General features: G+C 58.2%; 47 protein-coding genes and 7 pseudogenes (2 of these 54 running past the window's edge). 38 read left to right on the top strand and 16 right to left on the bottom strand.

Translation table 11 applies throughout. The annotated features are described in order from the left end of the window. The 5 genes from PSH69_RS09845 to PSH69_RS09825 form a co-directional block, all read left to right on the top strand. Window positions 1-220, top strand: the 3' portion of a protein-coding gene (locus PSH69_RS09845) for an amino acid ABC transporter ATP-binding protein (protein ID WP_253426038.1). Its footprint begins 503 nt before the window's first position; 220 of the gene's 723 nt are visible here — the last part of the coding sequence; the start codon falls outside the window, past its left edge; it ends in the stop codon at window positions 218-220. A 25-nt stretch (window positions 221-245) separates the two neighbouring features. After that, complete coding sequence (locus PSH69_RS09840) at window positions 246-1,274, top strand: proline racemase family protein (protein WP_305411819.1); 1,029 nt, start codon at window positions 246-248, stop codon at window positions 1,272-1,274. A 114-nt stretch (window positions 1,275-1,388) separates the two neighbouring features. Beyond that, complete coding sequence (locus PSH69_RS09835; RefSeq protein WP_305411817.1) at window positions 1,389-2,306, top strand: dihydrodipicolinate synthase family protein; 918 nt, start codon at window positions 1,389-1,391, stop codon at window positions 2,304-2,306. 71 nt (window positions 2,307-2,377) lie between these two features. After that, a complete protein-coding gene (gene abaF / locus PSH69_RS09830) occupies window positions 2,378-3,775 on the top strand; it encodes a fosfomycin efflux MFS transporter AbaF (RefSeq protein WP_192351448.1) in 1,398 nt (465 codons plus the stop codon). Between the two features lie 200 nt (window positions 3,776-3,975). Beyond that, a complete protein-coding gene (locus tag PSH69_RS09825; protein WP_305411815.1) occupies window positions 3,976-5,556 on the top strand; it encodes an aldehyde dehydrogenase (NADP(+)) in 1,581 nt (526 codons plus the stop codon). Window positions 5,557-5,811: 255 nt separating this feature from the next. Here PSH69_RS09825 and PSH69_RS09820 read toward each other — a convergent pair whose 3' ends face one another. Continuing rightward, the gene (locus tag PSH69_RS09820) at window positions 5,812-6,819 is read right to left on the bottom strand and encodes an Ldh family oxidoreductase (protein ID WP_305411813.1); all 1,008 of its coding nucleotides are present in this window, start codon (window positions 6,817-6,819) and stop codon (window positions 5,812-5,814) included. A 253-nt stretch (window positions 6,820-7,072) separates the two neighbouring features. Here PSH69_RS09820 and PSH69_RS09815 point away from each other — a divergent pair, with 253 nt between their 5' ends. From PSH69_RS09815 to PSH69_RS09780, 8 genes are all read left to right on the top strand, one after another. After that, window positions 7,073-7,525 (top strand): Ohr family peroxiredoxin, encoded by a 453-nt coding sequence (locus PSH69_RS09815; protein WP_305411811.1) that lies wholly within the window; start codon window positions 7,073-7,075, stop codon window positions 7,523-7,525. 184 nt (window positions 7,526-7,709) lie between these two features. Further along, window positions 7,710-8,171: a MarR family winged helix-turn-helix transcriptional regulator gene (locus tag PSH69_RS09810; RefSeq protein WP_018928325.1), complete on the top strand. Its 462-nt coding sequence runs from the start codon at window positions 7,710-7,712 to the stop codon at window positions 8,169-8,171. A 264-nt stretch (window positions 8,172-8,435) separates the two neighbouring features. Continuing rightward, a complete protein-coding gene (locus tag PSH69_RS09805; protein WP_305411809.1) occupies window positions 8,436-9,212 on the top strand; it encodes an ABC transporter substrate-binding protein in 777 nt (258 codons plus the stop codon). 91 nt (window positions 9,213-9,303) lie between these two features. Further along, window positions 9,304-9,993 (top strand): ABC transporter permease, encoded by a 690-nt coding sequence (locus tag PSH69_RS09800; RefSeq protein WP_305411808.1) that lies wholly within the window; start codon window positions 9,304-9,306, stop codon window positions 9,991-9,993. Window positions 9,994-10,007: 14 nt separating this feature from the next. Continuing rightward, window positions 10,008-10,706, top strand: a complete 699-nt coding sequence (locus PSH69_RS09795) for an ABC transporter permease (protein ID WP_138867100.1) — start codon at window positions 10,008-10,010, stop codon at window positions 10,704-10,706. Between the two features lie 9 nt (window positions 10,707-10,715). After that, window positions 10,716-11,828 (top strand): succinylglutamate desuccinylase/aspartoacylase family protein, encoded by a 1,113-nt coding sequence (locus PSH69_RS09790; protein ID WP_305411807.1) that lies wholly within the window; start codon window positions 10,716-10,718, stop codon window positions 11,826-11,828. Window positions 11,829-11,846: 18 nt separating this feature from the next. Continuing rightward, window positions 11,847-12,611: an ABC transporter ATP-binding protein gene (locus PSH69_RS09785; protein ID WP_018928329.1), complete on the top strand. Its 765-nt coding sequence runs from the start codon at window positions 11,847-11,849 to the stop codon at window positions 12,609-12,611. Between the two features lie 119 nt (window positions 12,612-12,730). Further along, entirely contained in the window at window positions 12,731-13,639 is a 909-nt protein-coding gene (locus PSH69_RS09780; RefSeq protein ID WP_305411806.1) for a MurR/RpiR family transcriptional regulator, read from the top strand. 21 nt (window positions 13,640-13,660) lie between these two features. Here the strand turns inward: PSH69_RS09780 and PSH69_RS09775 are convergent, their stop codons facing one another. Beyond that, a complete protein-coding gene (locus PSH69_RS09775) occupies window positions 13,661-14,602 on the bottom strand; it encodes a LysR substrate-binding domain-containing protein (protein WP_305411805.1) in 942 nt (313 codons plus the stop codon). Between the two features lie 497 nt (window positions 14,603-15,099). On the opposite strand from PSH69_RS09775, the gene PSH69_RS09770 reads away from it, so the two are divergent. Continuing rightward, window positions 15,100-16,476 (top strand): MFS family transporter, encoded by a 1,377-nt coding sequence (locus PSH69_RS09770; protein WP_305411804.1) that lies wholly within the window; start codon window positions 15,100-15,102, stop codon window positions 16,474-16,476. Window positions 16,477-16,551: 75 nt separating this feature from the next. Here PSH69_RS09770 and PSH69_RS09765 read toward each other — a convergent pair whose 3' ends face one another. Continuing rightward, window positions 16,552-17,367: an alpha/beta fold hydrolase gene (locus PSH69_RS09765; RefSeq protein WP_305411803.1), complete on the bottom strand. Its 816-nt coding sequence runs from the start codon at window positions 17,365-17,367 to the stop codon at window positions 16,552-16,554. 161 nt (window positions 17,368-17,528) lie between these two features. Further along, window positions 17,529-18,422 (bottom strand): LysR family transcriptional regulator, encoded by an 894-nt coding sequence (locus tag PSH69_RS09760; RefSeq protein WP_305411802.1) that lies wholly within the window; start codon window positions 18,420-18,422, stop codon window positions 17,529-17,531. 105 nt (window positions 18,423-18,527) lie between these two features. Between PSH69_RS09760 and PSH69_RS09755 the strand changes: the two genes are divergently transcribed. The 4 genes from PSH69_RS09755 to PSH69_RS09740 are packed head-to-tail and all read left to right on the top strand — an operon-like array spanning window position 18,528 to window position 21,704. Beyond that, window positions 18,528-19,193, top strand: coding sequence for an RraA family protein (locus PSH69_RS09755; protein WP_305411801.1), 666 nt, complete (start codon window positions 18,528-18,530; stop codon window positions 19,191-19,193). Then, the gene (locus PSH69_RS09750; RefSeq protein WP_305411800.1) at window positions 19,193-19,855 is read left to right on the top strand and encodes an RraA family protein; all 663 of its coding nucleotides are present in this window, start codon (window positions 19,193-19,195) and stop codon (window positions 19,853-19,855) included. The genes PSH69_RS09755 and PSH69_RS09750 overlap by 1 nt, the downstream gene beginning before the upstream one ends. Continuing rightward, window positions 19,855-20,493 (top strand): RraA family protein, encoded by a 639-nt coding sequence (locus PSH69_RS09745; RefSeq protein WP_230138943.1) that lies wholly within the window; start codon window positions 19,855-19,857, stop codon window positions 20,491-20,493. The genes PSH69_RS09750 and PSH69_RS09745 overlap by 1 nt, the downstream gene beginning before the upstream one ends. After that, window positions 20,490-21,704 (top strand): pyridoxal phosphate-dependent aminotransferase, encoded by a 1,215-nt coding sequence (locus PSH69_RS09740; RefSeq protein ID WP_305411799.1) that lies wholly within the window; start codon window positions 20,490-20,492, stop codon window positions 21,702-21,704. Before PSH69_RS09745 ends, PSH69_RS09740 begins: the two co-directional genes overlap by 4 nt. 100 nt (window positions 21,705-21,804) lie before the next feature. Here the strand turns inward: PSH69_RS09740 and PSH69_RS09735 are convergent, their stop codons facing one another. Then, a complete protein-coding gene (locus tag PSH69_RS09735) occupies window positions 21,805-23,109 on the bottom strand; it encodes a dicarboxylate/amino acid:cation symporter (RefSeq protein ID WP_305411798.1) in 1,305 nt (434 codons plus the stop codon). Between the two features lie 344 nt (window positions 23,110-23,453). Between PSH69_RS09735 and PSH69_RS09730 the strand changes: the two genes are divergently transcribed. The 11 genes from PSH69_RS09730 (at window position 23,454) to PSH69_RS09680 (ending at window position 32,923) form a co-directional block, all read left to right on the top strand. Next, on the top strand, window positions 23,454-23,993 hold the full coding sequence (locus PSH69_RS09730; RefSeq protein WP_007896342.1) for a thiamine pyrophosphate-binding protein: 540 nt from the start codon (window positions 23,454-23,456) through the stop codon (window positions 23,991-23,993). Then, window positions 23,981-24,577 carry a thiamine pyrophosphate-dependent enzyme gene (locus PSH69_RS09725; RefSeq protein ID WP_305411797.1) on the top strand — a complete coding sequence of 199 codons (597 nt, stop codon included), beginning with the start codon at window positions 23,981-23,983 and terminating at the stop codon, window positions 24,575-24,577. The genes PSH69_RS09730 and PSH69_RS09725 overlap by 13 nt, the downstream gene beginning before the upstream one ends. Window positions 24,578-24,643: 66 nt before the next feature. Next, entirely contained in the window at window positions 24,644-25,807 is a 1,164-nt protein-coding gene (locus tag PSH69_RS09720; protein ID WP_204124446.1) for an acyl-CoA dehydrogenase family protein, read from the top strand. A 20-nt stretch (window positions 25,808-25,827) separates the two neighbouring features. Next, on the top strand, window positions 25,828-27,030 hold the full coding sequence (locus PSH69_RS09715) for a CaiB/BaiF CoA-transferase family protein (protein ID WP_305411796.1): 1,203 nt from the start codon (window positions 25,828-25,830) through the stop codon (window positions 27,028-27,030). A 36-nt stretch (window positions 27,031-27,066) separates the two neighbouring features. Continuing rightward, on the top strand, window positions 27,067-27,816 hold the full coding sequence (locus PSH69_RS09710) for an electron transfer flavoprotein subunit beta/FixA family protein (protein WP_305411795.1): 750 nt from the start codon (window positions 27,067-27,069) through the stop codon (window positions 27,814-27,816). Window positions 27,817-27,818: 2 nt separating this feature from the next. Continuing rightward, window positions 27,819-28,748 (top strand): electron transfer flavoprotein subunit alpha/FixB family protein, encoded by a 930-nt coding sequence (locus tag PSH69_RS09705; RefSeq protein WP_138867080.1) that lies wholly within the window; start codon window positions 27,819-27,821, stop codon window positions 28,746-28,748. Window positions 28,749-28,773: 25 nt separating this feature from the next. Continuing rightward, window positions 28,774-29,616, top strand: coding sequence for a MaoC family dehydratase N-terminal domain-containing protein (locus PSH69_RS09700; protein WP_305411794.1), 843 nt, complete (start codon window positions 28,774-28,776; stop codon window positions 29,614-29,616). Then, on the top strand, window positions 29,613-30,437 hold the full coding sequence (locus tag PSH69_RS09695) for a CoA ester lyase (RefSeq protein WP_305411793.1): 825 nt from the start codon (window positions 29,613-29,615) through the stop codon (window positions 30,435-30,437). Before PSH69_RS09700 ends, PSH69_RS09695 begins: the two co-directional genes overlap by 4 nt. Before the next feature lie 23 nt (window positions 30,438-30,460). Next, complete coding sequence (locus PSH69_RS09690; protein WP_305411792.1) at window positions 30,461-31,852, top strand: aldehyde dehydrogenase family protein; 1,392 nt, start codon at window positions 30,461-30,463, stop codon at window positions 31,850-31,852. Between the two features lie 111 nt (window positions 31,853-31,963). After that, entirely contained in the window at window positions 31,964-32,170 is a 207-nt protein-coding gene (locus PSH69_RS09685; RefSeq protein ID WP_305411791.1) for a hypothetical protein, read from the top strand. Between the two features lie 126 nt (window positions 32,171-32,296). After that, complete coding sequence (locus PSH69_RS09680; RefSeq protein ID WP_026331974.1) at window positions 32,297-32,923, top strand: LysE family translocator; 627 nt, start codon at window positions 32,297-32,299, stop codon at window positions 32,921-32,923. Between the two features lie 314 nt (window positions 32,924-33,237). Here the strand turns inward: PSH69_RS09680 and PSH69_RS09675 are convergent. Both PSH69_RS09675 and PSH69_RS09670 read right to left on the bottom strand, forming a co-directional pair. After that, window positions 33,238-34,400, bottom strand: a protein-coding gene (locus PSH69_RS09675) for an IS3 family transposase (protein ID WP_305411556.1) whose coding sequence is annotated in 2 segments (ribosomal slippage) — window positions 33,238-34,148 and window positions 34,148-34,400 — 1,164 coding nt in all. Because the reading frame shifts where the segments join, the coding sequence is not laid out codon by codon here. A gap of 462 nt (window positions 34,401-34,862) precedes the next feature. Beyond that, window positions 34,863-35,828 (bottom strand): annotated as a pseudogene (locus PSH69_RS09670) (IS256 family transposase). A 711-nt stretch (window positions 35,829-36,539) separates the two neighbouring features. On the opposite strand from PSH69_RS09670, the gene PSH69_RS09665 reads away from it, so the two are divergent. Further along, complete coding sequence (locus PSH69_RS09665; protein ID WP_305411790.1) at window positions 36,540-37,736, top strand: hypothetical protein; 1,197 nt, start codon at window positions 36,540-36,542, stop codon at window positions 37,734-37,736. Between the two features lie 357 nt (window positions 37,737-38,093). On the opposite strand, the pseudogene PSH69_RS09660 reads toward PSH69_RS09665, so the two are convergent. Then, window positions 38,094-38,833, bottom strand: a pseudogene (locus PSH69_RS09660) (IS5 family transposase). 190 nt (window positions 38,834-39,023) lie between these two features. Between PSH69_RS09660 and xopAK the strand changes: the two are divergent. The 4 genes and pseudogenes from xopAK to PSH69_RS09640 form a co-directional block, all read left to right on the top strand. Further along, window positions 39,024-40,091: a XopAK family type III secretion system effector gene (gene xopAK, locus PSH69_RS09655; RefSeq protein ID WP_305411789.1), complete on the top strand. Its 1,068-nt coding sequence runs from the start codon at window positions 39,024-39,026 to the stop codon at window positions 40,089-40,091. 430 nt (window positions 40,092-40,521) lie between these two features. Beyond that, window positions 40,522-40,881 carry an IS66 family insertion sequence element accessory protein TnpB gene (gene tnpB, locus PSH69_RS09650; RefSeq protein ID WP_305411788.1) on the top strand — a complete coding sequence of 120 codons (360 nt, stop codon included), beginning with the start codon at window positions 40,522-40,524 and terminating at the stop codon, window positions 40,879-40,881. Window positions 40,882-40,899: 18 nt separating this feature from the next. After that, a pseudogene (locus tag PSH69_RS09645) lies at window positions 40,900-42,427 on the top strand (IS66 family transposase). A gap of 42 nt (window positions 42,428-42,469) precedes the next feature. Further along, window positions 42,470-42,841, top strand: a pseudogene (locus tag PSH69_RS09640) (transposase); the annotation flags it as partial. A gap of 74 nt (window positions 42,842-42,915) precedes the next feature. Here PSH69_RS09640 and istB read toward each other — a convergent pair. From istB to PSH69_RS09625, 3 genes and pseudogenes are all read right to left on the bottom strand, one after another. Beyond that, window positions 42,916-43,704, bottom strand: coding sequence for an IS21-like element helper ATPase IstB (istB, locus tag PSH69_RS09635; RefSeq protein ID WP_305411787.1), 789 nt, complete (start codon window positions 43,702-43,704; stop codon window positions 42,916-42,918). Further along, a pseudogene (gene istA / locus PSH69_RS09630) lies at window positions 43,701-44,724 on the bottom strand (IS21 family transposase). Before istA ends, istB begins: the two are co-directional and overlap by 4 nt. 332 nt (window positions 44,725-45,056) lie before the next feature. Further along, the gene (locus tag PSH69_RS09625; RefSeq protein WP_305411786.1) at window positions 45,057-46,388 is read right to left on the bottom strand and encodes an IS4 family transposase; all 1,332 of its coding nucleotides are present in this window, start codon (window positions 46,386-46,388) and stop codon (window positions 45,057-45,059) included. Window positions 46,389-46,686: 298 nt separating this feature from the next. Between PSH69_RS09625 and PSH69_RS30240 the strand changes: the two are divergent. Both PSH69_RS30240 and PSH69_RS09615 read left to right on the top strand, forming a co-directional pair. Continuing rightward, window positions 46,687-47,423 (top strand): annotated as a pseudogene (locus PSH69_RS30240) (IS5 family transposase); the annotation flags it as partial. 56 nt (window positions 47,424-47,479) lie between these two features. Next, window positions 47,480-47,634 (top strand): annotated as a pseudogene (locus tag PSH69_RS09615) (IS256 family transposase); the annotation flags it as partial. A gap of 169 nt (window positions 47,635-47,803) precedes the next feature. Here the strand turns inward: PSH69_RS09615 and fni are convergent. The 5 genes from fni to PSH69_RS09590 all read right to left on the bottom strand — a co-directional run bounded on the left by fni (window position 47,804) and on the right by PSH69_RS09590 (window position 55,795). Next, a complete protein-coding gene (gene fni, locus PSH69_RS09610) occupies window positions 47,804-48,859 on the bottom strand; it encodes a type 2 isopentenyl-diphosphate Delta-isomerase (RefSeq protein WP_305411785.1) in 1,056 nt (351 codons plus the stop codon). Window positions 48,860-49,321: 462 nt separating this feature from the next. Next, complete coding sequence (locus PSH69_RS09605) at window positions 49,322-50,272, bottom strand: terpene synthase family protein (RefSeq protein ID WP_305411784.1); 951 nt, start codon at window positions 50,270-50,272, stop codon at window positions 49,322-49,324. A gap of 668 nt (window positions 50,273-50,940) precedes the next feature. Next, window positions 50,941-52,416: a type III effector gene (locus PSH69_RS09600; protein ID WP_305411783.1), complete on the bottom strand. Its 1,476-nt coding sequence runs from the start codon at window positions 52,414-52,416 to the stop codon at window positions 50,941-50,943. 30 nt (window positions 52,417-52,446) lie between these two features. After that, complete coding sequence (locus PSH69_RS09595) at window positions 52,447-54,813, bottom strand: type III effector HrpK domain-containing protein (protein WP_305411782.1); 2,367 nt, start codon at window positions 54,811-54,813, stop codon at window positions 52,447-52,449. Between the two features lie 433 nt (window positions 54,814-55,246). Further along, complete coding sequence (locus tag PSH69_RS09590) at window positions 55,247-55,795, bottom strand: RNA polymerase sigma factor (protein ID WP_305411781.1); 549 nt, start codon at window positions 55,793-55,795, stop codon at window positions 55,247-55,249. Between the two features lie 244 nt (window positions 55,796-56,039). Here PSH69_RS09590 and sctW point away from each other — a divergent pair, with 244 nt between their 5' ends. Then, window positions 56,040-57,152 carry a type III secretion system gatekeeper subunit SctW gene (gene sctW / locus PSH69_RS09585; RefSeq protein ID WP_370695254.1) on the top strand — a complete coding sequence of 371 codons (1,113 nt, stop codon included), beginning with the start codon at window positions 56,040-56,042 and terminating at the stop codon, window positions 57,150-57,152. Next, window positions 57,152-57,671, top strand: partial view of a type III secretion system export apparatus subunit SctV gene (gene sctV, locus PSH69_RS09580; RefSeq protein WP_305411779.1) — the beginning only. 1,589 nt of this gene lie beyond the right edge of the window; the window shows 520 of its 2,109 coding nt (coding positions 1-520); it begins with the start codon at window positions 57,152-57,154; the stop codon falls past the right edge of the window. Before sctW ends, sctV begins: the two co-directional genes overlap by 1 nt.

The following is a 57,671-nucleotide window of genomic DNA, read 5'->3' as shown; positions in this document are numbered from 1 at the left end:
CCCGCAACTGGTGGGCGAGGTGCTGGACACCATGCGCATGCTCGCCGAAGACGGCATGACCATGGTGCTGGTGACCCACGAAATCCGCTTTGCCCGCGATGTGTCCGACCGCGTGGCGTTCTTTCGCAATGGCCTGGTGCATGAGATCGGCTCGCCGGATCAGGTGATCGGTAATCCGGTGCATGCGGAAACGGCGGCGTTTCTCAAATCAGTGAAATAACGACCGGCGATAAAAGGAGTCAGCCATGCGTTCATCGAAAGTCATTCATGTGGTCAGCTGCCACGCCGAAGGCGAAGTCGGCGACGTGATCGTCGGCGGTGTCGCCCCACCGCCCGGCGCCACCGTGTGGGAGCAGTCACGCTGGATCGCCAAGGATGAAACCCTGCGCAATTTCGTCCTCAACGAACCCCGTGGTGGCGTGTTCCGCCACGTCAACCTGCTGGTGCCGGCCAAGGACCCTCGGGCGCAAATGGCGTGGATCATCATGGAACCGGCGGACACGCCGCCGATGTCCGGCTCCAATTCGCTGTGCGTGGCCACGGTGTTGCTCGACAGCGGCATCTTGCCAATGACCGAACCGCAAACCCGGCTGGTGCTCGAAGCCCCCGGCGGGCTGATCGAGGCCGTGGCCGACTGCCGTGACGGCAAGGTCGAACGGGTGGAAATCAAGAACGTGCCCTCCTTCGCTGACCGCCTCGACGCCTGGATCGAAGTCGAAGGCCTCGGCTCGTTACAGGTCGACACCGCGTACGGTGGCGACAGTTTTGTCATCGCCGACGCCAAACGCCTGGGCTTTTCCATCCGCCCTGACGAGGCGGCCGAGCTGGTCGAGGTCGGGTTGAAAATCACCCGCGCGGCCAATGAACAACTGGGCTTCGTCCATCCGCTGAACCCCGAGTGGTCGCATATTTCCTTCTGCCAGATTGCCGCGCCCATCGTGGTTGAAAATGGCATCGCCACCGGGGCCAACGCCGTGGTGATTCAACCCGGCAAGATCGACCGCTCGCCCACCGGCACTGGCTGTTCGGCGCGCATGGCGGTGCTGCAGGCTAAAGGATTGATGCAGGTGGGCGAGCGCTTTATCGGCCGTTCGATCCTCGGTTCCGAATTCCATTGCCGCATCGATTCCCTGACCGAAGTGGCCGGCCGCCCGGCCATCTACCCATGCATTTCCGGCCGGGCCTGGATCACCGGCACCCACCAATTGCTGCTCGACCCCAGCGATCCCTGGCCACAGGGCTATCGCCTGTCAGACACCTGGCCAGGTGCCTGAAACTCCCCCAGACCAACGGCTATAAAAAACCCTGATTGATTGAAAAAACCACTGGCCGAGTATCGGCATTTAAAATATCGTATACGAAATACAATAAACGAACCGGAGGCAACAATGAGCGAGCGCATTAACTGGAGTGGCGTCTTCCCCGCGGTGACCACTCAATTCAACGATGACTTCTCCATCAACCTGGAAAAAACCCACCAGGTGATTTCCAACGTGATCCGTGACGGCGTATCGGGCCTGGTGGTGTGTGGTTCGGTGGGGGAAAACACCTCATTGACCGCCGAAGAAAAAATCGCCGTGACCGAAGTCGCGGTCGACGCCTCTTGCGGCCGCGTGCCGGTGATTTGCGGTGTGGCTGAATTCACCAGCGTGCAAGCGGCCAAGGTGGCCAACGCGGTGCGCAGGGTCGGTGTCGACGGCGTGATGCTGATGCCGGCGCTGGTCTATGGCTCCAAGCCGTTCGAGACCGCCGAGCATTACCGCTACGTGGCGAAGAACGCCGACGTACCGCTGATGGTTTACAACAACCCGCCGATCTACAAAAACGACGTCACCCCGGACATCCTGATTTCCCTGGCCGACTGCGACAACGTGGTGTGCTTCAAGGATTCCTCTGGCGATACCCGCCGTTTCATCGACGTGCGCAATGAAGTCGGCGACCGTTTCGTGCTGTTCGCAGGTCTCGATGACGTGGTGCTGGAAAGCATCGCGGTGGGTGCCGAAGGCTGGGTCTCGGGCATGTCGAACGTATTCCCGAAAGAAGGCGAGACCATCTTCCGCCTGGCCAAGGCCGGTCGCTTCGCCGAAGCCATGCCGATCTACGAATGGCTGATGCCGATCCTGCACCTCGATGCCCGTGCCGACCTGGTGCAGTGCATCAAACTCTGCGAAGCCATCGCCGGTCGCGGCAGCGCGCTGACCCGTCCCCCACGCCTGGCACTGCCGCAAGCTGATCGGGAGTTCGTCGAGCAGATCATGGCCAAGGCCATGGCCAATCGTCCGGAGCTGCCGGACGTCGGCCTCTGAGTGATTGCCGGGCCGGCCCTTGCGGCCCCGGCCCGGCTACCTGTTTTCGCGCCTCTACAGGAAACGCCAGCATGTCCAATCCTCACAGCACGTCCAGCGCAACCACACCCTCGGGACTCAAACGCGTGGTGGCCGCCGCCATGGCCGGCACTGTCGCCGAGTGGTATGAATTCTTTCTGTATGGCACCGCTTCGGCATTGGTCTTCGGCCAATTGTTCTTCCGCCAGACCGACAGCCCGATCGACGGCATCATCGCCGCCTTCGCCCTGTACGCCGTCGGCTTCCTCGCCCGTCCGTTGGGCGGTCTGGTGTTCGGTCATTACGGCGACAAATTCGGCCGTAAGCGCCTGCTGCAACTGAGCCTGGTGGTGGTTGGCATCACCACGTTCCTGATGGGTTGCCTGCCCGGCTTCGACAGCATCGGTTATGCCGCGCCGGTGTTATTGGTGCTGCTGCGGCTGATCCAGGGCTTTGCCTTTGGTGGCGAATGGGGTGGCGCGATTCTGCTGGTGTCCGAGCACTGCCCGGACAATCGTCGGGGGTTCTGGGCCAGTTGGCCGCAAGCCGGGGTGCCGGCCGGCAACCTGGTGGCGACCGTCGCCTTGCTGCTGTTGTCGTCGAACCTGTCAGAGCAACAATTCCTCGCCTGGGGCTGGCGCGTGGCGTTCTGGTTCTCGGCGGTGGTGGTGCTGATCGGCTACTGGATTCGCACCAGCGTCGATGACGCACCGATTTTCAAGGAGGCCCAGGCCCGGCAAGCGCAGACCAAGCAGCAACAACTGGGCGTGGTGGAAGTGTTGCGTCATCACTGGCGCTCGGTGCTGGTGGGGATCGGCGCGCGGTTTGCCGAGAACATCCTCTATTACACCGTGGTCACCTTTTCGATCACCTACCTGAAACTGGTGGTGCACAAGGACACCTCAGAGATTCTGTTGCTGATGTTCGGCGCGCACTTGCTGCACTTTTTCCTGATCCCGTTGATGGGCTATCTGTCGGATATCGTGGGCCGCAAACCGGTGTACCTGATCGGCGCGGTGCTCACTGCGTTCTGGGGCTTCATCGGCTTCCCGATGATGGACACCGGCAACAATTGGCTGATCATCGGCGCCATCACCCTGGGCCTGGCCATCGAGTCGATGACCTATGCGCCCTACTCGGCGCTGATGGCCGAAATGTTCCCGACCCACGTGCGCTACACCGCCCTTTCGCTGTGCTACCAGGTGGCGCCGATCTTCGCCGGATCCCTCGCGCCGCTGATCGCCATCACCCTGCTCAACAAGTACCACAGCTCGACACCGATCGCCTGGTACCTGGTGGGCGCCGCGTTGATCTCCATCGTGGCTGTCGGCCTGACCCGGGAAACCCGCGGCAAGTCGTTGCATCAGGTGGATGCCGAATCCGCTGCGCGTATTGCTGCGCTGGATAACGCCGTGCCGGCCGCTGCGCGCCGGGGTGATTCGCTGGCCTGAACCGGATCTTTAGTCCGGCAAACATTTGTGGCGAGGGGGCTTGTCGGAACGCCGCATCGCCCCGTTCGACCGCGCAGCGGTCGCAAATCCCTTTCAGGGCCGCTTCGCGACCCAACGGGGGCAAGCCCCCTCGCCACGGGTTTTGTGTTCGACGCGCCTTTTCCTCAATCAAAACTGCCCTTTTTCGACAGGAGTTTTCCATGCCCGAGATCATCGGCCACAACTACATCGGTGGTGCCCGCAGCGCCGCTGGCAACATCGCGATGCAGAGCCATGACGCCAGCACCGGCGCAGTACTGCCCTATTCGTTCATGCAAGCCACCGCCGAGGAAGTGCACGCCGCAGCCCAAGCCGCCGCTGCCGCTTACCCTGCCTTTCGTAACTTGTCGGCGACACGCCGTGCAGAATTTCTCGAGGCCATCGCCGCGCAACTGGATGCCCTGGATGACGAATTCGTCGCCCTGGTCACCCGCGAAACCGCCCTGCCGACCGCACGCATCCAGGGCGAACGCAGCCGTACCAGCGGCCAGATGCGCCTGTTCGCTCAGGTGCTGCGCCGGGGCGATTTCTATGGGGCGCGCATCGACCGCGCGTTGCCCGAACGTCAACCATTGCCACGGGTCGACCTGCGCCAATACCGGATCGGCGTCGGGCCGGTGGCCGTGTTCGGCGCCAGCAATTTCCCGCTAGCCTTTTCCACCGCTGGCGGTGATACCGCGGCGGCTCTGGCCGCCGGTTGCCCGGTAGTGTTCAAGGCCCACAGCGGACACATGGCGACCGCTGAACGCGTGGCCGATGCAATCATCCGCGCCGCCGAGCAAACCGACATGCCCAAAGGCGTGTTCAACATGATCTACGGCGCGGGCGTCGGTGAAGCACTGGTCAAGCACCCGGCGATCCAGGCCGTCGGTTTCACCGGCTCGCTCAAAGGCGGTCGCGCCCTCTGTGACATGGCCGCCGCACGGCCACAACCGATTCCCGTATTCGCCGAAATGAGCAGCATCAACCCGGTGCTGGTATTGCCTGAAGCCCTGCGCGCACGGGGCGAAAAAATTGCCGGTGAACTGGTGGCGTCGGTGGTTCAGGGATGCGGTCAGTTCTGTACCAATCCGGGGTTGGTGATCGGTATCCGCTCACCGCAGTTCAGCGCGTTCACCGCTCGGCTTAGCGCCTTGATGGCCGAACAACCGGCGCAAACCATGCTCAACGCCGGCACCCTCGCCAGCTACGAAAAAGGTGTGCAGGCGTTAGTCGACCATCCAGGGATAAGCCATCTGGCAGGCCAGGACCAGCACGGCAATCAAGCCCGGCCGCAACTGTTCAAGGCCGACGTCAGCCTGTTGCTCAAGGGTGATCCGCTGTTGCAGGAAGAAGTGTTCGGCCCGACCACCCTCGTCGTCGAATTGGCCGACAAGGCGCAGCTGCAACAGGCACTGCACAGCCTGCACGGGCAACTCACCACCACCCTGATCGGCGAAACGCAGGACCTGCACGAACACGCCGATCTGCTGGTGCTGCTGGAACAAAAGGCCGGCCGGGTGCTGTTCAATGGCTACCCCACCGGCGTTGAAGTGTGCGATGCGATGGTGCATGGCGGTCCTTACCCGGCGACCTCCGACGCCCGTGGCACGTCGGTCGGCAGCCTGGCCATCGAACGTTTCCTGCGCCCGGTGTGCTACCAGAACTGCCCGGATGCCTTGCTGCCCGACGCCCTGAAAAACGCCAACCCGCTGGGCATTGCCCGCCTGGTCGATGGCGCCAGCCACCGCGAACCGGTCTGACAACACGACCTCCTGTAGGAGCGCAATGCTGTTCACTCAAGCCGTAATGCGATCTGTAGCAGCTGTCGAGCCTGCGAGGCTGCGTTCGGCTGCGCAGCAGTCGTGAGTCCGGTAGCCATGGTGTACCTGATACACCGCAATGGCTGATTTTACGACTGCTTCGCAGCCGAACGCAGCCTTCGGCAGCTGCTACAAGGAATGCGTCGCGGCTGAAATTGCTTAAGTGAACAGCATTGCCTGAGGGCATGCGGGTTATCAGGCCAGCAGCGCTTTCAGATCGTTGTACAGCGCCTCGGGAATCTGCACGCCCTCCACCAAACTGTGCGCCCGCGCCGCATAACGCCGTTGCGACGGCAAGCGCGCCCCCTGCCCTTCAATCCCCTGAAACAACACCTCGGCCCGGGCCAAGTGCTCTTCAGTGGCCGCTCCCAGAAAACGTCGCGGATCCAGCGCGATGATCAACTCGCCATGGTACGGCGATGACTTGCTGCCCGCGTCGTAAGCCAGCGACTCGGCACTGGTCAGGTCACCGATCAAAGGCCCGGCAATCAACTCCACCATCGCCGCCAGCGCCGAGCCCTTGTGCCCACCGAACGTCAGCATCGCGCCGCCGTCGAGCACCACGTTGGCATCGGTGCTCGGCCGCCCCTCGGCGTCCACGCCCCAGCCCTCGGGAATCGCCTTGCCGGCACGCCGATGCAACTCGATATCGCCACGGGCAATTGCACTGGTGGCGAAGTCGAACACAAACGGATCCTGCCCCACGCGTGGCCAGCCAAAGGCAATGGGATTGGTGCCGAACACCGGCACCCGTCCCCCGGCTGGCGCTACCCAGGCATGACTCGGATTACACGCCAGCGCCACCAGCCCGGCAGCGGTCAACTGCTCGATCTCCACCCACAGCGCCGAGAAATGCACGCAGCGATTGATCGCCAACGCCGCAATCCCGTTGGCCTGGGTTTTCTCCGCCAGTAGCGGCAAACCTGCCTGGAACGCCAACTGCGAAAAACCACCCCCGGCATCCACCCGCACAATCGACGGTGCCTGGTCGATCACCCGTGGCTCGGCGTCGGCCGACACCTTGCCGGCCCGCAGGGAATTCACGCAGCCCAGAATCCGGTACAAACCGTGGGAGGCACAGCCGTCGCGCTCACCGGCGATCACCGTCGCCGCCACCGCTTGCGCATGGGCCAGGTTAAAACCGTTGTGCAACAGGATCGATTCGGCCAATTCACGGGCTTCGATCAGGGTCAGTCGAATCATGGTCATCTCCTTGGATAGACCGGTCAGACTGGTCCAGTCCAAGGCTCACGGCTTGATCGCTTTAGGTCGGGTTGATGACGAATTCGGCACATCGCTGAAACAGTCGGACGGCGTATTGCCCGGCCACTCGTCGGGCGGCGCAACCCGACTGATTGACAGCGATGGGTGCCTGCGCAATTATTATTATATCGCATGCGATACAAACGTATGCGACATACAAATTACATCATTCGAAACACTGAGGATCCACCCCATGAGCAAGATCGAAAAAGTCCTGATGACCGGCAAAACTCACACCACCGCTAGCGCCGCTGGCAACACGTCGCGTGGTCATAACGGCAGCCTCGACATCACGCTGTCGTCGCCTGGAAGCGCGAAACCGGCGCACGTGTTCGCCGCTGCTCAGCCACACCCGACCGCCGAGCAATTGTTCGCCGGTGCATGGTCGGCCTGCTACACCGCCGCTGTCGGGCTGGTGGCCAATGACATGAACGTGGTGCTGCCGTCTGATTTGTCGGTCGACATCGAAGTCGATCTGGGCCAGACCGGCGCGGCCTACTTCCTTCAGGCTCGATTGACGCTCCGCGTGCCAGGTCTGGCGCACGACGTTGCGACGACACTGGCGCACACCGCGGATCAAATTTGCCCGTACTCGAAGGCGACGCGCGGCAATATCGACGTGGCCCTGAACGTTCTCACGGCTTAGCATTTCCCCCTCAAATACATCGCATGCGCTTTAAGCGCATGCGAATCACAAACCCATACGTGCGGCCGGTCAGACGTTGCTGTCAGACCGGCCACCGTCAACAAATCAGAGCTGTTCCGACACAATCGTATACGAGGTATATTTTGCCTTTGCGAGCCTTCTACTTTGGCCAACGAGGAAGCACATGAAACGCACTGACAAGACCGTCCCCGCTGATCTGAAGCTCTCCGACTTCCTGTGTTTTGCGGTCTATTCCACGAACCTGGCCTTCGGCAAGGCCTACAAGCCGATACTCGAGCACTTGGGGCTCACCTATACGCAATACATCACCATCGTTGCGCTATGGGAGGAAGACCACCAAACCGTGGGCAGCCTGGGCGAGAAGCTGTTTCTCGAATCGAACACGCTCACACCGATCCTGAAGAAACTGGAAGCGATGGGCTACCTGCAAAGGCAACGTGATCCCGAGGACGAGCGGCAGGTGCGGATCAGCCTGACGAAAAGTGGTCGACAGCTACGCGAAGACCGCCCCGAAACGGGCCTTTCCCACGCAACGGGTCTGGAACCGGACGAGTTCACACAGTTGCAGAACGCGATCGTGAAACTGCGCAACAACCTCATCAAATCGACGAAAGCCGAGGGATGAGCAAAACAAATACCTTGATACCGGAATGAAAAAACGGGCGCCCTGATCGGCGCCCGTTTTTTATTCAAAGGCTCGCTGGCAGGGCTGCGGTTACTGCCCATGAGTACTCCGCTTGTCGCCCCGTTTTGATATGTTTATTTTCACACAGTTGATTTGTGAAATATTTTATGTCATTTATAGCCTCGCAAATCATCAGGACAGTCCACCTTGCCAGACCGGACGGCAGCCCCGTATCACCAACGCCCCATCCAAGGAGTCAACAATATGAACAAGACAGAACTTCTAGGTGCTCTGGCACTGTGCGTCGCAAGCTTGCTGGCGCACGCCGACGAGGACAGCCTGCGTATCGGCATCGAAGCCGCCTACCCGCCCTTCTCCTTCAAGACGCCGGAGGGCAATGTCAGTGGTTTCGATTACGACATCGGCAACGCGCTGTGCGCAGAGATGAAGGTTAAATGCGAGTGGGTCATCCAGGAATTCGACGGCATGATCCCGTCGCTCAAAGTGCGCAAGATCGACGCTGTGCTGTCGTCGATGTCGATCACTGAAGACCGGATGAAGTCGGTCGACTTCAGCAAAAAGTACTACCACACGCCGGGCAAGTTCGCGATGAAGACCGGCAGTGTGATCAACGACCCGCTGGTCGATCTCAAAGGCAAGAAAGTCGGCGTGCAACGCGCCTCGACCTACGACCGTTTCGCCACTGAGCAACTGGCGCAAGCCGGCGTCGAAGTGGTCCGCTACGGCTCACAAAATGAAGCCTTCCTCGATCTGGCATCAGGTCGCCTGGACGCCACCCTCGCCGACATCGTCAACACCGATGAGAGCTTCATCAAAACCCCCATAGGTAAAGGTTTCGCTCTGGTTGGGCCGGACATCAACGACCCGAAATACTTCGGCAGAGGCGCCGGGATCGCGGTGCGTAAAGGCGGCAGTGCGAACGTTGCACGCCTGGGCGCAGCGATTGACGCCATCCGCGCCAATGGCAAGTACCAGCAAGTGATGGCCAAGTACTTCGCCTTCGATATCTACGGCGAATAAGCCGTTACCCGAAACCCTGGCGCCGGCGTTTGCGGGTGCCACTTCTGGCTTGTCTCGCGCGCCTCCCGGCGCTCGCTTGAGGAACTTCATCATGCTTCACGGCTACGGATCGAGCATTCTCGATGGCGCCTGGCTGACCATTCATCTGGCCCTGACTTCCATGACCATGGCGATTGCCCTGGGTCTGATCGGCGCCGCCTTTCGTCTGTCACCATTCAAATGGCTGGCGGTGCTGGGCGAAGGCTATACCACCCTGATTCGCGGTATTCCCGACCTGGTGTTGATCCTGCTGATTTTCTACGGCGGCCAGGATCTGGTGAACCGCATTGCCCTCGCGCTCGGTTACACCCGCTACATCGACATCAACCCCTTTATCGCCGGCGTCTGCACCATGGGCTTCATTTTCGGTGCCTATCTCTCGGAAACCTTTCGCGGCGCCTTTATGGCGATCCCCAAAGGCCAGGGCGAGGCCGGTGTGGCTTATGGCATGAGGGGCGCTCAGGTGTTCTGGCGGATTCTGGTGCCGCAGATGATTCGTTTCGCCATTCCGGGGTTCACCAACAACTGGTTGGTGCTGACCAAATCCACCGCGCTGATCTCGGTGATCGGGTTGCAGGACATGATGTTCAAAGCCAAAAACGCAGCGGACGCCACCCATGAGCCGTTCACGTTTTTCCTCGCGGTGGCCGCGCTCTACTTGCTGCTGACCAGCGTGTCGTTGCTGGTGCTGCGCTATCTGGAAAACCACTACTCGGTCGGCGTCAAAGCCGCCGAACTGTGACAGGGAGCACAGCCATGATTCTCGACTACAACCTGATCTGGGAAAACCTGCCGCTGTACCTCAATGGCGCCTTGTTGACCCTCAAAGTCCTGCTGATTTCCCTGGCCGTTGGCCTGGTGCTGGCGATTCCTTTAGCGCTGATGCGCGTCTCCCGATCGCCGTTGATCAGCTTCCCCGCCTGGCTCTACACCTATGTGATTCGCGGCACCCCGATGCTGGTGCAACTGTTCCTGATCTATTACGGCTTGGCGCAGTTCGAAGCGGTACGCCAAAGCGTGCTCTGGCCTTACCTGTCCAGCGCAACCTTTTGTGCCTGCCTGGCCTTCGCGATCAATACCAGCGCCTATAGCGCGGAACTGCTGGCCGGCAGTTTGAAGGCCACGGCCCACGGCGAGATCGAAGCCGCCAAGGCCATGGGCATGTCGCGCTTTACCTTGTACCGCCGCGTGCTCCTGCCGTCGGCCTTGCGCCGGGCACTGCCGCAATACAGCAATGAAGTGCTGATGATGCTGCAAACCACCAGCCTGGCGTCGATCGTCACCCTGGTCGACATCACCGGAGCCGCTCGTACGGTCAGTTCGCGGTTCTATCTGCCATTTGAGGCGTTCATCACCGCCGGCCTTATCTACCTGGCCCTGACCTTCATCCTGGTTCGTCTGTTCAAGCTGGCCGAGCGCCACTGGCTGGCGTATCTGGCACCGCGCAAGCACTAAGGAGCTGTTATGGAGCACATTGAATACCTGTTGCCGTGGGGGGCCTCGGGCACAGAACGACGGCTGTCGCTGTTTCGTTTTGGCAGCGGGCCGCGCAAGGCCTACATCCAGGCCTCCCTGCATGCCGACGAGTTGCCGGGGATGCGCGTGGCGGTTGAACTTAAGCAGCGTCTGCGCGTGCTGGAAGAACAAGGTCGCCTGAATGGGGTCGTCGAGTTGGTGCCGATGGCCAACCCGATTGGCATCGCCCAGATGTTCCAGGCCACCCATCAAGGCCGTTTTGAGTTCTCCAGCGGGAAGAACTTCAATCGTGACTTCCCGGAGTTGGCAGAGGCCGTGGCGCAGCAACTGGAAGGTCAACTGGGAAAAGACGCCGACACCAACATCGCATTGATCCGCCACGCCATGAGCGCGGCCCTCTCGGATATGCCGCCACCGACGTCGGAACTCGATGGCCTGCGGCGCCTGTTGATGCAGCACGCCTGTGATGCCGATGTGGTGCTGGACCTGCACTGCGATTTCGAGTCGATCATGCTGCTGTATGCCATGCCGCAAAACTGGCCACGCCTGCGCTCATTGGCCGCCCGTCTCGGCGCCGATGTTGCCCTGCTGGCCGAGGCGGCGGGAGGCAGCGCCTTCGATGAAGCCTGCGCAATCCCTTGGCTGCACCTGGCCGAGCGCTTTCCTGAAGCCGACATTCCGCTGGCGTGTGTGGCCACCACGATCGAATTGCGCGGCATGGCCGATACCGAACGCGAGCAATGCATCGAGAGCGCGCAAGCTATTCTCGGCTACCTCGCCGAGCAAGGCCTGATCAGCGGCGACTGGCCTGACGCGCCACCGAACCGTTGTGAAGCGACACCCTTCGCCGGTGCGCAGTACGCCTATGCGCCGCACCCCGGCGTCGTGAGTTATCTGCAACCGCTGGGGGCCCGGGTCAGGGTCGGCGACCCGCTGTTCGAAGTGATTGATCCGCTGACCGATCGCCACAGCATCGTGCGCGCCAGCACCGACGGCATCCTCTATGCCCGTGAACGCCTGCGCTTTGCCCAGCCCGGTTTGTGGCTGGCCAAAGTGGCCGGCAGTACCCCTATTCGCCAAGGCCGCTTGCTCAGCGACTGATTCCAGAGAGTTGAAACCATGTACAAACTTGAAATTCAGGATCTTCACAAAAGCTACGGCACCCACGAAGTGCTCAAGGGCGTGTCCCTGGAGGCGAAGGCCGGTGACGTGATCAGCATCATCGGCTCCAGCGGCTCCGGCAAAAGCACCTTCCTGCGGTGCATCAACCTGCTGGAACAGCCCAACGCCGGCAACATCGTGCTCAATGGCGAACCGCTCAAGCTGGTGACCAACAAACTCGGCGGGCTCAAGGCTGCCGAGCCCAAACAGCTACAACGCATGCGTTCGCGGCTATCGATGGTGTTTCAGCACTTCAACCTCTGGTCGCACATGAGCGCCCTTGAAAACGTCATGGAGGCCCCGGTACATGTGCTGGGCATGAACAAGAAACAAGCACGGGAAAAGGCTGAGCATTACCTGAACAAAGTCGGCGTGGCGCACCGCATGGACGCCTGGCCGGCGCATATGTCGGGTGGTGAGCAGCAGCGGGTAGCGATTGCCCGGGCGCTGGCCATGGAGCCGGAAGTGATGCTGTTCGATGAACCGACCTCAGCCCTCGACCCCGAGCTGGTCGGCGAGGTGCTGAAAGTCATGCAGGACCTCGCACTCGAAGGCCGCACCATGGTGGTCGTGACCCACGAAATGGGCTTTGCCCGCGAGGTCTCGAACCAGCTGGTGTTCCTGCACAAGGGCCTGGTCGAAGAGCGCGGCAACCCGCGAGAAGTGCTGGTCAATCCGCAGTCCGAGCGGCTTCGGCAGTTTCTGGCCGGCAGCTTGAAATAACCACCGGCTCGCTCACCGCTCCCTGGCTTGGCGATGCACAACGAGGTTTGGCATGCGATACACTCCAGCCAACCTCGAACCAAGCCTTCTCCAACCCTTCAGGAACTGTAGAGCCGGACATGCCGACCCCTTCGAAAGACACCACGGTCTATGCCGCGCCGGTGATGCGTAAACTGGCGGAAATCGTTTCCGATCTACAGCCTTCACTGCGCAAGGTGGCGGATTTTATCCTGCGTCACCCGCTAAGGGCCGCGACGCTGACCATCGAAGAAATGGCCCATGAAACCTCCACCTCACCGGCCGCGGTCAATCGTCTGGCCAAGGCACTGAACCTGGGTGGCTACACCGGCATGAAGGCCGAGCTGGTCGCGACGTTGCAGCAGATGGTGTCGCCGGTCGACAAACTGCGCAACGAACTGGCGCATCGTCCTGGCGGTGCATTTGGCCTGCATGAGCAAATCCAGAGCGCCACCAGCAACCTCGCCACGGCAGCCACCAACAACCACGCCGACACCTTTGAAGCGTTCGTCACCCGCCTGATCGAAGCGCGCAAAATTTACATCCTGGGCTTTGGCAACAGCGTCTACTTCGCCGGCCTCGCCGCCTCGACCCTGATGCCTTTCTGTGCAGACGCCACCGCCATCAGCATGGAGGGCGGCAACGAAAACGCCGCTTACCGCCTGGCCGCCATCACCGATCAGGATGTGTTGCTGGCGATCTCCCTGCCGCGCTATTCCCTCGACACCCTGCAACTCGCCCGCTTCGCCAATGAACGCGGCGCCTCGGTGCTGGCAATCACCGACTCACCCGCATCGCCGCTCACCAGCATTGCCGAACACGTGCTGTTTGCCCCCGCCGACCATCCGGTAATGACCAGCTCCAACATCGCCGTGCTCGCCTTGATCGAAGGTTTGGTGGCGGGTGTGATGACGCGCAATAAAGAAGCGGTCAAGCTGGCGACCGAGCTGACCGAGAGCGTGATGTCTTACTTGCACATCCCCGCCAGCAGCAAATCGTCGAAGAAGTGATATCGGTGTCGCAGGGATTGCTCAGAGCAAGTGCCCAGCCCAGATCTTGCGATTGACCAGGTCGGCTGCGATTTCGATAAAGGCATCTCCGACGAATTTGGCAGCCGGGCTGACACGCCTGTCCGCGGGAAAGACCAGGACCAATTTACGCATGGGAGCGGGGTCGACCAACGGTGCCGCACTGAGCACGCCCGCTTCGATTTGCGCGTAAATCGAGGCCAACGGCAAAGCGGTCAAACCGAAGCCATTGCGGACCAGGTCGATCATCGCGCCGAAGGAATCGGCTTCAACGCTGGTCTTGAGCTTGATCCCGACTTCACGCGCACAATTATCCAAAATCACCCGAAGGCCATGTCGGGCGCTGGGCAATACCAACTGTTGCTCGGCCAGCGACGCGAACGACACCGGCGTATCAAGACGCAGGTTGGCGCTGGCAGGGCCGACCAGCAGCAGGTTTTCCATCATCACCGGCACGATACGCAGCGTGTGCAGGGGTTGCGGATCGTAGGAAATCGCCAGTTCCAACTCGCCACGCTGAACCCAATCCAGCAGGTAGCCGCTGAAGGCCGAGGAAAACCTGATGCCGAGATTCGGATGCGCCTCTTTGATCTTGCGAACCAGAGGGACGGTGACGATTTCCGCGACCGTCGGCGTTGTCCCGATGACCACCGTTCCACGGAAAGAGGTTTTTCCGCCCACCACCGAGCTTCGGATGGACTCCATCTCTTCCATGATTCGGGTGGCATGGGCCAGCACTTCGCGGCCGGCCTCGGTAATTTCCATGCCTCGCCCATGTCGGTCGAACAGGTAGGTGCCGAGTTCCTTTTCCAGTAACCGGATTTGCCGGCTCAGGGCCGGCTGCGCGATGTGAAGACGATCCGAGGCCTTGCTGAGACTGCCCAGCTCGGCCACATGAATCAGGGTCTTGAGTTGAACGACATCCATTACCAGGCCAGTCAGCATCGGGCTCGGCGCGATATGCGTCGAAAGTGCTGTGAGTGTAATCGCATTTGCGCACCTTGGAATGCCCCGCCAACCGTGTATCGCGAGGCCTCAAGACTGGCGAGTCGGCTGTATCCCCCAGCGCGCCGGGGCTGCACGCCAAGCTATAGAATTCAGGTATATCAGTTAGGCCTGCCTGACGGCTTATTAGCCTCCTGACTCTGCGGTAGCGTGCAATCAACGTCGGCGCCAAAGAGCGCCCGGCTCACTACAAGAATAAGATTCGAGGGCTCGCGCCATGATGTTCAATGCTTCGTCTTACCTGACCTGCCCGGTTTCCCCGGGCCACGTACAACTCGCCATGCTCGTGCATCCTCCCTCCCCTTTCTCTTCAGTAAACCCGGCCACGAACGGGTTCACGCCTCTTCGTTAAACCCGACAACCCATCGAGCCAGTCACGTCGGACACGCATCAGCGTGCTCCTCGTATCGCCTCGCCTTGAAGAAAGGGTGAACCGCATGTCCGCATCAATCACAGACGCCAAAGACCACGCTGCCGAAGCCGCTCCGATGAGAGCGCCGAACCGCGTCAAAGCCATCATGGGTGCCTGCTCGGGCAATCTGGTGGAGTGGTACGACTTTTTCATTTACGCCTATACCGCCATCTATTTTGCCGCTTCGTTTTTCCCCAAGGGGGACACCACCAGCCAGCTATTGGCGACCGCGGGCGTCTTCGCCGTCGGCTTTTTCATGCGCCCGCTCGGCGGCTGGATATTCGGCTGGATTGCCGACACTCGTGGCCGCAAGGTGTCGATGATTATCTCGGTGTTCATGATGTGCGCCGGCTCGCTGCTGATCGCCGTCATGCCCACCTACGCAACCATAGGGGTCGCGGCACCGATTCTGCTCGTGGTGGCCAGGCTGATTCAGGGCCTGTCCGTCGGCGCGGAGTACGGCACCGGCGCCACCTACATCAGCGAAATCGCGACACCGGGTCGTCGCTGTTTCTATGGATCGTTTCAGTACTTCACCATCATTGCCGGGCAGCTGTTGGCCTTGATGACCGTGGTCATTCTCCAGCAAACCCTGACCGGCGAAGAGTTGCGCGAATGGGGCTGGAGGATTCCATTCTTCATCGGTGCCGTGAGCTCGATCGTGGTGGTGTATCTGCGGCGTGCCATGCATGAAACCGCCACTAAAAAAGATATGAACCGCAAAGATGCCGGCTCTCTGCGCGGCATGTTCAAACACAAACGGGCGGTCGCCCTGGTAGTGGCGTTCACCATCGGTGGTTCGCTGTACTTCTACACCTTCACCACCTACATGCAGAAATTCCTGGTGATCTCCGCAGGCTTCAGCCCGGAAACGGTGAGCTTAATCATGACGGCCGCCCTGGTTGGCTTCATGTTCTGCCAGCCGCTCTTTGGTTTGCTCGCCGACCGTATCGGTATCAAGGCGCACATGCTGATGTTTTCCGGGTTGGCCATGTTGCTGGTGATCCCCCTGCTCTATTCATTGCAGTCGGTCAGCAGCCCGTTTACGGCATTTCTGCTGGTGTTTGGCGGGCTGGCGATTGCATCGCTCTACACCCCGATCGCCGGGATCGTCAAAGCCGAACTGTTTCCGCCTGCCGTGCGCGCGTTGGGCGTGGGCTTTCCGTATGCCGTCGGCAATGCGGCATTCGGCGGCACTGCCGAGTACGTCGCCTTGTCGCTGCGATCCCAGGGGATCGAGGAGTATTTTTTCTTCTATGTCGCCGTGGTAGTCACCATCACCTTCATCGCCGCGATGCTGATGCCCAACCTGTCTCGCTACGGGTACATCAGCGGCTCGGGTGAGATCGAAGAGCGCACCGGACTCAAGGGTTACTCAAAACCGAGCGCTGCCAGGGTCTGACAAAGAAATTTGAGCAACGAAGATCCTGTGGGATCGCCGCATCGCACGCTCCCACAGGTTCTGCGCCCTCTTTTGTTATCGCGCAGTGCTCGCCTGAAAATCGGCGATCTGTTGCCACATCGCGATCGGGTTGGAATACATCGGGAAATGCCCGCACTCCGGAATGGGCGCCAGCCGCACACCTTCAGCCTGGATATGTGGCAAGTAGGACAATGACGCGTTCTGTTCGCCGTACATGAACATACGTGGGCATTTCAAGCCGAGGAATTTGCCCATCAGGTCGGCGTTATCGGAGAGGTCGACCATTGACTGGAAAATCCCTCGCACCGCACCGGCACGCACCTTGTGCCGCAAGCTCGCGGAATACAGCGCGCTGGCATAGGCCGGAGCGTGCCGGGCACGTTCGATGAAGGCGGCGAAAAACGCCTCGGGATCGTCGCTCGGATAATCGACTATCTGCCGGCTGAGGAAGCAGTCTTCCGGGGCGATATTGCCCTCGATATCGACAAAGCTGAGCAGCCGATCCGGGAACTGATGGGCCAGCATCAGCGCGGTCAGCCCGCCCATTGAGTGGCCGACCAGATGGAAGCGCTCGATACCGAAATGCGCCAGCACTTGCAGCGCCGTCTGCAGCAGAAAGGGAATGGAAATCCTGGAAAGGTCACTGCACTGGCTTTCACCGCAACCCGGTGCGTCGTAAGCGATGAAAGGGTGACCGACAAACGCGGGCTGTTGCACGATATCGGCGTAGTCCTCCTTGGTCGAACCAAACCCATGCAGGAACACAATCGGCGCCAGGTGGCCGTCGCGATGGATGGCGGCCACGTTCAGCTGGACACCCTCCACCGTCAGAGGGAGTTGCACGTGAGTGAACGTTTCTGGTGAGGGCACGATGTTGGACTCCTAGAGCGAAAAGGTTGCGCCGAGCCTGGGTTGCCGGCGGCCAGGCTCGCAATTTCAAGGGAATCGAGTGTTCTGTAAATTCCTGATTGAGGAAGGCTTTCATAGGCCAATCCTATCAATCGGTGTTCACACACAGTCCCTGGGCCAACTCACGCCTTGGCCCGGAACCGGGCAACGACGTCCTCCACCACCGGATTGGGCCGATCGGCATTCCAGGCCACTGCGGTGGTCACGACATTGAGCTTCTGGCTCAGCGCTCGAAACACAACGTTGTCCGGCGCCAGTTTTTTCAGTGACGCCGGCACCAGTGCGATGCCTTGGCCATAGCTGACAAAGGCAATTTGCGAAGCGACGGAACGCACTTCATGCAGCACCCTAGGGGAAAACCCGCTGGCCCGGCAGGTTGCGATCAGATTGTCGAAGTACACCGGGCTGACCTTGCGGGAAAACATTACCAACGGCTCGTTGGACAGACGGGACAGACTGATTCGCGTGCGCGAAGCCAACGGGTGATCACTGGGCAGCGCCACCACCAGGCGATCCTCCAGCAGCGGCAGTGAATGGATCGAAGCGCCAAGATCACCATCCAGCCGGGCGAAGGCCAAATCGATGTCACCGGCCTCCAGCGCCGGGACGGCTTCAACGCTGTCAATCTCGCGCACGGACACGGTGAGGTGCGGGTAATCGTTCTTCAACTGCTCGATCAGCCCCGGCAACACATCGAACATGGCCGTGGAAATCGCACCAATGGTCAACATCCCCGACTGCCCCGCCACCGCCTCCTCCACGGCGAGTTCCAGACGCTCCAGTTGGTCGGCGAACTTGCGCACCGCCGGCAGGATCGCGGCGCCAACAGGGGTCAGTTTCGCCCCGCGTCGCGAACGGTCGAACAGCTTGACCTTGAGCGCCTGCTCCAACACCTGGATCTGCTCGCTCAGCGGTGGCTGGGACATGCCCAGGCGCTTGGCCGCGCGGCCGAAATTCTGTTCTTCGGCAACAGCGAGGAACAACCAGAGGTGACGAATCAGACGAAAATTGATCATGGCTAATCCATAGGTTTAACGTATCTAACGTATCTGTGATTAGTAATATACCTATCAAATTGTCTCACTGACACTGGGCGCCTCCGTCACCACAGGGGCTTTCCCATGATCAATAAAAGTTTGCTGGATCGCTTGGCGGCGCTGGATACCAACACGGTTTCCGATGCGCTCGACTTCCTCGGCCTGCCGGGTGCCACCGTTGGGCTGCGCCCGTTGTGGAACTGCCCAAGGATTGTCGGCCGCGCCAGCACGGTGCTGCTGGCCGCGAAATCCGACAGTGCGCCCACAGTGCACCTGATTACCCCGGTGGTTGAACAGATCGACAGCGACGATCGCGTGCTGGTGATCGCCGGTGGTATCGAAGGCATTTCCTGCTGGGGCGACATCCTCGCCAATGCAGCGGCCGGCAAGAAAGTGCGCGGCACGGTGATCGACGGTTTCAGTCGCGACATCGACGGTAGCGAAGTCATCGGTTACCCGGTTTACGGCCGTGGCGTGACCATGATCAGCGCGCGCAATCGGGTGGTGCAGATCGACGCTGGCGTGACGATCAACGTCGCCGGCGTCGATGTCAGCGAGAACGACTATGTCATCGCCGACACCTGCGGCACGGTGTTCGTGCCCTCAACCCATATCGAGAAAGTGATCGACCTCGGCGAGCGCATCGCCCGCCGCCAGGACGGCATGGTCGAGGCGGTCCGCAGCGGCCGCTCGGTAGCCGAAGTGATGCATGACACCCAATTCGAAGCGATCCACGTGGAGCACGCCTGATGAATATCGAAGACAAAGAACTGGTCGCCCTGTTTGAAGGCCTGGACACCCCGGGCGTCTCCGATGCCCTGGACAAACTCGGCCTGCCCGGCCAATGCCTCGGTGTGGCGCCACTGGACAACTACAACAAGGTCGTCGTCGGACCGGCGTTCACCGTGCAGTACGTCTCGGCCAGTGTTCCGCCGGGCACGGTGGGCGATTTCATCGAAGACGTCGCGCCCGGCGACGTGGTGGTCATCGACAACGGCGGCCGCACCGACTGCACCGTCTGGGGCGACATCATGACCCAGTACGCCGGCACCCGACAGATCGCCGCTACCGTCATCGACGGTGTTTGCCGTGACGTGAACAAGGCACTGGGCGACGGCTATCCGATCTTCAGCAAGGGCCGTTTCATGCGCACCGGCAAGGACCGCGTACAGGTGCAGTCGGTCAACCAGCCAGTGTCGATCGGCACGGCGCGGGTCTGCCCCCGAGACATCGTGGTCGCCGACGCCAACGGCGTGGTGATCGTGCCCCGCGCCCGTGCGGCGGAAGTGGCGGCGTGTGCCCGTCAGATCGAATCGGTCGAAGCCGACATTCGCGCCCTGATCGCTCAGGGCAAAACCCTTAAAGAAGCCCGGGCCGCCCTGGGTTACCACAGCCTGCAGAGGAAAGCCTGATGAGCACACTCCCCTTCCCCGCGGATTTTCACGCACGGGCAAAAGTGTTGGGCAGTTCGACGCTGTATGAGGCGTCCCATCTGCCCTGCGCGGTCGACAGCGACATCCGCCCGATCTGGGACGGCGCCTTCATCGCCGCGCCCGCCTACCCGCTGGAATGTTCGCCGGGCGACAACCTGGCCCTGCACCTGGCGATGGAGCGAGTGCCCCGTGGCAGCGTACTGATCGTGGGCACGGGTGGTTTCATCGCCGGTTACTGGGGCGAAGTGCTCACCGTGGCGGCCGAAGCGGCTGGCGTGGTCGGTCTGGTGATCGATGGCGGCGTGCGCGATATCGCGGCCCTGAAGAAACGCCAGTTCCCGGTATTTGCCCGTGGCATCTCGGTCAAAGGCACGGTCAAGGCCAGCGCCCCTTCGGTGGGGCAACCGTTCAATTTCAACGGCGCCTTGGTGGCTCAGGGTGATCTGGTGGTGGCCGACGATGACGGTGTGATCATCATCCCCAAGGCGGATGCGGCACGTACCCTGGCCGAAGGCGAGGCGCGCGCGAACAAAGAAACGCAGATGATGCAGGCGCTGACCGAAGGCCGCTCGACCCTGGAACTGATGAACCTGACCGAGTGGAGAACCCGCGCATGAGCGTTGATATCCAACGACTGAACCAGCGCCTGGCCAGCGCGCAACCTTCCGCGACCTACCGGATCATGGACCGGGTGGCGGAACGCCGGGCACAAGGCGCGAAGATCATTTCGCTGTGCGCTGGCGAGCCCGACTTCGATACCCCCAGGCATGTGCGCGAAGCGGCCATTAATGCCATTGAACACGGCCATACCCGCTACACCCAGGTCGCCGGGGTCCGTTCACTGCGAGAAGCGGTGGCCGCCAAGTTCCGCCGCGAGAATGGCCTGGACGTCATCTGGCAAGACACCCTCGTCTGCAACGGGGGCAAGCAGGTGATCTACAACGCCCTGGCCGCGACCCTCAACGAGGGCGACCAGGTTATCGTGCCGGCGCCGTACTGGGTCAGCTACCCGGAGATGGTGCAACTGTGCGGCGGTGAAGCGCGGATCGTCACCTGCGACGCCGACACCGGTTTCAAGCTGACGCCCTCGGCGCTGGCCGCCGCGATCACCCCGCAGACCCGCTGGTTGATCCTCAATTCACCGTCCAATCCCACCGGCGCGGTGTACAGCGAAGCTGAGCTTCGCGCACTGGCGGCGGTGTTGCTGGATCATCCCCACGTACTGATCCTGGCCGATGACATCTATGAGCACCTGATCTTCGACGATCAAACGTTCCATACCCTGGCCCAGGTTGAACCACGGCTGGCAGCACGAACCCTGACCATGAACGGTGTCTCCAAGGCCTACGCCATGACCGGCTGGCGCATCGGTTTTGCCACCGGGCCGCGCTGGTTGCTGGAGGCCATGGAAAAACTCCAGGGCCAGCAAACCTCTGGTGCGAGTTCTGTCTCGCAACAAGCCGCACTCGCCGCGCTGGAAGGGCCGAAAGATTTCATTCGCGAAAGCCGTGCAGTGTTCCAGAGTCGTCGCGATTTGATGGTGGCGCTGCTGAACGATACGCCAGGTCTTGAATGCATCAGCCCAGCAGGAGCGTTTTACGCGTTCGCCTCCTGTGCCGGCTTGATCGGCCGTACCTCACCGGGTGGCCGAGTGCTGCACAGCGATGAAGATGTCGCACATGCCTTGCTCGACGAAGCGGATGTGGCGGTGGTGCATGGCAGCGCCTTTGGCCTCGGCCCTTACATTCGCATTGCCTATGCCCTGGATGACGCTTCATTGCGCCAGGCTTGCGAGGCGATACGCGCGTTCTGTACTGCTCTGCGTTAAGTCGAATATGGAACAAGCAAAACCCGAATAAACGACAAAGGGCGAGCACCCACCTCTGTGAATGCTCCCCCTTTGATCTTGAAGATGCACCGGTAACAAGTCAGACCGTCAGCGGTTTTTCTCCTGTATCACCCTGAACATCCAGTGCAATTGCATGACGCTCAGCCTCGTCCTCACTCACCAACTCGCCCTCCCATTTGGCCACCACCGCTGTTGCGATGGAATTGCCCACCGCGTTGGTTGCCGAGCGGCCCATGTCGAGGAAGGTGTCGATCCCCAGAATCAGCAGCAAACCGGCTTCGGGAATATCGAACTGGGTCAGGGTCGCTGCAATAACCACTAGCGAAGCACGCGGCACGCCGGCCATGCCTTTGGAGGTCAACATCAGCGTCAACAGCATGGTGATCTGCGTACCGATAGACATCTCGATGCCATATGCCTGAGCGATGAACAGCACGGCAAAGGTGCAGTACATCATCGAGCCGTCCAGATTGAAGGAATAGCCCATGGGCATGACGAAACTGGAGATTCTGCGTTTGACCCCAAAACGATCCAGCGCGTGAAGAATCTTCGGGTAAGCCGACTCGGAACTGGCCGTGGCAAAAGACAGAAGGAAAGCTTCTCTGATCAACACCACCAGTTTGAACACACGCCGTCCGAGGAACATCCAGCCGGCAAACACCAACATGGCCCAGAGCACGATCAGCCCGAGATAGAAGTCGCGCATGAACACGGCGAACTTGACCAGAATGGACAGGCCGTTGATTGCAACGGTCGCTGCCATGGCCGCCATCACCGCCAGTGGTGCAAGCTTCATCACATAACCGGTGACCTTCAACATTGCGTGGGACAGGTCCTCGATGACATTCACCAGGCCGGCGGCTTTCTTGCCCAAGGAGGCCAACGCAACGCCGAAAAATATCGAGAACACCACGATTTGCAGAATTTCGTTGGTGGCCATGGCCTCCGCGAAGGATTTGGGCACCAGATGGGTCATGAAATCCTTGAGGGTGAATACCGACGTTTGCAAGTTGGTCGTACTGGTCATGTCTGGCAACGGCAACCCAAGGTTGTGCCCGGGCTGCAACATGTTCGCCATGACCAACCCCACCGACAGCGAGATCAATGAGGCTGTCACGAACCAGCCCAGTGCCTTGCCGAATACCCGGCCGATAGCGCTTGCATCCCCCATATGAGCGATGCCCACCACCAGGGTCGAGAACACCAGAGGAGCGATGAGCATTTTGATCAGGCGTAGAAAAATGTCAGAGATGATCGAGATATAACCGGCGATCCTGGTCGCCATCGCTTTGTCCGGGAAGTTCAGGAAAATCATGTAACCGATAAGAACCCCCAGTAGCATGGCGATCAGAATGCCTGCCACAGCCGGTAGCCTGTTTTTCATTAGGTGTAACCCCTTCTTATTGTTGTTGCGTCGGTTACGCGCTGTAACCACGTAGCCGGAAAACTACCCTAGCCCCACCTCCTCAATAAGAGCGGATCACGCTCTAGCTGATATGCCCGAATGCTATGGCCCGGCACCCAGGCTCGGCACCTTTGCGCAAGGCTGCTGCTCGGTTTTGCTCTTCCCATAATGTGTGGTTATCGCCGTTCCCTGCTGCGCTACGCGTTCACCGCCAAGCTATACAAAACAGGCATATCTCAAAGACAAAAACGGTAGTCGTCGGCAGCAATCAGCACTCCCAGAATGTGTGAAAACACAAAAGCAGCACTGCTTGGGAGACTGGCATGTCAACAGAAGCTGAACAAACCGTGGGACAGGATTGGCAGGAGGACGTGTTCCGCGTGCTCAAGGCCCACGACGTCAAACATGTGGTCTTCGTACCGGATGCAGGCCACTCGGCGGCCATCCGCATGTCGTATGCCGACCCGGACATCAAGGCCGTCGTCCTCACCACCGAAGAAGAAGGCATCGGCTACCTCGCCGGCGCCTGGCTGGGCGGTGAGCGCGGCGCACTCTTGATGCAATCCAGCGGTGTCGGCAACTGCATCAACACCCTGGCACTGCAGGTCTGTGCCGGTTTCCCGCTGTTGATGGTGGTGACCATGCGCGGTGACTGGGCCGAGTTCAACGCGTGGCAGAACCCGATGGGCCAGGCCACCGAAGCCTCCCTGAACCTGATGAAAGTCATGACCTGGCGCGCCGACGTTCCCGAAGACGTCGCCCCGCTGCTGCACGGTGCCGCGACCATGGCCTTCAACGGTGATTCCGCCACTGCCCTGCTGCTCGGCCAGCGCCTGATTGGAGAAAAGAAATGGGTCAAATAAGCGCCAACCACACCCTATGCCGCCGCGAAGTGGTCAAGGCCTTGCTGGCCGACCGACAGGACGTGCTGGTCGTGACCGGCCTGGGCTCGGCGTCCTATGACGTCATGGCCGCCGGTGACCACGACCTGAATTACTACCTCTGGGCCGCCATGGGCAGCGCCATCACGGTCGGCCTGGGCCTGGCGAATGCCCAACCGGACAAATCCGTGGTGGTGGTCACCGGCGACGGCGAGTTGCTCATGGGCTTCGGCGCACTGGCCACCGTGGCGCTGCAAAAACCCGCCAACCTGACCATCGCCGTGCTGGACAACGGTCACTTTGGCGAAACCGGCATGCAAGTGAGCCACGCGGGGTTCGGTATTTCCCTGGACCAGGTGGCGAAGACCTGCGGCTTCAGCTGGACCGACGAAATCCGCGACATGCAAGGCGTGCACGACCTGCGCGAGCGCTTCGCCACCCGCGACGGCGTCAAGCTCGCAACGATCAAGATCAAAGCGGAAAACCCGCCACGGGTGCTGCCACCGCGTGATGGTCACTACATCAAGAATCGCTTTCGTGCTGCGCTGGGTTTCAACCCGATCTGATTGCGCCCTACCCGGACCGGGTCACGCAGGGCTGATGCCGTGCGTGACCCGTTGAGGAGAATAATAATGACTGATCGCAACGCTGAAGAACTCAATGCCATCCGCGAGGGCGTACGCGCTCTTTGCGCAGAATTCGATGCCGCTTACTGGCGCAAAATCGACGAAGAAAAAGGCTTTCCGGAAACCTTCGTCAAGGCCCTGACCGATGCCGGCTGGTTGGCGGCGATGATCCCGGTTGAATACGGCGGCTCCGGCCTGGGGCTGGCCGAGGCCTCGGTGATCCTCGAAGAAGTGAACCGCTGCGGCGGCAACTCCGGGACCGTGCACGGGCAGATGTACAACATGTTCACCCTGCTGCGACACGGCAGCGAGGCGCAGAAAAGTTACTACCTGCCGAAACTGGCCAACGGTGAATTGCGCCTGCAATCGATGGGCGTGACCGAGCCCACCACCGGCACCGACACCACCAAGATCAAGACCACCGCCGTACGCAAAGGCGACAAGTACGTGATCAACGGGCAGAAGGTGTGGATCTCGCGGATCCAGCATTCCGACCTGATGATCCTGCTGGCGCGCACCACGCCCTTGGCCGACGTGAAGAAAAAGTCCGAAGGCATGTCGATCTTCCTCGTCGACCTGCGCGAGGCCATCGGCAACGGCATGACCGTGCAGCCCATCGCGAACATGGTCAACCACGAGACCAACGAGTTGTTCTTCGACAACCTGGAAATCCCCGCTGACAGCCTGATTGGCGAAGAAGGCAAAGGCTTCCGGTACATCCTCGACGGCCTGAACGCCGAACGCACCCTGATCGCCGCCGAGTGCATCGGTGACGGTCGCTGGTTTATCGAAAAGGCCAGCGCCTATGCCCGCGACCGTGTGGTGTTCGGGCGCCCGATCGGGCAGAACCAGGGTGTGCAGTTCCCGATCGCCGAAGCTCATATCGAAATCGAAGCGGCCGACCTGATGCGCTGGCGTGCCTGCGAGGAATACGACAGCGGCCTCAACGCCGGGGCCAGCGCCAACATGGCCAAGTACCTGGCGGCCAAGGCGTCCTGGGAGGCCGCGAATGCTTGCCTGCAAACCCACGGTGGTTTCGGTTTCGCCTGCGAATACGACGTCGAGCGCAAGTTCCGCGAAACCCGTCTGTATCAGGTAGCGCCCATCTCCACCAACCTGATCCTGTCGTACGTTGCCGAACACCTGCTCGAACTGCCGCGCTCTTTCTAATAACAAGAGAGATAAACATCATGAGCCAGCCCAAAGGCCTCCGCCCGCTCGATGGCATTACCGTCGTCAGCCTTGAGCATGCTATTGCAGCGCCCTTCTGCACCCGCCAACTGGCCGACCTCGGCGCCCGGGTGATCAAGGTCGAACGTCCAGGCACAGGTGATTTCGCCCGAGGTTACGACCAACGTGTCAACGGCCTGGCCTCGCACTTCGTCTGGACCAACCGCTCGAAAGAAAGCCTGACGCTCGACTTGAAGCAGGACTCGGCCACCGAGGTGCTGGACCGTTTGCTGGCCACTGCCGACGTGCTCGTACAGAACCTGGCACCCGGTGCCGCTGCGCGGATGGGATTGTCATTTGAGGTGTTGCACCAGCGCTTTCCGCGCCTGATTGTCTGTGACATTTCAGGCTATGGCGTCGGTGGTCCTTATGAGAAGAAGAAAGCCTACGACCTGCTGATCCAGAGTGAAGGCGGCTTTCTGTCGGTCACCGGCGGCCCGGGCGAGGACGACATGGCCAAGGCCGGTTGCTCCATCGCCGACATCGCGGCCGGCATGTACGCCTACACCGGAATCCTGTCTGCCCTGCTGCTGCGCGAACGGACCGGCGAAGGCAGCCACCTCGATGTGTCGATGCTCGAAAGCCTGGTCGAGTGGATGAACTACCCGATGTACTACGCCTACGACGGGGCGCCTCCGCCCCCTCGCGCCGGGGCAGCGCACGCCACCATTTACCCCTATGGCCCCTTCCCCATCGGTGACGGCACCACCGTGATGCTCGGTTTGCAGAACGAGCGTGAATGGCAGCTGTTTTGCGAGAAGGTGCTGCTTGCCCCCGAACTGGCGAAAGACCCGCGTTTCTCGGCCAACTTCAAACGCGTCGAGAACCGCAATGCGCTACGGGAACTGATCATCGAATCGTTCTCCACGCTCAATTTCGATGCAGTGATCGATCGCCTCGACCATGCGCAGATCGCCAACGCTCGGGTGAATGACATGCAAGGTGTCTGGGACCACCCGCAACTTCAGGCCCGTGACCGTTGGCGAGCGGTCGAAACCTCTGCCGGCCCCGTTCCAAGCCTGATCCCGCCCGGCAGCAACAGCGCATTCGAGCCACGCATGGATGCCGTACCAGGCCTTGGTCAACACACCGAACAGTTGCTCAGGGAACTGGGGCTGGGCGCGGAGCGTATTGAAGAGATGCGCGACGCCGGGGCCATCTGACTGTAACGATCAAAGATTCCGAGAGAACACTGCCCAATGAAGATCCTCGTAGCTGTGAAACGCGTGGTCGATTACAACGTGAAAGTCCGTGTGAAAGCGGACCATTCCGGCGTCGACCTCGCCAACGTCAAGATGTCGATGAACCCGTTCTGCGAAATCGCCGTGGAAGAAGCCGTACGTTTGAAAGAGAGCGGTATTGCGACTGAAATCGTCGTTGTCTCCATCGGCCCGTCCACCGCTCAAGAGCAACTGCGCACCGCGCTGGCGCTGGGTGCCGACCGCGCCATCCTCGTCGAATCCGCTGAGGATCTGACTTCCCTGGCCGTGGCCAAGCTGCTCAAGGCTGTGGTCGACAAGGAACAGCCTCAGCTGGTGATCCTCGGCAAACAAGCCATCGACAGCGACAACAACCAGACTGGCCAGATGCTCGCGGCATTGAGCGGCTACGGTCAGGGCACGTTCGCGTCGAAAGTCGAAGTGTCCGGCGATACAGTTGCCGTGACCCGCGAAATCGACGGCGGCGCGCAGACCGTTTCCCTGAAACTGCCGGCCATCGTCACCACCGACCTGCGTTTGAACGAGCCGCGCTACGCGTCTCTGCCAAACATCATGAAAGCCAAGAAGAAGCCTCTCGAAGTGCTGACTCCGGACGCTTTGGGCGTTTCCACCGCCTCCACCAACAAGACCCTGAAAGTCGAAGCGCCAGCTGCACGCAGCGCGGGTATCAAGGTCAAGTCGGTGGCTGAACTGGTCGAGAAACTGAAAAACGAAGCGAAGGTAATCTAATCATGACTATCTTGGTAATCGCCGAACACGACAACAAAGTGCTGGCCCCGGCCACGCTGAACACCGTTGCTGCTGCCGCCAAGATCGGTGGCGACATCCACGTTCTGGTTGCAGGCCAGGGCGCTGGCGCCGTGGTTGAAGCCGCTGCGAAAATCGCTGGCGTGAGCAAAGTCCTGAACGCTGACAATGCTGCTTACGCGCATCAGCTGCCGGAAAACGTTGCTCCACTGGTAGCCGAGTTGGGCAAGGGCTACAGCCACATCCTGGCTGCCGCCACTTCCAACGGCAAAAACATCCTGCCGCGCGTCGCCGCTCAGCTGGACGTTGACCAGATCTCCGAGATCATCTCGGTAGAAAGCGCCGACACCTTCAAGCGCCCGATCTACGCCGGTAACGCCATCGCTACTGTGCAATCGAATGCTGCAGTGAAAGTGATCACCGTGCGGGCTACCGGTTTCGACCCGGTGGCGGCCGAAGGTGGTTCGGCCGCCGTTGAAGCTGTTGCCGCTGTTCACAACGCCGGCACTTCCAGCTTCGTCAACGAAGAACTGGCCAAGTCCGACCGTCCGGAACTGACCGCTGCCAAGATCGTCGTTTCCGGCGGCCGTGGCATGCAGAACGGTGACAACTTCAAACACCTGTACGCCTTGGCCGACAAGCTGGGCGCTGCCGTCGGTGCTTCCCGCGCCGCGGTCGACGCAGGTTTCGTACCCAACGACATGCAGGTCGGTCAGACCGGCAAGATCGTTGCGCCACAGTTGTACATCGCCGTCGGTATCTCCGGCGCGATCCAGCACCTGGCCGGCATGAAAGACTCCAAAGTGATCGTGGCGATCAACAAGGATGAAGAAGCGCCGATCTTCCAGGTGGCCGATTACGGCCTGGTGGCGGATTTGTTCGAAGCGATTCCAGAAATGGCCGCCCTGGCCTGATCACCGACCGACAGGAGCGACATGTATGAGCAATATCGATCTTTCAGCGTGGATCGGACGTCGTCAGGAAAGCCTGGACCGGATCAGCTTCAACCTGGTCAAACGCATTGCCGCCACCTTGAGCGAAGTGGCGCCACTGCCTGGCGAAGCGCTGCCGCCGCTGTGGCACTGGGCGTTCTTCCAGGAGCCGGTTGCCGCCAGCGAACTGGGCCCGGACGGCCACCCAGCGCTCGGTGGCTTCCTGCCACCGGCCCACAACCGCAATCGCATGTGGGCTGGTAGCCGAATCGAGTTCTACCAGCCTCTGAAGGTAGAGGCAGATGTGAGCTGTGTATCGACCATTCTCAACGTCGAAGAGAAGCACGGGCGCACCGGCTCGTTGCTGTTCGTCACGGTACGCCATGAGTATTTCCAGGACGGCCAACGCGCCCTGCAAGATGAGCAGGACATCGTCTACCGGGAACCGACGCCACCCAAACTGAGCGGCACCGACACGCTCCCTGAAGGCCAATGGCGGGACCCGGTCGAACCCTCGCCGACCCTGCTGTTCCGCTATTCCGCGGTCACCTTCAATGGCCACCGGATTCACTATGACTGGCCCTACGTCACAGAGACCGAAGGCTATCCGGGGCTGGTAGTGCATGGTCCATTGATCGCCACCCTCAACTTGCGTGCCTTCACCAGAGCGCACCCGACCGTGCGCTTGAAGCGCTTCGCGTTCCGGGGTGTCAGACCGCTGATTTCACCGCAACCCTTTGAAGTCGGCGGGCGTCTGATCGACAGCGGCAAGGCGCAGGTTTGGGCAGGCAACCAGCACGGCACCGCACAAATCGGTGAAGTCGAGTTCAGCCAGGGAGATACACCATGAATCCATCGATCGTTCGCTCCGCCCTGTTTGTACCGGCCACGCGTCCAGAGCGCATCCCCAAGGCTATCGCCACCGGCGCGGACCGGGTCATCGTCGACCTGGAAGATGCCGTACAGGAAAACCTCAAGGAACAGGCCAGGGATAATCTGCAGCGCTTCTTAAGTGACCACCCGGACGCCCGGATTCTGGTTCGCGTAAATGCCCCGGATCACTGGGCACACGCTGCAGATCTGGATCTTTGCCGACGCCATGCCGGTGTGACCGCCATTCTGCTGCCCAAGGCTGAAACCTGTGCGCAAGTGCACACCGCAGGCAGCACCGGCAAACCGGTCTGGCCGATCATCGAGAGCGCCCAAGGCTTGGCTGCTCTTGGCTCGATTGCCAACGCCCAAGGCGTTGAGCGGTTGTCGTTCGGCAGTCTCGATCTGGGCCTGGACCTGAACCTGACCACCGGCAGCCGTGCCGCCGATGAAGTGCTCAGCCACGCCCGTTATGCCGTGTTGCTCTGGACCCGGGTTGCCGGGCTGGCCCCTGCGCTGGACGGTGTTTTCCCCTCGTTCGAGGACACCACCGGCCTGCACAACGCCGTTGAATTTGCCCGCGACATGGGCTTCGGCGGCGCACTGTGCATCCATCCGAGCCAAGTCGCGATCATCCATCAGGCATTACAACCCACCGCTGAAGAATTGCACTGGGCGCGACGCATCATCGATGCCGCCAGCTCCGGGGAAGGTGTGTTCGTGCTGGATGGGCAAATGGTCGATGCGCCAGTCATTGGACGTGCCCAAGCCATTCTGGCGCGCGCGAACCAGCCATTTTGATTCTCACCCCGCAGGACGGTGTCATGACCCCAATTTCCAGTCTCACCCACGCCATTTCGATCAACCCCGCCACTGGCGAGCAGATCGGCCACTACCCTTTCGAATCCGCATCGACCCTGGACGCCGCATTGTCGCGCGCCGCTGCCGGGTTCCGCGTCTGGCGCAGCAAACCCGTCGATCAACGCTCGCAATTGTTGACCACCCTGGCTCAAGTATTGCGCGACAACGCCGCCACGATGGCGAACATGATCACCCTGGAAATGGGCAAGCCCATCACTCAGGCACGCGGTGAAATCGAAAAATGCGCACAGCTTTGCCAGTGGTACGCCGAACACGGCCCTGCCATGCTGAGCGCCGAACCGACAACGGTCGAGGGCGGCAAGGCACGCATTGAATACCGCCCGCTCGGCCCGATTCTCGCCGTGATGCCGTGGAACTTCCCGATCTGGCAGGTCCTGCGCGGCGCCGTTCCAGCGCTGATCGCTGGCAACACCTACGTCCTCAAACATGCCCCCAACGTGATGGGCTGCGCCTGGCTGTTGCGGGACGCCTTCAAGCACGCTGACTTTCCCGAAGGTGTTTTCGAGGTCATCAACGTCACGCCGGACGGCGTCTCCACGGCAATCGCCGATCCACGCATCGCCGCGGTGACGCTCACCGGCAGCGTACGGGCCGGCATTGCCATCGGCGCACAGGCCGGTGCAGCCTTGAAAAAGTGTGTGCTGGAACTGGGCGGCTCCGATCCATTCATTGTGCTCAACGATGCCGACCTCGACGAGGCAGTCAAAGCCGCCGTCATTGGCCGCTATCAGAACACCGGACAAGTCTGCGCAGCCGCCAAACGCCTGATCGTCGAGCAAGGCATTGCCCAGGCATTCACCCACAAATTCGTCGAAGCCACCCGCCAATTGATCGCCGGCGACCCACTGGCCCCAGACACCTACATCGGCCCCATGGCCCGCTTCGACCTGCGCGATGAACTGGATCGTCAGGTTCGCGACACCCTGGAAGAAGGCGCGACATTGCTGATGGGCGGCAAGAAAGCTGAAGGCCCCGGCAACTTTTACGAGCCCACCGTATTCGGTGACGTCACCGACCAGATGACCTCATTCAAACAGGAACTGTTCGGCCCGGTAGCCTCGATCATCACCGCACGCAACGCCGCCCATGCGCTGGAGTTGGCCAATGACAGCGAATTCGGACTCGCCTCAACTATCTACACAGGTAATGCTCAGCTGGCAGAGCAGATGGCTGGTGAACTGGAAACTGGTGGTGTGTTCATCAATGGATATTGCGCGACGGACCCGCGTGTCACGTTTGGTGGTGTGAAGAAAAGCGGTTTTGGCCGGGAGCTGTCGCATTTTGGGGTGCGAGAGTTTTGCAATGCGCAGACGGTTTGGTTGGATCGACGCTGATTGCATCAATAAGAAGCAGGGGTAAAACTGAGACAAATAAAAAGGGTCGCGAGGTAAAATCTCGCGACCCTTTTTAATTAATTCGTGTCTTCCCTGCAGAAGAGTTACTCAATGCTGAAGAAACAACCGGAAAGCAAAGCAGCGACTGCTGCTGAAATTGAGCGCGCCATCCAGGCCCTGAACAAAATGGCAGAACGCCTTTGGGGGGATGGCCGGGAAGCTGAGGCGAAGGCCCTCCTTGATGCCTTGGACGCACTAAACCGGGCGCTTGATCGGATCAGGATTGGAGAAAGTCGAAGGATTTCGACTCTGCATTAAGACGCACGAGTCAATCGGCGGTTGAGGTTATTCTCAAACGCAGTGGCTTTGACTTTGCAGTCTGGCACAGGCACATTCTGGTGCTACGTGAGGATGGATGCCTCGGTGAGGCTTAAGGAGAATGCCGTGTTTCCGATCAATATCTGGCTTGCCTATACTGCCGCGTGCTTACTATTGGTGCTCGCCCCAGGCCCGGACAATCTGCTGGCCGTAGGCCGAGGACTCAGCCAGGGCAAGATAGCCGCTATCGTGTCGGGGATGGCATCGGGGGCGGGAATTCTCTTTCATGTGGCAACCGCTTCGCTAGGACTGACGTTGCTTATGCAGACGTCCGCAGTTGCCTTCTGGGTCGTCAAACTTATCGGCGCCGGTTATTTGCTTTGGCTTGGCATAAAAGTCCTGCGCTCCCGTAGCCTGATCAGCTTCCAGCCAGCGACTCGGCAATCACTGCCGAGCATTTTCCTCACGGGATTACTCTCGGCAGCACTCAATCCGAAGCCTGGGTTTTTCGTCCTTGCGTTCATCCCGCAGTTCGTCGACCCACAACGCGGCTCAGTGAGCGTGCAGATGCTGGTGTACGGCATATGGTTCGCCGCCCTTACGGCAGTGGGATTCGCACTGATGGGCGTATTTGCCACTGTACTGTCCCGATTTTTGCGTCAGAGCCCACGGCTGGTAAATGGCCTGAACGTAGGGGCAGGACTCACCTTCGTCGCTTCGGGAGTATCGATAGCGGCGCTCAGCCAAAAATAGGATCAATGTCTTGGCGCTGCGAGGCTGGAATTCCAGCCTCGCTGGGTTTCTGTGATTATGACGCTGACGACTTTAAGGCTGATCTTTCGTAAGCGTCCGGTAGACACGCCTTGACGACCTCATTTCAATCGAATGGTGTTCGTCATCTCCAGGCAATCGCCGTTGCTGCGACCGTGAATCCACACAACCCTTAGCCCTTCAAACCTCGTTCACGTCAAAAGCCTCGGATAAGCTTTGGCAGAAACGGGGATGCGTCCAGCCAATACACTTTAGCTGTCAGGTTCAAACGAATATTCAAATGACACTTGTAGTGGTCAACTAATCCCGGACACGACGTTAAGTTTTTCTTCGGCCCGAGCTGGCGCCAGCCCACCGTTGAATTGATGGGGTCGAACCCAGTTGTACCGATGCATCAAGAAGTGGCTGATATCGCGCTGGGCTTCTTGAGCCGTTCTGTAGCCCGTGGTCGGTATCCATTCCGTTTTCAAGCTGCGGAACACGCGCTCCATTGGCGCGTTGTCCCAGCAATTTCCTCGGCGACTCATGCTCTGGCGCATGCGATAACGCCACAATCGCTGACGAAATAGCCGGCTTGCGTATTGCGACCCCTGATCTGAGTGAAACAGCAGACCCGAAGGCCTGCCACGCTGCTCGTAGGCCATATCCAGGGCCTTGATCACCAGTTCAGCGTCCGGCTTTTCCGACAACGCCCAGCCCACCACCCGGCGCGTGCAAAGATCCAGCACGACCGCCAAGTAATGCCATTTCCCCTGGGCCCAAATGTAGGTGATGTCGCCGCACCAGACTTGATTCGGGGCTGGCACATCAAACTCACGGTTCAAGGTATTCGGGATATCGAGTCTTTCTACTGTCGCTCGTTTGTAGGCATGTGAGCCGGGTTGTTTACTGACTAAATCAAGCTCGCGCATCAAGCTGCGTACTTTGAATCGACCGAGCTGCTCACCGTCTTCACGCATCAGCGACAGGATGCTGCGGCTGCCCGCCGCACTGCGACTTTGCGTGAACAACTCGCTCACCCGGCTGCGCAACCTAAGCCGTTCAACATCGGGCGTGCGGCGCCTAAGACGCTGGGCGTAGTAGCACGAACGAGTCACTGCAAACACTTTGCACAGCCAATCAATCGGTTCATGGACGCTCAGCTGATTGATCAGCGTGTACGCCCGTGATCTTCCGACATCAAGAGCGCGGTAGCCTTTTTTAAGATGGATTTCTCTCGCTCAAGTCGGGCGATACGAGCTTCCAGTTCCTGAATTTTTTGCTGTTCCGGGGTCAGTGCTTTGCTTTGCGGGGTGACACCTTGACGCTCTTGCTGAACCTGCTCGACCCAGCGGCGTAGCGCAGACTCGCCGACGCCGAGTGAACGGCTGGCTTCGATGTAGCTGTAGTTTTGCTTGAGCACGAGGTCGGCAGCCTCGCGTTTGAATTCAGCAGAAAAGGAACGGCGTTGTTTGGTCATTTGACACCTCGATCTGGCGAGTATTCTCGCCTAAATGGGTGTCCGGTTTCATTAGACCACTACATAAGGAATCTATAACCGATGACGCGTATTTCCTCTGCCAGCCCGCCCGCCACCCGCTGTTGTGCCAGACACGACACCCTCTGCAGTCGCCCCCATTTCGACTTCAACGACAGCGACACCTGCCCCCCCCCCCCGAGAAGCGCAGGGATCGTACGGATGCGACAGGGATACCGATCAAACCGGGCAAGTCCTCACAAAAAACTTCATTGTCCTCGGCGGCCCTTCAGGTGGCCCTTGATAGATCGGGCACATCGCCCAAGACTGGACTCCGGAACCCACCCCGTGGAGCTGATACAGGATATTATCCGTCGGGTCGCCAGTGGCTCAGCGGGTGATACGAGAGTGTCAGATTTTTTGTGTGCGGGCCGGTAATGGCCTGCCGTCAGGCAGGCCTTGATTTCACCAGACTGGTCTGATGAATCGATCTCCGTACAGGATCGCAAACTGATTCATGGCGTTCTTCCAGTCATGAGCCGCGCTGCCCCAATTGGCGGTGATATTTTGCAGTGCCAGCCAGATCAACTTCGTCGCTGCATCGTCAGTTGGAAAGTGACCTCTTGTCTTGATGATCTTGCGCAACTGATTGATGCTTTCGATGGCATTGGTGGTGTAGATCACTTTTCGTATGGCTGGCGGGAAGACGAAAAATGGGATGACTCGGTCCCAAGCGCGTCTCCAAGCGGCAACCACCGTTGAATATTGCTTGCCCCAAGGTCCCTCCTCGAAGGCATCTAGAGCTTGCTCGGCAGCGTCAGCGTTGAGCGCTTGATAGACCGGCTTAAGCGCTTTAGCCAGCTCACGACGCTTGTCCCAAGCCGCGTAATCAAGGCTGTTGCGGATTAAGTGGACGATACAAGTCTGCAACGTCGTCTCAGGGAATACCACACTCAAGGCTTCTGGCATGCCTTTAAGACCATCAGTTACCGCGATCAAAATGTCTTCGACACCGCGTGTCTTGAGGTCGTTGAAGACCTTCATCCAGAACTTGCCCCCCTCAGTGGTCTCAATCCGCAGACGTCTGTTCCGTACTGCTCCGAGAGGAATGCACGAATCTCACGAAATGTCATGCCACGGGCGTACATGGCAATGATCTTGTCATCGAAGCCGGTAAAGCGGCGCTCGTGCTTGGGGATCAGAATCGGAGCAAAGCTGCCATCGCGGTCTCTGGGGATGTCCAGGCGAAGCGGGCCGTCATCGGTCAGCACGGTCTTGCCACTCTTACCGTTACGCTGGATGATCGACTCCTCAGGGCGATCCGCGCCCTGAGGATAGCCAAGGTGGTGGCCGAGTTCAGCACCCAAGGCTCGCCTCAATCAACGCCTTTTTGAACGCCATCGAAGCGTCCTGAATGGCTTCGGCACTCATCGGGCCGTTGACGAACTGGTCGATCAACTCTTTGGGAATGGATGGAAGGTCGCACTGGGCCTCACGGGCCGGTTTTTTTGGTCGGCATACATGCACCTCTGCAACATGTTATGCCCGAACACAAAATTTATGACAGTCCCGATCATTTTGATCAACAAGAATAAGGAGTTCTTCCATAGCTAACTCCGTTATATTTTCACCGCTGGACATTACCACGAACCAGACAAGATGAAACCAGTAAAACCCCTGCTCGCCCAACACCATATAAAGCAGTCCAAAAACAAAATAAAAAATCGCCCGCTACAAGAAACTGATTATTACGAACAACCACTAAACCGTTTCTAATAAAATTACATTTGTGTTTTTTTATATTGTCGGGCTATCACGTTTTTCCAGCTGAGTTTCATCTTCACCATTTCATAAAACTTTAATACAACGGTGAAATACTCATGTAGTCGGCCAGGCATGCTCAAAATTTGCCACTACCAATGTCCTGAATTTTTTGCTACTGGAAAAAACATGGTTAATTTGATTGTTCGGCCACTCAACACTCCAGCCAACATAACACCGCAAAATCAAGGACCCGATGAGTCGTCCTCAGGCGCTACGCCAACCGACTCAGTGCAACATCCCAAATCAATCCAATCAACACATTCCCTGCGGCGTACTCGTAGCCTGCCTTGGCATGACTCAGCTACGCGTACGAGGAGCTTGATCGCCCAGGCAAACAATCCTTCACTGCACGTACTTACAAAAACAGCCTCGGCGCCAGCATTACGAACGGCATCATCCAGTCGGATCACCGGCAGCCCCCTCACTGAGATAGAAGCTCAACCCGTACCCCACTCCATCAAGGAAGCCTCAACATTTGCGTTTTTTACCGCACAAATGGCACGTCATGCGCTACCTGTAGCCGGTACAAGGACGCTGGCGCAGGGCCTAGTAGCTCCCGCCCTCGCCCGCTTGATAAAAACACATCCTCAAGCTGCATTAGCGACGCAGGGGGCGATTGCTATTCACTCAATGGCCCGCGTTGCAATGTCCTATCAACATACGCAATCGAGGAGCGCAGTCGCTGATGCCGCGTTTTCAGGTTGGGGTGAAGGGCCTGGCATAACCGTCCGACGCCAAGTCTGGCAAACGATTCAGCGAGTTGGAGTACTGATCTCCGACGTACTCGCTATTACCCTCACCGCAGCTTCAATCAGCCGTCCGGAGTTGACACCCATTGCGCAGCGCATCGCCGCGATCAATGCACGTGCGCACCTGCTTTCCCAGGGACGTGAGTTCCTGCGGCCGACCATCAATACCGTGCATGTCGGCAGCAATGCTCCTGGGGTCATTCGCCCTGCCGACGGTCGCCACCTGCGTAGCGAGGATGTGACTTTGAAAATGCAAACCCAGTTCGGCTCCGCGGTGGCCATCAGCGAGTTCGTAGCTCAGATGTTAATGCAACTTACGTTGGGTGGACGTCCCGCGTGGGAGGCTGGCAGCCGCTTGGCAGTGGCAGCCGGGGCCATTTCCGGGCTAGCCAATACCGTGACTTCATCCGTAGAAGATCACCTGGTCGACAGCGCCGCCGCACGCCGCATGCACATTACCGACCCTGCGCATGTGCGCTATCTTCATAACGATTCGCGCAGCCCATTCAGCTACAGGGAACTAGGACGGCAAATGGAGCGAGTCGATGTGCGTGTTTTCAACCAGGTGCTACCGGCGCTGATTGCTGCAGGCATCACCTATGGCCTGGAAAAACTACTTTCGACGCCGTCCACATTTGCGCATCAGGCGAGTACTGCCGGGATTAGTATGGTTGTTCATGCCGTTGTCTTGAGCTGCTTACTTTCGGTGACAACACAAACCTATCAAGTCAACGATGCGGTTCGAAATCACCGAGCAGATGCCTGACGTTGAATGGCCCCCGTCGTCTGGGCGCAGTCGAGCAGCCATGGTCAAAGCGGTTCAGCTGTCTAGGGTCTCTCTGGGCCGCGCTCGAGGTCGTTTAACTCATTCGATTCACTCTCTTCGGCCCTTGAGGAGCGAGTCCCCGATGCCAGAACACGTATTTTTTGCTGCAACTGGTTAGCAGCAAGTGAACAACGACCACGGCCGCGTTGTCCGCCCTGGAAGCGAGCACAGTAAGCCCCTGAGGAACGAGTTGAGCAGCACCTCGAAACCGGTGAAATCCATTTTCCAATTGACGACCCCGACTACCCGGCTCAGTGCTGTGTGGAAGTTTTTGGCGATCGGGATCGGTAACATTCTCTAGGCACTGTACGAAAAGTAATGTCGTAAACACCGCATGGCACAAGCCAGTGAGACCATCGCCGCATAACTTTTCGCGAGCTTGTCGAAGCGCGTAACGATGCGGCGGTCTCCGGTTGCATCCGGTAGCGGTCGCAGTAACGACGTAGAGCCTCGGCGTCATAGCCCTTGTCGGCCAACAACCAACGGCAGCGTTTGCGGGGACGCCCGCGCAGGCTTAGGACGTAAGCCTCATCCAGCAGCGGTTGAGCATAGGCGATATCGCTGGCCTGACCGCCTGAAAGCAGGAAGTGCAAAGGCACGCCATTGGCATCGCACAGCATGTGAATCTTGGTTGTCAGGCCACCCCGGCTGCGTCCGAGCGCGTGGTCTTGCGGTTCTTCAGCCCCCCCTTTTTTCCCAGCACCAGAAGAGGCCTGGGTTGCGCGTACCGCCGTGGAGTCAATCATCCAGGTATCCAGATCAATCAACCCTGGCTCGTTCAACCTGATGTGAAGCCGTTTGAGCATCAGGTTGAATGCCCCGCGATTATGCCAATCTCGAAACCGCTGATAGACCGTGGACCATGGGCCAAAGTACTCGGGCATATCGCGCCAGGCGGCTCCCGAGCAGAGCACCCAGAGTATGCCGTTGAGCATCAGGCGATCATCTGCGCGAGGCCGGCCGTTTCGACGACTTTCCATAAAGAGATCAGCGACCAAATCCCAGGCCGCATCGGAGAGTTCATACCGCTTTGCCATCCATGGATTCCTTTCCTTCAATGGCTGCGAACTCTACCGAATCTCAGCGCCCAAGAGCCCTCCGTGAGATTTCAAGGGATTTCGTACAGTACCTAGTAAGCGGATTGCTACGGAGCACATGCACATAGAATGCCTCAACGAAGGAACCGTGGCACGCCCCCTGACTACTCACTGGGTTTTAGGAGAAATCGTGTACAGCATATCCCAAGCTGGGTATATCCCCCATTACAATTCCACCGGCGCTCCAGGGTCGAATGATTCGCTGCCCGCAGCCGTCCGCCCGGAAACTACGCGGTTGTTGGCCAGCGCTCCCGGTGCGCACCTCGGCCAGGGAGAGCAGGGTGTACAGGTGGCGCTTCCCGGGAGAAACGCAAATCGTGACGATCTGATTCGGCACATGAATCAGCAGAAGCTGTTAGCCCCACACAACCAGCGTGTTGATCAACGTCAGCGCCTGGCGATTGCCGCTTACCAATCCCTAATCCACTTGGAGCGAAGCAGAAACCACATTGCACGCAGGCTTCAGTCGCTCAACAGTTCGCTTGCCGACGCGCTGGGGAGCAGGCAAGACGCCAGAGGCCACTACATTTCACAACTGAACGCTGTGCAGTCGCAGATCAGCGAGCAGGACTTGCGTTTGAACATGGCTGTGCGCGATTTACGTCACCGCCCCATCACCCGCAATGACAAAGAACCTTATCTTGAGCTGGAGCGTCAGCATCGAGATATTTTTGCCAGCGACACTGTGAAGCGGGTCGCCGAAAACGCGGCTCCAATAAAAGGTATTATGGATGTCGATATGGATGAATATGCGGTAATCAATGTGGCAGACATGGCGCGTGGGATTCGGGGTCTAGGAACCAAAGGGCTCGGCCCTTGTGTCGCCATTACCGCGCAAGGCAAGGATGCTTATGGTGGGCCTGTTCTGGGCATGACGCATTTTTCGGGCATCGAAACGGCCAGTGACGCATTTGCCGAGCTCGATATGTTGTTGCGAAAAAAAGGGGCGCAGGGGCGACTGAATTTCACACTGGTCGGCGGGATGATTATGCCTCACAACCCCGACGACGAAGAGTCGGAATCCGGCAGCCTGGAAAACGAGACGGCGCTTCTAGGGGTGAGGGCTAAGTACAACATCACAGGCGCTCGGCTGCATGTTTGCGAAGGTGAACAGAATCCAATCACTGGTGAGGATCTAATGAGCAATGCGGTGTCAGTGCCTGGGCAGACATATTTTCGGTACGCAGATCTTTACTGAGCTTTGATGTTGTTCACCATCCCGCACCACGATTTGCCTCCCCGCATTTCGTGGCGCGATTGGATGAAAGAGCGCTTGCGGTCTACCCGATCAGGTTACAGAGAATCGCCTCGCTTTCCGCCATGTCGTCCCGCTTACGAACCACCTGGCTACCGACAAATGCGGTACAGAAGATACTTGAGCCGATTCTTGTGATATCTGGGCTCAAACTGCTCCTGGAGTGAGCGTTTAAAAAATGCGACACGGATGAAAAAGTCAGCTCTGACGACTATCCCCGACCGAGTGTCGACCTGGTTTAACCAGACGCTTACGGATTATCTTCAGGGACGCTTGATCAGTTCCATCGTAAGCGCTCCATGAACCTCACATTCAAAGCTGCCACCTGATCCCCAATGCTGTGCTCCCGATTCCTTTCTGGAGCCAGCACCTCATGATGCGTCCCGACGCAAAAGTCGAAAAAGTCTATCTCTATCCCAAGCCCGTCGACTTCCGAAAATCCATCGATGGCCTCGCTGCTCTGGTCGAACTGGACATCAAGGTCGCGGTGTTTGACCCGGTGTTTTTCGTGTTCCTCAACAAGCCTCGAAACCGAGTGAAGATTTTGTATTGGGAGCGCAACGGCTTTTGCCTTTGGCTAAAGCGCCTGGAATCCGAGCGCTTCAAAACATCGCCGGATTGTTCGGAGGAAGCCATCGTGCTGACGGTTCAAGAACTCAACTGGCTATTGGACGGTTTTGATTTGTGGCGCAACCGTCCGCATCAAGTTTTGACGCCTCGATTCGTCGCCTGATTCGGTATAATCCAGGGCATGATTTCCATGCCCAAAGACCTTCCTGACGCCCCTGTTTTGCTCAAGCAACTGCTTGAGCAAATGCTGAGTGAGCGCGAGTCGGATAAGGGCAAGATCGTTCATCTTGAAGAAGAAAATGCGCTGTTGCGTCAGCGCCTTTTCGGGCGCAAGTCAGAGCAGACAGCCGCCCCCGCGACCCCGCAAATGGCCTTGTTCAACGAGGCTGAAAGCGTGGCCGAGTCGGTCGACGAAACGGTTGAAGAAGAGGTCGTAGCGTCGACCAAGCGACGGGGCAAATGCAAGCCTCTGTCTGCCGATCTTCCGCGCATCGAAGTCATCCACGAACTGCCCGAGCACGAGCTGACCTGCGCCTGCGGTTGCCAAACACAGCATTGGCGAGGAAATCAGCGAGCAGCTCGAGATCGTGCCGATGCAAATCCGCGTGATCAAACATGTACGCAAGGTCTACGCCTGCCGTGGCTGTGAAACCGCACCGGTTACCGCGGACAAACCGGCTCAACTAATTGAAAAAAGCATGGCCAGTCCCAGTGTGTTGGCGATGTTGCTGACCACCAAATACGTCGACGGCTTACCGCTGCACCGCTTCGAAAAGGTGCTGGGCCGCCACGGTATCGATATCCCACGCCAGACGTTGGCTCGATGGGTTATCCAGTGCGGCGAACACTTGCAACCGCTGCTCAACTTGATGCGTGACCGGCTGCTGGAAAGTCGCGTAATCCACTGCGACGAAACGCGTGTCCACGTGCTGAAAGAGCCTGATCGAGAGCCGACTAGCCAATCCTGGATGTGGGTACAAACCGGCGGGCCGCCGAATCAGCCGGTGATCCTGTTTGACTACTCGACCAGCCGGGCGCAGGAGGTTCCGTCGCACCTGCTCGAAGGTTATCGCGGCTACCTGATGACCGATGATTACGCTGGTTATAACGCCTTGGGCGCGCAATCCGGTGTCGAACGTTTAGGCTGTTGGGCACACGCTCGACGCAAGTTCGTCGAGGCGCAAAAGGTGCAGCCTAAAGGCAAAACCGAGCTTGCCGATATCGCCCTGAATCTGATCAACAAGCTGTACGGTATCGAGCGAGATTTAAAAGAAGTCGGCGATGAACATCGCCACGAAAGCCGACAGCAAAACAGCCTGCCGGTGTTGGCGCAGTTGCAAACATGGCTGGAGAAAACCCAGCCACAAGTGACGACGCAAAATGCACTGGGCAAAGCCATCGGCTACCTGGCCAGCAACTGGATCAAGTTGGTGCGCTACACCGAAACCGGTTACTTGCCGATCGACAATGCGGCAGAGCGTGCGATCAGACCCTTCGTTATCGGGCGCAAGAATTGGCTGTTCAGCGATACGCCCAAGGGCGCGACGGCCAGCGCTCAACTTTACAGTTTGGTCGAGACGGCCAAAGCCAACGGCCAAGAGCCCTATACGTGGCTGCGCCACGCCCTTGAGCGCCTGCCACAAGCCTCGAGCGTAGAAGACTTCGAGGCCTTGCTGCCATGGAACTGCACGCCGCAAATGCCAAGATAGCCATAGATCCCCCACCTTTAAAATGTGGGGTTCATGGAGCGCTTACGTTCCATCGAGCGCCAACACCGGCATCAGGAATGGCTGGAGTTTTTCAATAAGATCAATCGAGAAACGCCCAAGCATCTTCAGCTGCATTTGATCGTCGACAACTATGCCGCGCACAAGCATCCAAAAGTGAAGGCGTGGCTTGAGAAGCACAAACGCTTCCATATGCATTTCACCCCGACCTCCAGTTGAACGCGTCTTTCGCGATATCACGGTGTACCTGCGTGACGGCAGTTTCAGTCATTTCGCGAACTTGAAAGCTCGATCACCACGTTCCTGGCACTGCGAAATGCGCAGCCGACTCGCTATGTCTGGAACGCCAAGGGGGAAGATATTTTGAACAAGATACAGCGAGCCCGTGAGGCAATGTGTCAACACCGGTTGAAAACTGACCCACCCTACCGAAGTAAAACTGACCCACCCCGGCGGTGTTTGAGGTCTGATTATTTCCGTGGCAAGGCCGTTTCTCTCGTCACCACCTGACCTGATTTCAGCTTGTCCTTCAGCCGATAACTCTGTCCGCTGACCTGGACGATATGCGCATGGTGCAGAAGCCGATCCAGCAGTGCAGCGGTCAGTGTCGAGTCGTCGGCGAAGGTCGTTGCCCACTGGCTGAACAGCAAGTTGCTGGTCAGCACCAAGCTGCCCTGTTCATACCGTTTGGCGATCATGTTGAAGAACAGGTTGGCTTCGTCACGACCGAACGGCAGGTAACCGATCTCGTCGATCACCAGCAGTTTCGAGCGCTGAACAACACGACTGAAATACTGAGCCAGACGTCCTTGATGGTGCGCGGCGACGAGTTGCAAAGTCAGGTCGGCGGCAGAGATAAATCGGGTGGAAATGCCCGCCATGATCGCCCGATGGGCTAGCGCGCTGGCCAAGTGTGTTTTGCCGACGCCCGAAGGCCCGAGTAGCACGACATTTTCCTTACGATCGATGAAGGCCAGCCCGGCCAGTTCCAGGATCTGACTTTGCGGCGCGCCGCTGGCGAATTTGAAGTCGTATTGTTCAACCGTTTTCACCGCTGGCAGTCCGGATTGTTGCAGCAGCACCTGGCGCCGGCGCTCGTTTCGAGCGCGATCCTCGCTCAGCAGAAGCTGCTCCAGGAAGTCGGCATAGCTCGTTTCTTTTTCCGCGGCTTGTTGGGCCAGTGCCGGCCAGTCCGTCGCAAAAGTGTCCAGCTTGAACTGTTGGCAAAGAGACTCGATGCGCAGATGTTGAAGGTTCATGGACGTACCTCAAGCAGTGCCTGATAGACCGAGAGCGGATGCTGCAAGCTTTCCACCGGCATGGGTTGGACGAGCGAAATCATGCTGCTCGCAACCCCTTGGATCTCTGGCAGGGGCAACAAGTGGTGCACTTCGGTATTCAGTCGGTGCTGGGGTATTTCGCCCGTCGTCGCATGGGGGCGGGCATTGGCGACCTCCATCAACCAAGGGCCAATCTTGCTGTTCGCGACTTCGACGTCCAACAGCAAGTTGACCTGATTGAGTGAGGCGGCCAGCGGCACGACGAAGCTGTTTTTCAGGTAGTGGTTGAAGCGCTCGACCTTGCCCTTGGTCTGCGCCCGATACGGCCGGCAGACTTTCGGTGTGAAACCGTAGCGCTCTGCCAAATTCAATAGCGCGGTATTCCAGCGGTGCTGACCGGGGCCATAAACATCGCGTTCCTGGATGATGGTTTTGGCGTTGTCGAAGAGTAGCTTTCGCGGCGTACCGCCGAAGAAACGTAGCGCCTTTTCGATACCGGAACACCAGGCTGCGGAGTCTTCGCGACGGGAGAAAACGACATAGGTCGCACGGCTCCAGCCCAACGTTGCAACGAATGCCAACAACGGATCGCGGCCACGCCGAATGACGGTGAAGTCCACCTGCATCTGCTCACCGGGCTCGGTTTCAAAGCGAACGACGGCTTCGTTTGCCTTGGATTTCAAGGTCAGCAGAAAGCTGGTGAGAATGGAGTATCCGCCTTGGTAACCCTGTTCGCGGATCTCCCTCAGCAGCACGATGGCAGGAATCCAATGGGGGTCGAGCGGCTTCTACGCGCTGGCGCAGATAGGCCTCGAAAGGCACAAGCTTGCCCACGCGCTGCGCGCGTGGGCCATAGACGACGGACTGGCGCTGGGCCTGTAATTTGAGGTGGCGTCGAATGGTATTGCGAGAGCAGCCCATCTGCCGGGCGATGGCCCGAATAGACAAACCCTGACGAATAAGAACACTGATTTCCACGTGTTGCTCCTGGGACAGCATGGGCAGCTCGCAAAAGCCGCATTTTGCCCAAGTGGGTCAGTTTTCAACCGGTAGGGTGGGTCAGTTTTGCATCGGTACTGACAGCAATGGTCTCACAGGCGTGAGGAGCTTTATTTGTGAGACAGCACACTAGCTGGGCGCGTTACCCATCCTGAAGTCGGTGGGGATTATGGAGCGCTAACAAATCATCTCGGCTCCGCACCTCGGTAGTTGGGCTCCCTTGGGTGTCCAAGCCTCCTCCTGGCCAAATTCTGCCTTTGTCGAAATGCGCGGAGAAAAGGCGCTGCTTAAGGAAATACAATGAATTAAGAAGAGCCATAGCCTAATGCCAGTCAGTTAAGCTGACTGGCATTTTTATTTTTGATCGGATACTTCGGTGATTTCAGCCGAATCGCCCGAGGATAAATGCGCTCCTCACGTCGATGCGGCAGCACGTAGTGCGGCGCTGAAGCATGAAGCTCGGCCAAATACTTGGGAATGTTCCCGGAACGGTCGGCGGAGACGCTGTTGATAAACCCGAGAATCGCCCAAGTGCAGGCGGTAAAGCTCATTTCGCACGGGTAAATGCCAGGACAGTGGCGACTCATTTCCACCATCTGATAGCGCAACAAGTTGTAGCCCAACAACACGCCCCACAACTCTTGCTCGATCATCTCTGGCGTCTTGCTGCGCAACGTGTAACTGCTGTTGAGCAGGGTCTGTTTCATTTCTCGAAACCCGAGTTCGATCTCCCAGCGCTGACTGTACAGATCGACGATTTCGTCGGACGGGAAGCGCAGCGGGTCAGCCATCGAGGTCAGAATATGACACACCTTGCCCTTGACGGTTTTGCTCAGCAGTCGCGCGGTCAGCCGCTCCGGCAACCCAGGCCATTGCTTGCGGGCCTGCGGCGAAGTGCTCAGCGAAACAATCGCATCCTGGCGCCCCAAACGCTGGATCACCTCGTACTGCGAGCCTTTTTTCAGCGGCATCAGCCAGTGGCGTTCGACGCCTGCTTGCTGCCATTGATGCAGTAAACCTAATGAGTAAAAACCACGATCAAACAGCGTCAGCGAGTGATCGGGGGTGGTTTCGATCAGTTGCTCGGCCAGTTTCATTTCGTTGCTGCGGTAGCCGTCAAACGCACTTCCAATCAGCAAATGGCTGGTCAATTCCATTTGGCAGACCATGCGCACCTGAGGAAAACCGGTGTCGCCATGCTGGTTGCTGGCGGAGTCATAGCGCGCCCGATTTTCCGGCGTGTCGGGCGTGCGCCAGACAACACCATCGACGCCCAACAAACGCAGACCGGCCCAAGTCGGATGACCGGCCGCCTCATGCCAACTTTTCTGGGTCAAATCGAAGACTTGTCGTACAGCTTCGCTGCCCAATCTCTGACGGGCCTGGACTACAGCGCTGGGGGCCACCAACGGGCGCTGGCCCGGCAACATGATATTCATGCGACTGACCACATCCCAGGCAGACATGCGCCGGAAGAACGCCATGGAGATCACGCACCAGAGCATCATTTCCAGCGGCAAACGACGCTTGCGCAGCGTCGCCACACCGGCTTGTTCAAGCGCCTGTTCGACCAAAGATGGATCGAGCAAGGCATCCAATCCCTCGATGGCGTTGGGGGTAGAGACGATGTTGTGGGTCAGTTTCAGTGCCCGAGCGAGACGCATAAAAAAATCCGATGCCAGTACAGGCATCGGATTTTGATTTCTTGCGGCCAAAGGTCAAGCGAGAAGGCTTAACTGATCGGCATTAGAGCCATAGCCTGCTTTTTTGGCTGGCCACCGTTTTTTTGAACTTCAAATGGTTGGAGCATCAAAAAACGGTGGGTACTTCAGACCTTCCCTAAAACTTCAGGTTTCCAGTTCATGATCACTAGGCTCTGTACGAAATCCTTCGAAATCTCACAGTGGGGCTCTTGGGCGCTGAGATTCGGTAGAGATCGCAACCATCGAAGGAAAGGAATCCATTGATGGCAAAAAGCGGTATGAACTCTCCGATGCGGCCTGGGATTTGGTCGCGGATCTCTTTGTGGAACGTCGTCGAAACAGCCGGCCTCGCACAGATGATCGCCTGACGCTCAACGGCGTTTTCTGGGTACTCTGCTCGGGAGCCGCTTGGCGCGATATGCCCTAGCACTTTGAGCCCTGGTCAACCGTCTATCAGCAGTTTCGAGATTGACGTAATCGCGGGTATTCAATCTGATGCACAAGCGGCTTCACATCAGGTTGAACGAGCAAGGGATGATCGACCTGGAAACCTGAATGATTGACTCCACAGCGGTACGTGCAACCCGGGTCTTCTGGTACTGGAAAAAAAGGGGCCTGAAGAACCGCAAGATCATGCGCTCGGACGTAGCCGGGGCGGTTTGACGACGAAGATTCATAGGGTGTGCGATGCCAATGGCGTACCGCTGAGTTTTCCACTGTCGGGCAAGCCGGCGACATCGCCTATGCCCAACGGTTGTTGAACGGTGCTTATATCCCAAGCGTGTATGGTCGCCCCCGCAAACGCTGCCGATAAGGGCTATGATGCCAAAGCCCTCAGTCGTTACTGCGACCGTTACCAGATGCAACCGGTAATCCCATGAAGCCCAAACCCAGCCGGGTTTACCGAGACTGCTTGATCGCCCCAAGTACCGGCAGCGCAACATCATCGAGCGTATGTTTGGCTGGTTGAAGGAGAACCGCCGCATCGCTACGCGCGGGAGTGTCATAATTTTGTGTTCGGGGCATAACATATTGCTTGCAGAGGTGCATGTATGCCGACCAAGAAAAACCGGCCTGTGAGGCCACGCGAGACCTTCCAGCCATTCCAAAAGAGCTGATTGATCAGTTCGTAAACGGCCTGATGAATGCAGAAGACATTCAGGACGCTTTGATGGCGTTCAAAAAGGTGCTGGTCGAGCGAGCCCTAGCACCGAGTGGCCGCAACCGATACGCGGATCAGCCACCCACTGGCAGGTAGCGGCCCATTGAAAAAACGCAGCACGGTGCCTTCGATCGAGCAAAACCCCGCCCAAGGCCTGGAGCCTGGAGCGCCTGGAAATGACTGTAAAAACCGGGAGCGATCACCCCAAAGTGGCTCATCGCTGCACGTCGCTCTGGCACAGCGGTGCTAGCAGCCTGGCGGTCCGCAATGCCTTGAGATCCTCAGACCCGGTGCAGAGGCAAGCGATGCGCAGTTGCCGGATAACGACGTCGAAATGCTCGATGACCGCCGCCGTCGACAAGGTGGCATCACGCAACACCCCTGCGGCCTGCCCCACCAGGTCGGCGCCCATGCGAATGGCTTTTGCCGCGTCCACGCCGTTACGAATGCCGCCGGATGCGATCAATGTCACATCCGGCAATACCTTTCGTACCATGGCTAGGCTTGTCGCAGTTGGAATACCCCAGTTGGCGAACGCCATGGCCACTTTTTGATCGGCAGGCCGGATTGCGCGTTCGGCCTCGACCGCCGCCCAACTCGTTCCGCCGCAACCGGCTACATCTATGACGCGAACACCAGCATGCACCAATGCCACCGCCACCTGAGCAGACAGCCCGGCCCCAACTTCCTTGACGATCACCGGCACGCCGACGCTTTCCACGGTACGACTGATGGCATCCAGAATCCCTCGCCAATCCTTGTCCCCTTCCGTCTGGACGGCTTCCTGCAGCGGGTTCAAATGAATGATTAAAGCGTCGGCTTGCAAGCTCTCGACAGCGCCACGCGCCAGATCCAGGCCCACTTTCTCCAGCAACTGAGCAGCGCCGATATTACTCAGCAGCGGAACATCAGGCGCCAGGCGCCGCAACTCGCGGGTCAATCCCTGATCGTTTCCACCCTGTAACCCGACCCGTTGTGAACCCACACCCATGGCAATCCCAATCGCCTGCGCGGCCTCCGCCAAATGGCGATTGATCGCAATGGCGCGCTCGGCGCCACCCGTCATGGAACTTATCAGCAGGGGCGCGCGCAACCGCATGCCCAGTAGGGAGCTGTCCAGATTGATACTGGCCAAGTCCAACTCCGGCAATGCGCAGTGCTCAAACTGGATCGCATCAAGACCATTACCTGTGCCATGAGTTTCGCCATGCCTGCCCAACACGATATTCAAATGATCGTCCTTGCGCCGACTCAGATCGTTTTTATTCATGACTACTCCATTTACTAGGATCATTTTTATCCGAACTCAACCTGCTGATTGAGCAGTTGTACATGTAATTTACGTTACCTGCCTGCTTGGCGGGGAAAGGAGCCGAACGCTGGACACACCTCCAACACCCACTGCAGTAACTTAACAAGACCGATGCCGTTTCCATCAGTTTATTCGTTAACAGTTACAACACTTACCGAGAACTCTCTAGTCTGTGGCATAGGTACACCCCCCGATTGCGAGAGCGATATCCACGAACGACGTGATATCAAACACCTTGCTGATCCAAGGCAAAGACGGCAATGTTGGTACCTGCCCGGTGTTCAGCCGACGTTATGATGTATAACTCAACATCGCTTATTTCCGAAAGAAGCGCACTCGCTCTCCCTCCCGCTTCTTAAGGCACAGCTCTACGCCGACCAGGCCTTCCGAAGCTCCTGCAAACCGGGTTCGCTCGTGGCATCAAAAATCCAGCGAATACCGCGCACTCACAGTGGACCAGTAAAAGTTACTGGTGGTCCAGTTCTTCAATCCGGAAATGTAGCGAACCAAGTTGACGTTCGGACGTACGGAGAGTTGCAGCTTGGCTACCCGGTCGAATTCCGCGATGTCCAGCTCTATCTTTTGGACCACCCGTTCCATCGCTGACTGAGTGCTGAAACCGTCACGAGTGTATATGGTGACCAGATTATGAAAATCCTGCGCCTTAATCTCTTTATGATAGGATACCAGGTCATTCGAAAGTGTAATAATTTCACACGCTAAAAACTCTAAAACGCCAAGTTCGTGCACCGAAAAGTCTAGTTCGTCTAATTCTATGCCCAGCGTAGGAATAAGAAGATCGAAACATGGCAATACGGCACCAGTGGCCTGACGCCATGCAAGGTACTCCTCCACCGAGGGCACTCGATTATCACGGCGATTATCGCACTCCCAAGCATAGGCATCCAAAAAATCGATAATGTGCTGTGTAAAGCGAGACTGCCAATGAGGGGAGGTAATGCACGCCAGGTCAGACCAGACATCGGCGAGCCCCCTAAATAGACCAGCATGACTATGCTCCACAACTGGCTCGCCGGCCAGAACACGCTTTACATTATTTACCACGACTTGTAAAAGTGCATAATTTTTTGCGGGACTGCTTTCATCGAACTGATCATCAAGGATGAACAACCATGATAAGAACCGGTGTGCTGTTGACAAACCCTCTACTGTCGAACATTGGTGAGTCATAGCAGCGAGCAAAGGCACATTGATTTTTTTATAACGGGCCAATACAGGACCGTCTTGGTTGATGCCGAGACTCGTCAACCAGCGATGCTCCTGTTCGATCAGATGTCGATGATGGGTATTAATAGGGGGTACGTCCCCCCATTTGAGGTTACCCAGCAATTTGAACGCATGATGGCTCATACCATTTCCTTGTACAAATAAGTTATCAAGCTAACATCTTCAGAGGGAAGACTCGCAGCGCAATTAAAGTACTCGCTCGAACGATACGATCAGGTATAAATCCAAGGTGGGCTTTGAGTTTTTCAAACGACTCTAGAGTTCGCCATCTTTCGCCAAGAATCTTTTCGCAATTTGTTGCCACATATTTTAGGATTCCATCAACCCCTAAATTTTTCCCGCATCGCACACCCATATTTTGCCACTCTTGGCTAATCGAAGCGCCACTGCCACCATCCCAGACCATGCGCCGGCTACCAGTGCAAGTTTTACTTCTAGTTCGATACTGTTGACAACACTTTGCTTTAACCAGGCTTCTCAAGCCCTAGCCGAAAAGTCCAAAATGCTCCATCTTCAGCTTTAACAAAAAACAGCCGAAAACCTGACCAATTCGAAATGCTCGTGCTCCTATATTAACTCCGAAGCCGGACTCTAATAAATAGTCAACCGGATCTCAGTATATTGATCACTACCCCGCCCCCCCAGAAGGGAACATGTTCCGTATGACATATCGACTTTAAGACTTCAATCAAATAAAGCCCCGACGACTCCATAGACCAAGCTCCCGCAAATGGTATGTTTACCAAGCAATCATCGACACCATTTCAAAGATGCTCTCACTGGTATCAAGATCACGCCTTATCGTATTGCGCGCGCGATGCCGCACCGATCGCGACACCTTGATTGGTGGTGTCACCGAACAGTGAATTGGTCACCCCCAGCCCTCCCGTAACCTTGTTTACCATGTAGGACCCTGCCGCTGAAAAGGCATCCTTGAGCTCGTGCTGCAAGAACTGCTCTGCCCTCCGGGTTGCCGGGTCGGTGACCACCCCGGCAGTGGTCCAACTGGAGAATACCGCCGCGGATACTACCGTGTTGGTCAACTGGCTGACTGCGGTTTTCAGATAAGGGTTATTGATATTCTTCGCCGCCATTTCCTGCAACTTGGCAGCACCAGCAAATCCTCCGGACAAGGAAAGGCCGTTCTGGGCCAGGCTGCTCACCGAGATCAGACTACGTGCGGCCGGGATGCTATCCGTCAGGATATCGATTGGCATACCCGCCAGACGCTTACTAGCATTAACTGCCGCGCCCATGTAGGTGGCATTTTTAATGTTTTTATAGGCATCCAACCAGTCGATTTCATCATCCAACGCTTTCGGTTCGGCGTCTTTGCGCCCGAATATATACGCCCCACCCCGTTGGAGGTCCCGGCCTTCACTGGTGTGCATACGGTCGCCATACACCGCGTTGGCGGCCAGGCCACCTACCGCGGCGATGCTCGTATCTACCGCCGCCTGCACGGCAGGATGCCCTGCCAACATGGTGGCTACGCCTGTGCGCAACAGGTTTCGCGCGGTGTAGCCCTGGATCGCAACGCCCATGTCAACGCTTTTCTGCCGCAGCCCAGGTGCATTGCGCTTGAGTGAGTCGGCCATTGCGTCGTGCAGTTTTTCCGGGGCGGCCGTGAGATAGTGCGCATCGCCAGTCACTCGATTCATGACCCCAGTACCGACTTGGTCCATGACACCCGACAACGCGCCGGATATCAGCGGTGCCAGTGGTTTGAGCGACGTCGGCAGCCAGTTGCCCTTGCTGATTTCAGGCTTTGCGTACTGCAGGATTGTGGCGCTGGCGAACGGAATTGCGCGAAACGCACTGGAACTGCGGCTGGCCAGTCTATCGAACTTCTCCGCCTTAGCCAGCGTATCGGCAATATCGCTTAGGGTTTCACCTTGGCGCTGTAGAATTCGCGCCCTGCTGTCCGCGATGTCGTCAAGTTGTCTATTGTTGCGCGCGGCACCGACGTTGTGCTGTTCGATCTTTTTCAGCTCCGCCAGACTTACGTTACGGGGCACGGACTTCATGGGTTGACGATGAACCGCGAAGATATAGTCTTTGAGATAGTCCGAGATGAGTCTCACGTCATGCTGCGCCATTGCTTCAGTGACAGCCTTGACCCGTGCGGGCGAGTGACCGCCTTCGGTACTGTGAACCGAACCGACCAACGAATTGTTCTGTCCATGCTTGCGGCTCAGTGACAAGAAATTAGTGTGCAGCGCGTCGGGATCTATCAAGGGGCGAATAGGGGAAATACCGATACTCATGATAGTTTATCTCCTTCAGATCAGGGGTAATCAATGGGCCTTGGGTATGCCGAACTGATCTAAGACCGGGTCAACGTTATGATCGAAGGCTTTCTGAGCCTTGTGCTTTTTCACTGCCTCGATGATTGCAGAGATACCAAAACCCAAGGCCATGGCTGCGTCTGCAATCCAGCCAATCACTGGAATCGATGCACCAATCGCGATACCGGTGGCCTCGCCGACCACCATGCCAGCAACGCGTCCGCCGACCTTGGCGGCGACCTCGCCCAATCCGGCACGACCAGCGGATTTGGCAACGGCGTTATACCCCTGCTTGGCCGCCGAAAGCCCGGACTTGGTGCCGTCGTAAATGGTTTTCGCGGCATCGGTTTTGTCGCCACGGGCGAGCATGTCCGACACCGAGGTAAAGCCTGCGACCAATTGCAGCGCCGCCGGCCCCATCTGCGAGCCGAGCAGCATGGCCATCGATGGCGCATCATCCTTGTCGCCTTGGGCATTTTCCAACAGTTTCTGGCCGGTATTGGTGTCCTGCAGTTGTGCGAAGGTCGACTGCACATAGCTAGATTGCTGGCTTCGCACGAAGTCACTGGGCAGCACACTGTCATAGGCTGCTTTCTGCGCATCGGCGGCTTTGAGCGACTGCTCGCCATCAGCCTTCTTCTGATTGAGCAACTGCTTCACCGCACCGCCTTCACTGAAGTTGCGCACATAACTGTCCTGAATCCGGTCTTGCAGGTCCGGGCGCTGGCCCAATACCAGCTCAGCCCTCGGTACGTTGGCGTCCGGGCCAAGCAAATCTTTTTGCATTTGCAGTTGCGCCGATAATCCACCAATAGCGCTGCTGTAATTGGCGCTGGGCTTGTCCTTGCTTGTAGCCTTATCAGCGCGGTCCAAATCGTCCTGCAATGCCTGGCCGCTGTTGACCTTCTGCATCTGTTCGTTTACCGCTTTTTGCAACGACGGCGTGCTGCCGATCAAGGTACGGGACTGTTGCGGCACCTGCTTGTCGAGGAATGCCTGCACATCAGGATCTGCCTGCAACTGCCCGATCCTCTCGTTCAACGCGTCCTCGGTTTTTTCGGTTTTGCGCAAATCATGTCCAGCCTTCACGCTTTGCTGGGTCTGCTGCAACTTGACCATCACAGCTGTTTTCTGCTCGCCGCTGTAGGCTGATAGATTCTCGAATACATCTTTGCCAAGCTTGCTGATGTCGACATTGGCGACTGAATTGAGGGTCGCCGCATCACTGAGCATGCTAGCGAACTCACCACCGTTGGTAGGTGCCTGTTTTTTCACCCAGTCGCTGATGTTTTTCGAGTTAAACAACTTGTCCGGGCTATGGGCCGCCAACGAGCGGCCTTCCAGACCTCCTTGATCGATCTGGGCGAGAAACCCCGGTTGCGACCAGGTTTTCACCGCCTGCTTCAGCGTACCGGCCAGCCCAGGGTTGTCATGAATGGCTTTGAGTCCGTCTAAACTGGTGAGTCCATCGACTTTAGTCTCGCCGTTGGCACCCAAGGTATGCTTTGGGTCCGCGGCTTTGGTCAACGGATCGTTAGCACGAATCAGGGCTGCACTGCGAACCATCTCCAGCGACCCCGGATCGGCATCCGGATGATCTTTCTGATAATTGAAGATGTCCTTGTCAGCGCTCTCGGCGGCCTTCTGCATGTTTTTGGCGAACGCCTTCAGATCATCGTCGCTAATCTTGCCGTCAGCCTTACCTCCGTGCTTGCCGGTGTCCACCGCGGTTTTTAATGACGGGTTGGCGTTGATAAAATCCATTGCCTTGGCCGCATCCGGACCTTTCTGGGCGGCCATGCGCGCAGCCGCGATTGGCCGATTAAGCTCCTTGGCAGCCTGTTCGCGCTGGTCCGGAGGCAAATTGGCGACCATTGGCGCCCAACGTTCTAGCTCCTTGGGCGACGAGTATTTGGAATCATCGAGGAAGTTGGCCTCCGCCGCCTTCGGTTGATCGGCCGGCTTGGTCGGGTCCGTTGGTGCAATGGCGGTCATTGCGTTGGCACCAGCGACCGCAGCCTGTTTTTCTTCACCCGTCATGCCTTGGGTCGGCGCGTTCGGCGACGCCGCCCCGGTGCCGCCTGCCTGGGGGCAGGCAGCAAGTGAGGACCCCAAAGGTATCTGGGGCTGGCCTTTGAATAGCTGGGTAAGCTGTATCAGCAGTGACAGTAACTGCCGCTCGATGCCCTGCGTATCCCCCGTAGATTCTGCCGCAACGACAAACTGCGTTGTCGAAGCGCCAAAATGAACACTCGGATTGACGCTGCCATTCTGTGCCAGCGCTAACTTTGGCTGATTCAGCGGCGAATTCTGGACTGTATCATCACTATCAGCTTGAGGTGCGGTACCGATGAAGGGGCTGCTGGAAACGCGCATGGGAGTCATCGTCCAAGAAGGAAGGATGGTATATGTGTGGTTTCACGCATAAATTGGTTCCGAAAAATGTTCTTGCTTGTAACAATCGCTTCTTCTTGAACCGCCATCATTTCATGTCAGCAAAGCAGATGAGCTGGCCATGAACGGCGCGCCAAAACCTTTGCCAAGATCCATTATTCTGTGTTGATACCCGCCATCAAAGCGATTGTCCTCAGGTTTGTAGGGGCTCGCGCAAGCCTGCCTCCATTATTCAACTGATACAGACTACCGACCATCATCCATCTCATCGACGCGGTCGCTCTTACCGCAATAACCGCCTTCCTGGTCAATTGCGCACTCGCTCTGCACAACTTGGTCAATAATGCAACGATACCGAGCACATCTGAAACGACTCTGCCGTTCAGACTGTGCCCGGAAGACGCTGACACAGGCTTCAGGCAAACGGATCCATTTGACGCTTCAGTTGTTCTCTTGCCCGAGACAAGCGCGAACGCACTGTGCCGATAGGCACACCCAGGGAAGTAGCCGTCGCCTTATAGTTGCCGTCCATGTCCAATGACACCTCGATCACTCGCTGCATGTTCGACGGCAGACGTCCGATTGCCTTGACTGCACGCATAAGCTGACGATGACCATCAACTTGATGGCCAATACCGTCATCGCTGTCGAGTTCGGAATGGGTGTGATCCTCCCAGCTCTCATAATAAGGCTCGCGATACATCTTCCGGAAATGGTTGCGGATCATATTCAGCGCGATACCGCACAACCAAGTCTGGGGCTTGCTCGCATTCAGGAATTTGTGCTCGTTGCGCAACGCTTCTAGAAAGGTGCTTTGCAGAATGTCATCGACATCTTCCGGATTCATCACTCGCTTTTGGATGAACGCACGAATCATCCTTAGCTCAACGCTGGTTATTTGACGAATACCTTCGACTTGGCGGCTTGCATGATCAATGTCGAGAATCGATAGGCTAGGCAACATCAGAGCTCATCCTTGTTTGGGAGTGAGATAGCCCTATAGCGATATGCGTGCCACCTAAAATTATCCGTAACTCATTGTTTTTTATATTTAAAAAATGCCGAAAGACAGCATCTTGTGCAAAAACCTGCGCCAGAGAACTAAATCTCAAACGTTTTTTGGCACAGAGTTATCAGTTTTCAAATAGATGGAACTGCACCGTAGTGACGCCCCACTCAAGCAGCATGACTATGCTCAGAACCGTCCTATGAAGATTGCTGCCCCCTCTGCCCCACAAGCGCTACAAACACCCCCAGTCGCACAAGCGAAGCATACGGCGACGCTGAGTATCCCGCTGCGCAGTAGTGCACCGAACATTAGCGGTGTTTCATCGCAGCAGATGGCACGGTTCGCTTCTGCGCTGGCGCAACAGAGTCGCGGCCTCAGCCAGCGCGAACTGACCATCAACAGCAACGCCCTGCAATCGCGAGCAGTGAAGCTGGGTGAGCTGTATCAGCTATTGGTGGGCAGCCAAGATAAGGGTCTCGACGACGCGGCACGTAATCTGCGCAAACAGTTGCAGAAACAGAATGCGGTGAGTCTCGCGCAGATATTGAGCTTTGCTGATGGCGATGTAGCTAAGGCTCACGGGGTACTGCAAGCGGCCAGAAAACAGGCTCAGGCGGACGGCGAAACAGGTGAGTATGTGGTGCTGAGTCAGCAATTGAAGCTGCTGCGTCGCCAGTATGGCAAGCGCGCCCACGCTGGGATCGATAGCGCCAAGATGTTTTCCAGACGGAGTATCGACAACAAACGGCGCGGCGCCCTCCGCAACCTTTACAGCGTGGCAGTGGCGGGCCAGAGGAACATCACCGGCCTGATCGACGCGCTGATCAACGAGCGCGAAGAAGCCGGAGAGTTCGAGCTCAATCTGCGCGACATGCGCAGTGCCATCGCGGATGATTTTTCATACTTCACACCCTCCACTTCCCCGCAGCAACTGCGCACCTTGATGCACGGCCTCAGTACCACGCGTCATGTCGCGATCCTGATACAAGGTTGCGAGCATCTGTTGGGGCGCATGCGCAACAAGAACCCCGGGCTGCAGGTCAATACAGCGGCGTTTCTCAAGCACCTGCTGACGCTGTCCGGCAAGGGCATGAGCCTTAATGAAACCCTGCAACTGACGCAACACATTGGCGGCAACCATCTCAAGCATCAACTTGCCTTCCTCAACGGCCTGCGACCCATGCTGCAACAGCTGCCGATCTTGCTCTGGCGTGACATGAAAAACCGCCAAAACGCCTTGGGCAATCTGCTCATTCTCATGGCCGAACTGACTCGACAGGAACAGAACCAGCTCCACGGGGGCCTTGCCTGATGGAACGTGTCATCAACCTGCTCAACCAGATCGCCCTCGCGACCATGCGCCGTTCAGAAATCGTCGGCGCTTTCGTTGTCATCACCATCGTATTCATGATGATTACGCCACTACCCACGGGCCTTGTGGACGTACTGATCGCCATCAACATTTGTATTGCGTGCTTGCTGATCATGCTTGCCATGCATCTGCCGCGACCACTGGCGTTCTCGACTTTCCCGGCAGTCCTGTTGCTGACCACCATGTTTCGCCTGGCGCTGTCGATTTCCACCACCCGCCTGATTCTGCTCAATCAAGATGCCGGGCATATCGTCGAAGCTTTCGGCCAGTTCGTTGTCGGCGGCAACCTGGCGGTGGGCATGGTGATCTTCCTGATCCTCACCGTGGTCAACTTTCTGGTGATCACCAAGGGTTCGGAGCGAGTGGCAGAAGTCGGCGCGCGTTTCACCCTGGACGCCATGCCAGGCAAGCAGATGTCCATCGACAGCGATCTGCGCGCCAACCTGATCACCGTCCTCG

Source organism: Pseudomonas sp. FP1740 (genome assembly GCF_030687165.1).
Taxonomy (GTDB): Bacteria; Pseudomonadota; Gammaproteobacteria; order Pseudomonadales; family Pseudomonadaceae; genus Aquipseudomonas.
This window is presented reverse-complemented; position numbering and strand designations above follow the sequence as displayed.

What these genes read in the sequence shown, in the direction of transcription:
- PSH69_RS09840 (WP_305411819.1), top strand. Translation starts at nt 246, where the DNA reads ATGCGTTCATCGAAAGTCATTCATGTGGTCAGCTGCCACGCCGAAGGC.
- PSH69_RS09835 (WP_305411817.1), top strand. Translation starts at nt 1,389, where the DNA reads ATGAGCGAGCGCATTAACTGGAGTGGCGTCTTCCCCGCGGTGACCACT.
- abaF (WP_192351448.1), top strand. Translation starts at nt 2,378, where the DNA reads ATGTCCAATCCTCACAGCACGTCCAGCGCAACCACACCCTCGGGACTC.
- PSH69_RS09825 (WP_305411815.1), top strand. Translation starts at nt 3,976, where the DNA reads ATGCCCGAGATCATCGGCCACAACTACATCGGTGGTGCCCGCAGCGCC.
- PSH69_RS09820 (WP_305411813.1), bottom strand. Translation starts at nt 6,819, where the DNA reads ATGATTCGACTGACCCTGATCGAAGCCCGTGAATTGGCCGAATCGATC.
- PSH69_RS09815 (WP_305411811.1), top strand. Translation starts at nt 7,073, where the DNA reads ATGAGCAAGATCGAAAAAGTCCTGATGACCGGCAAAACTCACACCACC.
- PSH69_RS09810 (WP_018928325.1), top strand. Translation starts at nt 7,710, where the DNA reads ATGAAACGCACTGACAAGACCGTCCCCGCTGATCTGAAGCTCTCCGAC.
- PSH69_RS09805 (WP_305411809.1), top strand. Translation starts at nt 8,436, where the DNA reads ATGAACAAGACAGAACTTCTAGGTGCTCTGGCACTGTGCGTCGCAAGC.
- PSH69_RS09800 (WP_305411808.1), top strand. Translation starts at nt 9,304, where the DNA reads ATGCTTCACGGCTACGGATCGAGCATTCTCGATGGCGCCTGGCTGACC.
- PSH69_RS09795 (WP_138867100.1), top strand. Translation starts at nt 10,008, where the DNA reads ATGATTCTCGACTACAACCTGATCTGGGAAAACCTGCCGCTGTACCTC.
- PSH69_RS09790 (WP_305411807.1), top strand. Translation starts at nt 10,716, where the DNA reads ATGGAGCACATTGAATACCTGTTGCCGTGGGGGGCCTCGGGCACAGAA.
- PSH69_RS09785 (WP_018928329.1), top strand. Translation starts at nt 11,847, where the DNA reads ATGTACAAACTTGAAATTCAGGATCTTCACAAAAGCTACGGCACCCAC.
- PSH69_RS09780 (WP_305411806.1), top strand. Translation starts at nt 12,731, where the DNA reads ATGCCGACCCCTTCGAAAGACACCACGGTCTATGCCGCGCCGGTGATG.
- PSH69_RS09775 (WP_305411805.1), bottom strand. Translation starts at nt 14,602, where the DNA reads ATGCTGACTGGCCTGGTAATGGATGTCGTTCAACTCAAGACCCTGATT.
- PSH69_RS09770 (WP_305411804.1), top strand. Translation starts at nt 15,100, where the DNA reads ATGTCCGCATCAATCACAGACGCCAAAGACCACGCTGCCGAAGCCGCT.
- PSH69_RS09760 (WP_305411802.1), bottom strand. Translation starts at nt 18,422, where the DNA reads ATGATCAATTTTCGTCTGATTCGTCACCTCTGGTTGTTCCTCGCTGTT.
- PSH69_RS09755 (WP_305411801.1), top strand. Translation starts at nt 18,528, where the DNA reads ATGATCAATAAAAGTTTGCTGGATCGCTTGGCGGCGCTGGATACCAAC.
- PSH69_RS09750 (WP_305411800.1), top strand. Translation starts at nt 19,193, where the DNA reads ATGAATATCGAAGACAAAGAACTGGTCGCCCTGTTTGAAGGCCTGGAC.
- PSH69_RS09745 (WP_230138943.1), top strand. Translation starts at nt 19,855, where the DNA reads ATGAGCACACTCCCCTTCCCCGCGGATTTTCACGCACGGGCAAAAGTG.
- PSH69_RS09740 (WP_305411799.1), top strand. Translation starts at nt 20,490, where the DNA reads ATGAGCGTTGATATCCAACGACTGAACCAGCGCCTGGCCAGCGCGCAA.
- PSH69_RS09735 (WP_305411798.1), bottom strand. Translation starts at nt 23,109, where the DNA reads ATGAAAAACAGGCTACCGGCTGTGGCAGGCATTCTGATCGCCATGCTA.
- PSH69_RS09730 (WP_007896342.1), top strand. Translation starts at nt 23,454, where the DNA reads ATGTCAACAGAAGCTGAACAAACCGTGGGACAGGATTGGCAGGAGGAC.
- PSH69_RS09725 (WP_305411797.1), top strand. Translation starts at nt 23,981, where the DNA reads ATGGGTCAAATAAGCGCCAACCACACCCTATGCCGCCGCGAAGTGGTC.
- PSH69_RS09720 (WP_204124446.1), top strand. Translation starts at nt 24,644, where the DNA reads ATGACTGATCGCAACGCTGAAGAACTCAATGCCATCCGCGAGGGCGTA.
- PSH69_RS09715 (WP_305411796.1), top strand. Translation starts at nt 25,828, where the DNA reads ATGAGCCAGCCCAAAGGCCTCCGCCCGCTCGATGGCATTACCGTCGTC.
- PSH69_RS09710 (WP_305411795.1), top strand. Translation starts at nt 27,067, where the DNA reads ATGAAGATCCTCGTAGCTGTGAAACGCGTGGTCGATTACAACGTGAAA.
- PSH69_RS09705 (WP_138867080.1), top strand. Translation starts at nt 27,819, where the DNA reads ATGACTATCTTGGTAATCGCCGAACACGACAACAAAGTGCTGGCCCCG.
- PSH69_RS09700 (WP_305411794.1), top strand. Translation starts at nt 28,774, where the DNA reads ATGAGCAATATCGATCTTTCAGCGTGGATCGGACGTCGTCAGGAAAGC.
- PSH69_RS09695 (WP_305411793.1), top strand. Translation starts at nt 29,613, where the DNA reads ATGAATCCATCGATCGTTCGCTCCGCCCTGTTTGTACCGGCCACGCGT.
- PSH69_RS09690 (WP_305411792.1), top strand. Translation starts at nt 30,461, where the DNA reads ATGACCCCAATTTCCAGTCTCACCCACGCCATTTCGATCAACCCCGCC.
- PSH69_RS09685 (WP_305411791.1), top strand. Translation starts at nt 31,964, where the DNA reads ATGCTGAAGAAACAACCGGAAAGCAAAGCAGCGACTGCTGCTGAAATT.
- tnpB (WP_305411788.1), top strand. Translation starts at nt 40,522, where the DNA reads ATGATGCGTCCCGACGCAAAAGTCGAAAAAGTCTATCTCTATCCCAAG.
- istB (WP_305411787.1), bottom strand. Translation starts at nt 43,704, where the DNA reads ATGAACCTTCAACATCTGCGCATCGAGTCTCTTTGCCAACAGTTCAAG.
- PSH69_RS09625 (WP_305411786.1), bottom strand. Translation starts at nt 46,388, where the DNA reads ATGCGTCTCGCTCGGGCACTGAAACTGACCCACAACATCGTCTCTACC.
- fni (WP_305411785.1), bottom strand. Translation starts at nt 48,859, where the DNA reads ATGAATAAAAACGATCTGAGTCGGCGCAAGGACGATCATTTGAATATC.
- PSH69_RS09605 (WP_305411784.1), bottom strand. Translation starts at nt 50,272, where the DNA reads ATGAGCCATCATGCGTTCAAATTGCTGGGTAACCTCAAATGGGGGGAC.
- PSH69_RS09600 (WP_305411783.1), bottom strand. Translation starts at nt 52,416, where the DNA reads ATGAGTATCGGTATTTCCCCTATTCGCCCCTTGATAGATCCCGACGCG.
- PSH69_RS09595 (WP_305411782.1), bottom strand. Translation starts at nt 54,813, where the DNA reads ATGCGCGTTTCCAGCAGCCCCTTCATCGGTACCGCACCTCAAGCTGAT.
- PSH69_RS09590 (WP_305411781.1), bottom strand. Translation starts at nt 55,795, where the DNA reads ATGTTGCCTAGCCTATCGATTCTCGACATTGATCATGCAAGCCGCCAA.
- sctW (WP_370695254.1), top strand. Translation starts at nt 56,040, where the DNA reads ATGAAGATTGCTGCCCCCTCTGCCCCACAAGCGCTACAAACACCCCCA.